The organism is Dorea amylophila, assembly GCF_025567265.1.
Classification (GTDB): Bacteria; Bacillota; Clostridia; order Lachnospirales; family Lachnospiraceae; genus Dorea_A; species Dorea_A amylophila.
This window is the reverse complement of sequence record NZ_JAOQJW010000019.1, coordinates 1-56742: the sequence shown is the minus strand read 5'-3', so window position 1 is coordinate 56742 and position 56742 is coordinate 1. Positions and strand designations below refer to the sequence as shown.

Sequence of the window (56742 nt, the reverse complement as noted above, 5' to 3'; positions counted from 1 at the left end):
AGATGAAAATTGACATCCTTGTATTATAATAAATGCAATTTAGAGCGCAATCTGTTTCATAAAAATGAATAAAACATGAGAAAAAGCACAAAACCCTTGCAAAATCTGCAAGGGTTTTGTAAAAAGTTGCAAAAAATAATAAAAACTGTAAAAAATATCTTGCCAGATACACTTGTTTGCTTTACAATAGTAAAGGACAAAGGCGTCAGGGAAAAACAGATGGCGTAAGTCATCTGCTTTTTTTATTCCAAAGCGTGTAGAAAAAACAGCCGGCGGCTGGATCGCAGTATTTGGACAAATTGTTGGACAGGGACGCTTTTGAAAAGGATACGTATATTATTTTAGGAGGTAGAAAGCTATGTCATATGTTGATGAAGTACTAGAGAAAGTAGTAGCTAAGAATCCTGCAGAGCCAGAATTCCACCAGGCAGTAAAAGAGGTATTAGAGTCATTAAGAGTTGTTGTAGAGGCTAACGAGGAGAAATTCAGAAAAGACGCTCTTCTTGAAAGACTTGTTGAACCTGAAAGACAGATCAAATTCCGTGTTCCATGGGTAGACGATAAAGGACAGGTTCAGGTTAATACAGGATACCGTGTACAGTTTAACAGCGCAATCGGACCATACAAAGGAGGATTACGTCTGCACCCATCTGTAAACCTTGGTATCATCAAATTCCTTGGATTTGAGCAGATCTTCAAGAACTCACTGACAGGACTTCCGATCGGCGGAGGTAAAGGTGGTTCTGACTTCGATCCTAAGGGAAAATCAGACAGAGAAGTAATGGCATTCTGCCAGAGCTTTATGACAGAACTTTGCAAATATATCGGAGCTGACACAGATGTTCCTGCAGGAGACATCGGAACAGGTGCAAGAGAGATTGGTTACATGTTCGGTCAGTACAAGAGAATCAGAGGCCTGTATGAAGGTGTTCTGACAGGAAAAGGATTAAGCTACGGCGGATCTTTAGCAAGAACAGAAGCTACAGGATATGGACTTCTCTACTTAACAGAAGAATTATTAAAGATCAACGGAAAAGACATCAAGGGAATGACAGTTGCAGTTTCCGGAGCTGGTAACGTTGCAATCTATGCAATCCAGAAAGCTCAGCAGCTTGGAGCGAAAGTTGTAACAGCAAGTGATTCTACAGGATGGGTATATGATCCGGACGGAATCGACGTTGCAGCATTAAAAGAAATCAAAGAAGTAAAACGTGCAAGACTGACAGAGTACAAGAACTACCGTCCTAATTCAGAATATCATGAAGGACGCGGTGTATGGTCTGTTAAGGTTGACCTTGCTCTTCCATGTGCTACACAGAACGAACTTCACCTTGAAGATGCAAAACAGTTAGTTGCTAACGGATGCGTAGCTGTATGCGAAGGTGCGAACATGCCTACTACATTAGAAGCAACACAGTATCTGCAGGAGAATGGTGTAATCTTTGCACCTGGTAAGGCTGCAAATGCCGGTGGTGTTGCTACATCTGCACTTGAGATGTCACAGAACAGCGAGAGACTGAGCTGGACATTCGAAGAAGTAGATGCAAAACTGAAGAACATCATGGTAAACATCTGCCACAACATGGACGATGCTGCAAAACGTTACGGAATGGAAGGTAACTATGTTGCCGGAGCTAACATTGCAGGATTTGAAAAAGTCGTAGATGCTATGACAGCTCAGGGAATCGTATAATATTTTCAAAAATGCCCCGCAGGCCTTGTGTTTGCGGGGCTTTTTTTGAATCAGATTAACGCACAGCGATTTTGAATTATTCCGGTTATAGAAGAAATTGTAGAAAAAATTTGAAAAAATCAAAAAAACAGTTGACTTTCCAAAAAACCAATGCTATACTAACGAAGTCGGTTCGAGAGAGACGACAAAATATATGGGATCATAGCTCAGCTGGGAGAGCATCTGCCTTACAAGCAGAGGGTCATAGGTTCGAGCCCTATTGGTCCCATACATTTTCTAAAATTGGTTGTGGCGGGATAGCTCAGTTGGCTAGAGCACACGGTTCATACCCGTGGTGTCGCTGGTTCAAATCCAGTTCCCGCTACTGATTATGGCGGGATAGCTCAGTTGGCTAGAGCACACGGTTCATACCCGTGGTGTCGCTGGTTCAAATCCAGTTCCCGCTATTTTTGTGCCAACGTATGCGGAACAAGCTGCCTGTGGCAGGTTTGCTGCATTTCTATATATCGTAACACAGCAAGAGAGTCGGAAGTATCCGGTTCTTTTTTTGTTGTTTAATTTTATATATCGAAGTATACAAGAAAAGCAAAATCGTCTATAATACATTACATGTGATGTATAGAAACAGGAGGGATAGGAATATGGTACCAAGAAGCAGTTTGATCATTCGTTCGCTTGCCGGGGCGTATATAACTTATCTGGGAGGAAAACTTTTAGTGGATTCGCTGAAGAATCATCCGGACAATTATGTGTTTTATGCGGGAGCCGGGGTTGTTTTTGTGATCATAGGAATCTTCTGGCTTGGAAAATATGGTTCAAAGCTTATAAAAAAGGAATATCAAGATGACAGTGTGATGGGACAATTAAAAGATAAGGAAGAACAGTCAGAAGAAGCAGAAACAGAAGAAGCAGAAACAGAAGAAGCAGAAACAGAAACAAAGGAAGGAGAATAATATATGCGTGTAGGTATGGGCTATGATGTACATAAATTAGTAGACGGAAGAGATCTGATACTTGGCGGAGTAAAGATCCCTTATGAAAAGGGACTTCTTGGTCATTCGGATGCAGATGTATTATTGCATGCGGTCATGGATGCACTTCTTGGGGCGGCGGCGCTTGGAGATATCGGAAAGCACTTTCCGGATACCGATCCGGCGTACAAGGGAGCGTCCAGCATAAAACTTCTGGAAGAAGTAGGGAAATTAATTGATGAAAAATTATATGTGATCGGCAATATCGATGCAACGATCATCGCACAGCGCCCGAAGATGGCACCGCACATTGAACAGATGAGAAAAAATGTGGCAGAAGCACTGCACATTGAAGTTGAACAGGTGAACATCAAGGCAACAACGGAGGAAGGACTTGGATTTACCGGAACGGGAGAAGGTATTTCTTCTCAGGCAATTGCAAGTCTGGATACGATTGCTAATTACAGTTACAGAGTCGGACCAGCAGAAGGCGGATGTGCCGGATGCGGCGGATGTATGAAAGCGCAGGACAGATAAGAAACTTGTTGGGAAGGAAAATCAAAATGAAAATAAGAAAACTGGAAACAGGAGAAAAGCTGAATACAAGAAAACTGTACGAAGAAGTGTTTTCAGAAGACAGCAAAGACTTTGTTGACTATTATTACGAAGAAAAAGTAAAAGACAATCAGATTTATGTGGTAGAAGAAGACGGGGAGATACAGGCGATGCTGCATCTGAATCCGTACGAACTTGCAGTAAACGGCAGCAGAAAAGACGTGAATTATATTGTTGCTGTTGCAACGAGAAAAGCATATCGGAAACGTGGCTTTATGGCAGGAATGTTGAAACAGGCGTTAAATGATATGTATGCAGATGGAGAGACATTTACATTTCTGATGCCGGCATCGGAGAGCATCTATCTGCCATTTGATTTCCGGACGGTGTATGAACAGAATCGGGCATATTATGATCCGAAAGCGGAAGTGGAAGAAGGTACAGATGTGACGGATGCCTCAGTGGAAGATGCAGAAAAAATGGCTGTTTATATGGAAGGCAGGCTGTCGCAGTCGTATCAGGTCTACGCAAAAAGAAATACAGCTTATTATGAACGTCTGATCAAAGAATATGCAAGTGACGGAGGGGCATTAAAGATATATAAAAAAGAAGGAGCGGTCACAGATATTAAGATCGCGGCAGAGGCTGAAGAAGTAGATGGGGAAAAACCTAAGATTATGATCCGTATCATAGATGTCAGACGGATGCTGATGTCTTTGAGACTCAAAACATTTATGGGAACATGCTTTACGGTGACAGATCCGGTTATCAAAGAAAATAACCGATGTGTCATGATTACGGGGACAGAATTTTCGGGAGTGATGCTGATGGATGGAAAGCCGGAAAACAGTGAAGGAACACTCACCGTAGCGGCGCTTACGAGCCTTGTATTCGGTGTGAAGACCGCAGAAGAAATCTGTGCGGATGGTGATGCAGTCATGTCGGATCGAATGAAAGAAGAATTAGATAAGATCATTCCATTGTCACGGATTTATCTGAATGAAACGGTATAAAGAAGAATCTTTTGTTTTTCTTTAGAATTTTCTGAAGTCACCCTTAAGAAATACCGGATAGGATGATAATAACAGAGGAAAAAGCTGGAATCAGGAAAAGGATGAAAAATGTGATGGAGATGAATCATGTACTGGTCGTAGAAGACGACAAGGAAATTAGGGAAGGCGTGGAGATATATCTGAAGAGTCAGGGCTATGAAGTATTTCAGGCGGCTGATGGTGCAGAAGGACTGGATGTTATAGAAAGGGAAGATATTCATCTGGCAATCGTGGATATCATGATGCCGGTAATGGATGGAATCTCTATGGTCGTAAAACTCAGGGAGAAGTATGATTTCCCGGTGATTTTTCTTTCTGCAAAATCAGAAGAAGTGGATAAGATCATGGGATTGAATATGGGGGCTGACGATTATGTGACAAAGCCATTTACTCCGATGGAACTGCTTGCCAGAGTCAATTCGCAGCTTCGCAGATACCGCAGGTTTATGGAACGGCTGGAGGATAAGAACGAAAATTCCAGGATCCATACGATAGGCGGACTGGAGATCAATGAGGATAATGTAGAAGTGACCGTTGACGGCGAACCGGTAAAGATGACTCCGATCGAGTACAAGATCCTGCTGCTTCTGATGAAGAATCCGGGACGGGTGTTCTCTGCGGAGGAGATCTATGAGCGGGTATGGAATGAACGTGCGATTAACACCGATACGATCATGGTGCACGTCAGAAATATCCGTGAAAAGATAGAAGTAAATCCAAGAGAACCAAAATACTTAAAGGTGGTGTGGGGCGTTGGATACAAAATTGAAAAACAGGCGTAAACTGGGACTTTTTCTTGCTGCTGTGACGATACTTGGAGCAGCGTTTTTCATGATATATAATTATCATACGATATATAGAAAAGCAGTCAGTGAAGCGCAGAAGACTTATACAACTTCACTTTCAGACAGGGAATATCTGGAAAGCTTTCTGGAATTCAGTTATGTCCTTTATAATCAGGAGATATCATCCAAGACAGGAGAAGCAAAAATGTCTCAGGAGGAGATCAGTGATGCTGCAGAAGTATGGATGGAGGATTATGAAGCGTTATATCCATATCTGGATTACAGGATTGAGGATGGATCAGGGGCAGTCCTGGGACGAAGTACAGCGAATACTGGAAAGGGTCTGGCAGATGACAGTTTCAAAGAATATGCATTTGGTATGGTACTGACTTATGATGAACACGGAGATCTGGATGTAAAAGTTGTAAAGAGCAGTGAAAAGACAACGCAGAGTATTGCTCTCAGAAAGATTATAGATAACTGGAGTGAGACGGTTGAGGATGCCACCGGCGGCAAATTGAAGACGCCGAAGAACCGTACATATATCTATGGAATGAAGAAAAACGGAATTGAACAATATCTGAACCAATGGTACTGGTTCGGGGATGAAGCGCCGAATGATGCATGGTATATGATGCTTGCCTGCATGGCAGCGGTAGGTGTGGCAGCATGGATTCTTGCACAAAGTGATACGCTGGGGATTGGCGGCAGAAAGCTTTTTCAACAGCCGTTTGAGATTGTTTTTATCGTTGCGGTAACAGGACTGGGACTTTTGGACAATAAGCTGAACTGGATTGTAACAAGGACGAAGGGAAGGCCCGGGGCGATGGATGCCGCAATCTGGATTGCAGCATTTGCTGTCACATACTGGGCAGCAAGCTGTGTCAGTGAAATACAGAAGACTGGTGTCAGAAAGTATGTTACAGAGCGGACGCTGTTGTGGCGTATGTGGAAAACGCTGAGGAAAGAAGCTCCGGCAGCAGCGGAAAGAGTCGGACGAGACAGCGGAAGATTGTACCGGAAAGTGAAAGAAATGGCACACAGGCTGTATCAGACCATTACAGATATCGACTTTACAGACAAAAGCAGTAAGGCAATTCTGAGGATTGTGCTTGTGAACTTTATCATTCTGGCAGTGACGAGTATTTTCTGGTTTTATGGAATTATGGCACTGATCATATATTCGGTAATTCTATACTTTATTTTGAAGAAATATTTTAATGAAATAAAGAAAAACTATCACAGACTGTTAGAAGCGACAAATGAGATTGCCGATGGAAATCTGGATGTGGAGATTGATGAAAATCTGGGGGTGTTCGAGCCGTTTAAAGAAGAGATTGAGAAGATACAGACCGGATTCAAGAAAGCGGTAGATGAAGAAGTGAAAAGCCAGCGGATGAAGACCGAACTGGTGACGAATGTCTCGCATGACCTGAAGACTCCATTGACTGCGATTATCACCTATGTGAATCTGCTGAAGATGGAACATGATCCGGAAAGACAGAAAGAATACATTGATGTACTGGATAGAAAATCACTCCGGTTAAAAGCATTGATTGAAGATTTGTTTGAAATCAGTAAAGCGAGCAGCCGTTCGGTGAACCTGAATATTATCGAGATGGATATTGTGAATCTTTTTAAACAGGTGAAATTAGAAATGGAAGAAAAGATTACAGAAGCGAATCTGGATTTCCGTCTGGATATTCCGGAGGAGAAAGTGATCGTGGCGCTGGATGGACAGAAGACATACCGGATATTCGAGAATCTGATCGGAAATGCAGTGAAATATGCAATGCCTCATACAAGAGTATACGTGAAGATTGCTGCGGAAGAGGGTGAGGCGGTATTCCGGATGAAGAATGTATCGGCCACCGAGCTTACATTTAATCCGGAAGAGATTACGGAGCGTTTTGTCAGAGGCGATTCGGCAAGAAATACCGAAGGATCCGGACTCGGACTTGCAATTGTTAAGAGCTTTGTGGAAATTCAGAAAGGAAAGTTCTGGATCGAGACGGAAGCAGATCTTTTTAAAGCAGAGATCCGATGGAAACTGGTTGACAAAAAAGATGATATCGCATAATATATATTCTATATGAGAAAGACTTTGAACGGAAAGAGTAGCAGATGTGTTGTGTCGAAAGAGAGAAACTGTCACCGGCTGAAAGCAGTTTCCGATTACAGTTTTTGTGAAGTGCGTCCGGGAGTCGGTCCGGTGAGAAAGAAGGATAACATCATAGCCGGATCCGGGATTACACACGTTACGTGTACTGAGAGAAGAATGCGGGTAATAGAACTGTATTCTTTAAAAAGAGTGGAACCGCGGATATACTTCGTCTCTTGTGTAAAGCAGGAGACGGAGTTTTTTTGTACCAAAGCATACAGAACAGGCGGTAAACTTATAAAAAGGAGAGATCATAGATGGGCATCATATCATATGTCAATGAAGAAATTCAGGTGATACGGGAACGGGATCCTGCGATCAAGTCGAATATGGAAGTATTCCTGTATTCTAGTTTCAAAGCAATTCTTCATTACAGAATCGCACATAAGCTCTATCTGAAGAAACATTATTTTCTTGCCAGATGGGTATCGCAACGGGCAGTAAGAAAGACCGGAATCGAGATCCATCCGGGGGCAACAATAGGAAAAGGATTATTTATCGACCACGGAAGCGGAGTGATCATCGGAGAGACTGCGGAACTGGGAGATAATATTACCTTGTATCAAGGAGTCACACTTGGAGGAACCGGAAAAGAACAAGGCAAGAGACATCCGACCCTGAGAGATAACGTTATGGTGAGTGCAGGAGCAAAGGTTCTTGGTTCATTTACCATCGGAGAAAATTCCAAGATTGGAGCGGGATCGGTAGTATTGGAAGAAGTACCGCCGAATTGTACAGTTGTAGGTGTGCCGGGCAGAGTGGTTAAGATGAATGATGAGAAGATACCGAGACTCGATATGGATCAGGTGCATCTGCCGGATCCGATTTCAAATGATATCAGAGAACTGCAGGCAGATAACATAAGAATGCACAGACAGATTCAGGAGATGGAGAAACGCATGCAATGTTTAAAAGAGAATCCGATACCGGAAGAAAAAGAGGAGGAGAACGCGAAAAATGAAGATTTTTAATACAATGACAAAGAAAAAAGAAGAATTTGTACCTTTGGAAGAAGGAAAGGTAAAGATGTATGTATGCGGGCCTACCGTATATAACTTTATCCATATTGGAAATGCCAGACCAATGATCGTATTCGACACGGTCAGAAGATATTTTGAATACAAAGGATATGATGTAAATTATGTATCTAACTTTACAGACGTAGACGATAAGATCATCAAAAAAGCCATCGAAGAAGGGGTGACAGCCGATGAGATTTCCAAACGTTACATTGCAGAGTGTAAAAAAGATATGGACGGTATGAATATCAAACCGGCAACCAAGAACCCGCTTGCGACAGAAGAAATCTGCGGTATGGTAGATATGATCCAGACGTTGATTGATAAAGGATTTGCATATGAGAAGAATGGTACCGTATATTACAGTACAAGAAAGTTCAAAGATTACGGTAAGCTTTCGCACAAGAATCTGGATGATCTTCGTTCGGGTGAACGTTCCCTTCTGGTATCCGGAGAAGATGAGAAAGAAGATCCGCTGGATTTTGTACTTTGGAAACCGAAGAAAGAAGGAGAGCCTGCATGGGAGTCTCCGTGGAGCGAAGGACGTCCGGGATGGCACATCGAGTGCTCAGAGATGTCTAAGAAATATCTCGGAGAGCAGATCGACATTCATGCCGGCGGAGAAGATCTTGTATTCCCACATCATGAAAATGAGATTGCGCAGAGTGAGGCCGCAAATGGCAAGGAATTTGCAAAATACTGGATGCACAATGCATTCCTTAATATTGACAACAGGAAGATGAGTAAGTCGCTTGGTAATTTCCGTACGGTACGTGAGATCAGCGAACAGTATGATCTGCAGGTACTGCGTTTCTTCATGCTGAGTGCACACTACAGAAGCCCGCTGAACTTCAGCGCAGACCTGATGGAAGCATCTAAGAATGGTCTGGAGCGTATCGTGAACGCAGCAGACAACCTGAAATTCCTTATGGAAAATGCAAAAACAGAAGCAATCACAGATGCAGAAGCAGAAAACTTTGCAAAGACAGAAGAATTCGTTGCAGGATTTGAAAAAGCAATGGACGATGACTTTAATACAGCAGATGCCGTTGCAGCAATCTTTGATCTTGTAAAATATATCAATACAACGGCCGGTGCAGAAAGTTCCAAAGAATATCTTCAGAAATTATTCGATTTGCTTGTGAAGTTAACAGGAGTTCTGGGACTGATCGTAGATAAGAAAGAAGAGATCCTGGACGAAGACATCGAGAAACTGATCGAGGAGCGTCAGGCAGCACGTAAGGCTAAAGACTTTGCAAGAGCCGATGCAATCCGTGATGAACTGTTAGAGAAGGGTATCATCTTAAAGGATACCAGAGAAGGAGTACAATGGAAAAGAGCGTAGAGTGGGGATTTGACACTTATATGCAGGAGATTTTCCAGATGAAAGAGGTGGATATTAAAGAATATTCACCTCTTACTTTGGCATATATCGGAGATTGCATTTATGATCTGATCATTAAATCCCTGGTGATCAATGAAGGAAACCGTCAGGTACAGAAGCTGCACCAGAAGACCAGCTCTTATGTCCAGGCGTCCGCACAGTCGAAAATGATGCGTACGATGCAGGAACACCTGACAGAAGAAGAACATGCTGTCTATAAAAGAGGCCGCAATGCCAAGAGCGTGTCGCCGGCGAAGAACCAGTCGATTACAGATTACAGACGTGCGACGGGATTTGAAGCTCTGCTTGGATATCTATATCTGAAAAAAGAGTGGAAAAGAATGCTGGAACTGGTTAAAATAGGTCTGGACAGTATCAAAGAATAATAAGGAGTGTCAAATATGAGTCACGATAAGAATGTAAATGAAAGTATCATAGAAGGAAGAAATGCCGTTATGGAAGCATTTCGTTCCGGAAAACCGGTAGACAAGCTGTATGTACTGGATGGATGTCAGGATGGTGCAGTGAGATCCATCATCCGCGAGGCAAGAAAGCATGACACGATATTGAATTTCGTGGAAAAAGACCGTCTGAACCAGTTGTCGGAGACCGGTAAACACCAGGGAGTGATCGCAAGTGTTGCTGCATATGAATATGCAGAGGTAGAGGATATGTTAAAGCTTGCAGAAGAAAAGGGAGAAGATCCGTTTCTGATCATTCTGGATAATATTGAAGATCCGCACAATCTCGGTGCGATCATCCGTACTGCGAATCAGGCAGGGGCACATGGTGTGATCATACCAAAGAGACGGGCAGTCGGACTGACGGCAACCGTAGCAAGAACTTCCGCAGGGGCCCTGAATTATACGCCGGTTGCAAAAGTAACAAATCTGGTAAAGACGATGGAAGATTTGAAGAAAAAAGGTCTGTGGTTCGTATGTGCCGATATGGACGGGGATGTCATGTATGATGTCAATATGAAAGGACCGATCGGACTCGTAATTGGTAATGAAGGCGAAGGTGTGGGACGTCTGGTAAAAGACACCTGTGACTTTACTGCAAGAATTCCGATGAAGGGGGATATCGATTCCCTGAATGCATCGGTGGCAGCGGGCGTCCTTGCATATGAGATTGTGAGACAGAGGAGTGTATGACAGAGTATAAAAAATTAACAGATGAAGAACTGATCCGCAGACTCCGGATGGGAGAAACGGGAATTATCGATTATCTGATGGAAAAATATAAGAATCTAGTCAGAAAAGAAGCCAATGCAATGTATCTGCTCGGCGGTGAGACGGATGATCTGATCCAGGAGGGGATGATCGGACTTTTTAAAGCAGTTCAGGACTACGATGTGGATCAGGAAGCATCCTTCTTCAGCTTTGCAAGGCTATGTGTGACAAGACAGTTGTATTCGGCAATTGAAGCTTCAAACAGAAAGAAACACAGTCCGCTCAACAGTTATATTTCCCTGTATGAAAGAGAAGACGGGGAAAACTCGTTGATCGATACAATGGAATCCGGACATGAGACGAATCCGGAAGAACTGCTTGTCAGTCAGGAACGTGCGAAGACGTTGGAAGAACGTCTGGAAAAAGAATTAAGTGAACTGGAGCGCAGAGTTCTGTATCTTCATCTGATGGGAACGGATTATAAGACGATCGCAAAGCTTCTGGACCGGAGTCCAAAGACGATTGATAATGCACTTCAGAGAATCAAGGGAAAGATGCAGAAGATTCTGGAAAAGGAAAAATAAATCTAAAGAGGATATAAATATCGGCTGAATTTGTAATTGTAAAAAAATCCCGTAAAACAATCATTTGAAAGTTTTACGGGACTTCTCTTGTAAGCTGCCTAGCGGAATCGAACCGCCGACCTCCGCCTTACCAAGGCGACGCTCTACCGACTGAGCCAAGGCAGCATGCATAAGTGATATGCAACGTTGATACTATACACTGAAAGGAGTGCATTTGTCAATATATTTTCGTGATATTAATTGAAAATCGTGAAAAATCCTGCGAAAATCTGGAATATGAAAAGAAATGGTAATAGAGAGGAAGAAGAAAATGAAAAAGATGAAAACAATGACCGAAGGAGTGATTTGGAAAGAAATATTATTCTTTGCAATTCCACTGATTCTGGGGAATCTGTTTCAGCAGCTGTATAATACGGTGGATTCGATTATTGTCGGCAACTATGTGGGAAGTAACGCACTGGCAGCAGTCGGATCCAGCGGTGCGATCATTAACTTGCTGATCGGTTTCTGCATAGGAGCATCGACTGGTGCAGGTGTTGTAATCTCGCAGTTTTATGGGGCCAAAAATACAGAAGGCGTGAGGAAGGCCGTACATACTACGATGGCGATCGCGCTGGTAGCAGGAGTGCTTCTGACTGTAATCGGAATTACAGTGACACCATCGATGCTGCGCCTGATGGGAACACCGGACAAGGTATTTGAACAGTCGGTAATCTATCTGCAGGTATATTTTGGCGGAAGTTTATTTTCGGTAGTTTACAATATGTCGGCAGGTATTCTGAATGCGGTGGGGAATTCGAGGCGATCCCTGGTTTATCTGATGATCGCGGCAATTTCGAACATATTTCTGGATCTGATCATGGTTGTCGGATTGAAACTCGGAATAGTGGGTGCTGCATTGGCTACGGATATCAGTCAGCTGATTTCGTGCATTTTTATATGGGGATTTCTGATCAGAAGTGAAGATGTATATAAGTTGAAGATTAAGGAGATCCGATGCTATGATCATCTGCTTTCGAAGATCATCCGTATCGGAATCCCGACAGGAATCCAGAATATTGTAATTTCGCTTTCAAACCTGATCGTGCAGGCAAGTGTGAATAGTTTTGGAGCGACAGTTATGGCCGGTTTTGCAGCTTATATAAAAATCGATGGATTTAATATCCTGCCGGTACTGAGTATCAGTATGGCGGCAACTACATTTGCCGGACAGAATATTGGTGCAGGGAAAGCAGACAGGGTCAGAAAAGGAATGTACATATCCACAGCAATGGGTGCCGGGTATTCTGTGATAACCGGAATTGTGCTGCTGATATTCGCTCCGCAGGTAATCGGAGTCTTTACGACGAACCATAAGGTGGTGGAATATGGTGTATATATTATGAAATATTTCTGCCCGTTTTACTGGATGCTTGGAATCCTGCATGTGCTTGGCGGAACGATCAGAGGAACCGGCAAGACGATGCAGGCCATGATTGTATTTCTGGTATCATTATGCGGATTCCGTGTGATGTGGATTGCAGGAACCATGGCATGGGCAAAGAGTCTCGGCCATGTGATGATGTGCTATCCGACCTCATGGCTTTTGGGCATGCTTTTGATGATTCTGTATGTCTGGAAAGGAAACTGGATGGTTTTAAGGACGGAAAAGATATAGACAAATGCAAAAAAAGTTTGAAGATAAAAAGATGTCTTCAAACTTTTTTTGACCTATAGCTGATCTTTTTCGAAGAAATCAGACACATAAAGGTCTAAAAAATAAAAAAAGAAGGTTTTTGGTATCGAAATCATTGATAAACGACATGTTGTGATTTATTTTTTAGATAGAGCCAAAAAAGGGAGATTATTTATGAATAGGAATATTATGATACAGACACTCAGAAGATTTAAAGTCACATCAGGATATAAAGGATACTATTATCTGTTGGATGCTGCAGATATCATCAGTGGATTCCATACAAAAGAAAAGCCGTTTGCGACACAGAATGATATATATATCCCGATAGGAGAAAAACACGAAACCAGTTTTTATAATGTGGAACGCGGGATACGTGTAGTCGTTGATAAGTGTTGGAAAGAAGATAAAGAACTTATGATGGAGATCCTTGGTTACCATGCGATCAAGTGTCCAAGTAATTCTGAATTTCTGGATGCATTTACATTTTTCTGCGAAAACCGGTAAAAGAGGTATCTTCCCTTGTTTCATCATATTTTTTATGATAAGATAATGAGCATAATGTATAGTTAAAACCTAAGGAGGACACCATGGGAGAAGAAACAACAGTTTCCAAAAATTTTATTGAACAGGAAATAGATAAAGATCTTGCAGAAGGAGTATACAGCGAAGTATGTACGAGATTTCCGCCGGAACCGAACGGATATCTGCATATCGGACATGCGAAGTCGATTCTTCTGAATTCAGGACTTGCAAAGAAATATAACGGAACCTTTCATTTAAGATTTGACGATACGAACCCGATGAAAGAAGATATGGAATTCGTAGAGTCCATCAAAGAAGATGTAAAATGGCTGGGTGCCGACTGGGGAGATCATCTTTATTTTGCATCAGACTATTTTGACCAGATGTATGAGTGTGCAGTAAAGCTGATCAAAAAAGGAAAGGCATTCGTCTGTGACCTGACAGCGGAAGAAATGCGTGAATACCGCGGAACCCTGACAGAGCCTGGAAAGAACAGTCCGTATCGTGACCGTCCGATAGAAGAGAATTTAAGACTTTTCGAAGAGATGAAAGACGGAAAGTATCAGGATGGAGAGAAAGTTCTGCGTGCAAAGATTGATATGGCATCGCCGAATATCAACATGCGTGATCCGATCATCTACCGTGTGGCGCATATGACACATCACAATACAGGAGATAAATGGTGTATTTATCCAATGTATGATTTTGCACATCCGATCGAAGATGCGATCGAGCACATTACACATTCTATCTGTACACTGGAATTTGAAGACCACAGACCATTATATGACTGGGTTGTAAAAGAGTGTGAATTTGATCCGGCACCGAGACAGATTGAATTCTCCAAGCTGTATCTGACGAATGTTGTTACAGGTAAGAGATACATCAAGAAGCTTGTTATGGATGGTATTGTAGACGGATGGGATGATCCGAGACTTGTATCGATCGCAGCTCTCAGAAGAAGAGGATTTACACCAGAATCCATTAAGATGTTCGTTGAAATGTGCGGAGTATCCAAGAGCCAGAGCTCTGTGGATTATGCAATGCTGGAGTATTGTATCCGTGAAGATCTGAAGATGAAGAAGCCTCGTATGATGGCAGTCCTGGATCCGATCAAACTGGTGATCGACAACTATCCGGAAGGAGAAGTGGAATATCTGGATGTAGAGAACAATCTGGAGAATCCGGAACTTGGTGTGAGAAAAGTGCCGTTTGGACGTGAACTTTACATTGAGCGTAATGATTTTATGATTGATCCTCCGAAGAAGTATTTCCGCCTTTTCCCTGGAAACGAAGTACGTCTGATGCATGCATATTTTGTAAAATGTGTCAGCTATGAGACGGATGCAGAAGGAAATGTAACGGTGGTACATTGTACGTATGATCCGGAGACAAAATGCGGAACCGGGTTTACCGGACGTAAGGTAAAAGGAACGATCCACTGGGTAAGTGCACCACAGGCTAAGAAAGCAGAAGTCAGATTATATGAGAACCTGATCGATGAAGAGAAGGGAGTATATAATAAAGAAGATGGATCGCTGAACCTGAACCCGGATTCCTTACAGATTTTAAAAGAGTGCTATGTGGAAGACAGCTTTAACGAAGCAGGTCCGTGTGACAGCTTCCAGTTTGTAAGAAATGGATATTTCTGTATTGATTCGAAAGACTCCACACCGGAAAATCTGGTGTTTAACCGTATTGTATCTCTGAAGAGTTCTTTTAAACTGCCAAAGAAATAAACGGGTGCAAAATAAAAAAATGAATGAATTAACGATAAATCTTAACAGTCGTTCGAAGAAGCCGCTGTATGAGCAGATTTATGATCATATCAAGTCTGATATCCAGAACGGGAGACTCCGCTATGGGGAGAAACTCCCGTCTACCAGGGCTTTGTCCAAGCATCTGGAAGTCAGCCGCAGTACGGTTGAACTGGCATATGAACAGTTATTATCAGAAGGATATATCGAGTCTGCGCCATACCGCGGTTTTTTTGTGGCTCAGATTGATGAATTATACCAACTGAAAAAAGAAGAAAAAAAGCCGGAACCTAAGAGAGAAAAGAAAAGAATATACCGCTATGATTTCACACCGAACGGAGTAGATCTTAACAGTTTTCCATATAATGTCTGGAGAAAACTTTCGAAAGACATTTTGCTGGATGACAGGACGGAGTTGTTCCGCTCAGGAGATCCGCAAGGTGAATATGGATTCCGGGGAGCCATTTGCAATTATCTGTATCAGGCACGAGGCGTGGACTGTTCTCCGGAGCAGATCGTGATCGGAGCGGGAAGTGATTATATTCTGATACTGCTTAGTATGATTCTTGGAAAAGAACATACTATTGCATTTGAAGATCCTACATATAAGCAGGCATATAGAGTGATTCAGACACTTGGATATGAGACTGTGCCGGTTACAATGGATCACAATGGAATGAGAATATCAGAGCTGGAAGATTCAGAGGCAGATATTGCATATGTCACACCGTCGCATCAGTATCCGACAGGAATCGTTATGCCAATCAAAAGAAGAATGGAGCTTCTGAAGTGGGCATACGGGAAGGAAGGCAGATATATCATAGAAGACGACTATGACAGTGAATTCCGCTACAAAGGGAAACCGATCCCGGCTCTGCAAGGATATGATGCAGAAGATAAAGTTATCTATCTGGGAACTTTTTCAAAATCCATTGCACCGGCTATTCGTCTGAGTTATATGGTACTGCCGAAATCGCTCCTGGATGTGTATCGGACAAATGTGAACTTTATCAACTCGACCGTTTCAAAGGTGGATCAGATGATCGTACAACATTTTATCGAAGATGGTTATTACGAACGTCATTTGAATAAGACAAGAGCTCTGTATAAAAACAGGCATGATGTTCTGATCGATGCACTGAAGCCTCTGGCAGATATCTGTGCGATATCGGGAGAGCATGCGGGAGTACATATCCTGCTGACATTCGAAAAGAGATGGAACGAAAATGAGCTGATCGAACGGGCAAAAAAAGAGGATATCCGTGTATATGGACTTTCGGATTACAGGATCAGGAAAGATACAGATGAGCGGGCAACGATTCTTCTGGGATATGCAAATATGAATGAAGAGGATATCAAAGAAGCAGTGGGAATTTTGAATAGGTGTTGGAGAAGATAAAAGAGCAGTAAGCAATGTAAAATAAGAAAATAATTTACATTGTTTACCGCTCTTTTGTATAGCTGCAGTCTGAATTCAGTCTGTGTCAGCAGAACTAATCTTCTTTCCCTTCGTGAGCATCCGCATCCAGAGTATCTTCGCCGGTCTCTGTTTCTTCTGCATCGTCTGCTTCTTCCGGAGAAGCTTTTCCTGCGTTCAGATCAACGTATCCCCGGTCGACCGGTTGAAGATCATTGTCAAGATCGAAGTCTTCATCTTCAAAATCATCGTTGAAATCTTCATCCACATCTTTTTTAGATTTTTTAAAATAATAAACAAGACCTGCAGCGGCACTGCCGATTGCAGCAAGACCCAATAATTTTTTCATCCATTTTGCCATGATTGTATGACTCCTTTCCATTCTTTTCCTTATCATAGCACATATTATATGTATTTTTCTATTAAATTAAAATAAATTATCTGCAAGTTGAGAAGAAAATGAAAATATGATACACTGTATAACATATCCTGGCGGTACGGAGCCTGAGAAAACGGAGTAAGATATTAGGAACAAAGTGGATGTACAGCCCTGGATAAAGGAGAGAAAAAGTATGAAAGAACAAAGCACAAAGGCTGTTGCAAAGAAGAAATTCTTTAAAATGGTATTCAGCCGTGCCGGAATTTTTGTGATACTGATATTGGTACAGATGCTGATTTTTCTGGGCATTCCATACTATCTGAAAGAATATGCAACATTTATATACAGTGTGATGTCTCTGATGGAGATTATAGTTCTTGTGTATATTATTAATACAGAGGGAAATCCGGCGTTCAAGCTGTCATGGATTCTGTGTGTGATGGCAGTACCGGTTGTCGGGACGATATTTTACATCTATGTGCATCTGCAGCTGGAAACACGGTTTGTACAGAACCGCCTGGCGGCATTGCGTATGGAGACGGAACCTTACATGGATCAGGATCAGAAGATCACGGATGCACTCTGGGAGGGAAAATCTGCAAATGCACAGCTGTCGTATTATCTGTCGCATCAACTGGGATTCCCGACTTACAGGAATACAGAAGCCGAATATTTTCCGGTTGGAGAAGCCAAATTTGCATCCATGATAAAAGAACTGGAAAAGGCGGAAAAGTTTATTTTCATGGAGTATTTTATTGTAGAAGAAGGAATCATGTGGAATACAATCCTTGAGATCCTGAAGCGGAAAGCAGCGGAAGGTGTGGAAGTCCGGTTCATGTATGACGGAATGTGTGCATTTGACCTGCTGCCCTACAGCTATCCGAAGAAACTTCAAAAATACGGTATCAACTGCAAGATGTCGAATAAGATCCGGCCATTTGTCTCGACGATACAGAACAACCGTGACCACAGAAAGATCTGCGTGATCGATGGACAGGTGGGATATGTAGGGGGTGTGAATCTTGCTGATGAGTATATCAATGAGAAGGAACGGTTCGGACACTGGAAGGATACGGCGGTACTGTTAAGAGGTGATGCTGTTCAGAGCCTGACGATGATATTTCTGCAGATGTGGGATGTGGATATGCGGGGCGTGGAGCCTTATGGAAAATATCTGACCAAAAAAGCGGATACATTGAATGAAAAACTGGGATATGTGATTCCATATGCAGACAGCCCGTTTGATCATGAAAATGTAGGAGAAGAAGTATATTTCCATATTTTGAACCATGCAAAAAAATATGTGCATATCATGACCCCGTATCTGATCTTGGACAATGAGATGCTTACTACACTGATCCGTGCAGCGAAGAGTGGTATTGAGGTGATCATCATCATGCCGCATATTCCGGATAAGTGGTATGCATTTGCTGTGGCAAAGACCTACTATAAGGAACTGATCGAGGGCGGGGTACAGATCTATGAGTATACACCTGGATTTGTACATGCAAAAATATTTGTATCCGATGATGATACGGCAACGGTAGGAAGTATCAATCTGGATTTCAGAAGCCTGTATCTGCATTTTGAGAATGGTGTGTTTATCTACGATAATCCTGAAGTGCAGAAAGTAGAAGAAGATTTTCAGAATACGTTGGCAAAATGTCATAAGGTTACAGTGACGGAAGTGAGAAACAGAGGAATTCTGATGAAGACGGCGGGACAGGTATTAAGACTGGTTGCGCCGCTAATGTAGAAAATACAGGAAATCCTGTGGATTTTATGTAAAAATATTGTTGAACCAAGGTGAAATGTATAGTATAATGCTTAGGGTGGTTTGATTAGATCCGCTAAAGAAGACTGATAAGTCATGTTAATATCGCAGGAGGAATGGATATGGTTAAAGCAGTAGTCGGTGCCAACTGGGGCGACGAAGGAAAAGGTAAGATTACAGATATGCTGGCTGAACAGGCTGATATCATCGTAAGATTCCAGGGAGGCGCGAATGCAGGTCATACAATTATCAATGATTATGGAAAGTTTGCATTACACACACTTCCATCAGGAGTATTTTACGATCATACGACAAGTATTATCGGAAACGGTGTAGCACTGGATGTGCCGGTATTATTTAAAGAAGTACAGTCTATCATCGATCAGGGAGTTCCGATGCCGAAGATTCTGGTATCTGACAGAGCTCAGATGGTAATGTCTTATCATAAGAATTTTGATGCATACGAAGAGGAAAGACTGGGAGGAAAATCTTTCGGTTCTACAAAATCAGGTATCGCACCATTCTACTCAGACAAATATGCAAAGATCGGATTCCAGGTCAGTGAGCTGTTTGATGATGAACTGTTAAAAGAAAAAGTTGTTCGCGTAGCAGAGCAGAAGAATGTATTACTGGAGCACCTTTATCATAAACCATTGATCAATCCTGATGATTTATATAATGAACTTCAAGAATATAAGAAGATGGTTGAACCATTCGTATGTGATACTTCTCTTTTCCTGAACAATGCGCTCAAAGAAGGAAAAGAAGTATTGTTAGAGGGACAGCTTGGATCACTGAAGGATCCGGATCATGGAATCTATCCAATGGTTACTTCATCTTCTACACTGGCAGGATATGGAGCGATTGGAGCAGGAATCCCTCCGTATGAGATCAAGAAGATCGTAACAGTATGTAAAGCATATTCAAGTGCAGTAGGAGCCGGAGCATTCGTAAGTGAGATCTTTGGTGACGAAGCAGACGAATTAAGACGCCGCGGTGGTGATGGCGGAGAATTCGGAGCAACAACCGGACGCCCGAGAAGAATGGGATGGTTCGACTGTGTCGCTTCCAAGTATGGATGCAGAATGCAGGGAGCAACAGATGTTGCATTTACAGTATTAGATGTACTTGGATATCTTGATGAGATCCCGGTATGTGTAGGATACGATATCGACGGAGAAGTAACAACAGAATTCCCAACGACACATCTGTTAGAGAAGGCAAAACCAGTTCTTAAGAAACTTCCGGGATGGAAATGTGACATTCGTGGAATTAAGAAATACGAAGACCTTCCGGAAAACTGCAGAAAATACATTGAGTTTGTAGAAGAGCAGATTGGATACCCGATTACAATGGTATCTAACGGACCAGAAAGACACGACATTATTTACAGAGAGTCAAAACTTTCAAAATAAGAGAGAGATGAAGACAGCAGCTATAAGATAAAAGTAGACTTATAGCTGCTGTTTTTTGAGTATTCATACATTCCGAAGAAACAGTCAGGGAGGGATTCTTCAGATCAGAGTTATGTTTTCCTTAAGAAATTTCTCATGCTTTATTTAGATTTCTGCCATAATGTTGCCACAAAATATGCATATAATAAGATCATCGTAAATATAATAATAACGTCGGTGTAATCAGACACCAGAGACGTAAGAGGGGATACAAATAATCAAGATGGAGGTATGCACAATGAATACAAGAGACCTGACAAAAGAAGAAGCAGAAGTAATTTCAATGGAAGAATACCTTGCAAAGAGAAAGAAAATAAGAGAAAACGAAAGAAAACACAAGAAAAAAGGATCAGACGATCGAGAAGAAAGTCTGATGCCTCTGGAATTCTATATGGTATCATCGCTTGCATGGTCGTGATCCTGGTCAGGGTCATCGTGGCGGGTAAGCTTAAATACCAGCGTATAAGCGTATAAAAGTACAGGAAGTATGATCGTACATGCAACAGATGCCCAGAGAAGGTCGATAGAATGTGGACTTCCCATCAGGGCAAATATTAATGTACTGAGATACATACCGAATAATAAAATAGCGGCAATGAGTGCCAGAATACGTTTTGCATTTTTCATAATAATCATCCTTTACAATGAATCAAGACTTTAGTATATTATATAGAGAGCAGTGAAAAATTGCAAATGAATATTGTACAAAGGAGTATAGAAATATGAGCACATTATATCAGCAGTGGCAGAACATCGCTTATGATGAGACTGCAGACAGAAGTCAGTTGGAAAAATTCTGGGGAACATATTTCCAGATTGAGAAAGAGATTTACGAAAAGCTTCTTTCTAATCCGGATGAAGCAGTGAAAGGAACAGTCAAAGAACTGGCTGAGAAGTTCGGACAGGAAGTTCTGACCATGATCGGTTTCCTGGATGGAATCAATGAAAGCCTTCTGATCGAACTGGATCTGGATACAGTAGAAGAAGATACAGTAATAAGCCTTGCATTTGATAAAGAGAGACTGTACAAGAATATGGTAGCAGCGAAAGCTGACTGGCTGTATGAACTTCCACAGTGGAAAGAGATTTTTTCTGAAGAAGAATTAAAAAAATTCTATAAAGAACAGAAAGAATCTACAACAATTCGTAAACCAAAGAAAATTGGAAGAAATGATCCATGTCCGTGCGGATCAGGTAAAAAATATAAAAAATGCTGTGGCAGATAATTTTTCTGGCTGCAGGTATCCTGAGTCTCATTTATTACAGTGCGATCTGTATCGCACTGAAAAAATGGGACTCTACTTTTTCCAGATTCTGGCTGGCGGCCGGAATTGTGGGGATCGCAGGAAGCGTTTTGATCCGTTTGTATGGAATGCCGTGTGTGGTAGAAGCGCTGATCGGTATTGCTGTATGCCTCCTTCTGATTGCTGAGATAAAGATCATAACAGGAATGTGCAGAAGGCCTTTGGAAAAAAGACCGGAAGAAGATACACGATCCGGCACAAGATGGATCATTGTGCTGGGAGCGCAGGTGAGAGGCCGGAAGATTACCGATTCACTGAAACGAAGACTGGATTCTGCATTAGAGTATCTGAAAGAGCACCCAGATGTACATGTAATCGTCTCCGGCGGACAGGGGAACGATGAAGAAGTAACAGAAGCGTATGCAATGGCGCAGTATCTGGAGCGTGCAGGGATCGACTGCAGACGCATTATACAGGAAGACGCATCGGTAAATACACTGGAGAATCTGAAGTTTTCCAGAAAACTGATTGCAGATGTGGATACACCGGTCGGTATTGTCTCGAATAATTTTCATGTATACCGGGGATGTGTGTATGCAAAACGCGCAGGATTTAAGAATCCATTTCCGATAGCGGCAGGCTGTCATCCATTACTATTTCCCAATTATTTTGTACGGGAATGTTTTGCGGTCTGGAAACTGTGGTTGAAAAAATGTTGACAAAGTAAAACCTCGTGCTATAATGAGAGCGTATAAAAAACACGTTGAAGAGAAGAGTAGGCTGGGAAAGAAATGCCAGAGAGAGAAGCCGCAGGCTGAAAGCTTCTTATTTTGGAACCTTCTGAAAACTACCTCTGAGTGGCTGCAAAACAGTCCGGTGATTCCGTTATCGTCATAATTAAGAGGTTCTGACATGAGAGGTCTTTGAAAAATGAAGAGACTTTGATGCGTCAGTTCAAACAGGGTGGAACCGCGAGAAAACTCGTCCCTTACAGCATTTGTCTGTAAGGGAATTTTTTATTGCCATGCGTTTGAAAGAAGCTGACAAAGCATACAATAGAAACCGCAGATTACAGGTGATTGCTGAACGGGCAGAAAAGAAGATGCATGCCCGAGGATAGAATAGAAAATAAAAAGAGAGGACATGATAATTATGAAAATCACATTAAAAGATGGATCTTTCAAAGAGTATGAAGGAAGTATGTCAGTACTGGATATTACAAAAGATATCAGCGAAGGTCTGGCAAGGGTGGCAACTTCCGCAAGAGTAAATGGTGAAGTAGTAGATCTCAGACATGTTGTGGATGAAGATTGTGAACTGGAGATACTTACATTTGATAACGAAGAAGGAAAGGGTGCTTTCTGGCATACCACATCTCATATTATGGCACAGGCAATCAAACGTCTGTATCCGGATACAAAGCTTGCGATCGGACCGTCGATCGAGAATGGATTCTACTATGATGTAGACCGTGAGACACCATTCGTAGCAGAAGATCTCGAAAAGATTGAAAAAGAGATGAAGAAGATTGTCAAAGAAGCTCTTCCGATCGAACGATTTACAAAGACAAGAGAAGATGCAATCGCATATTTCAAAGAAAAAGATGAACCATATAAAGTTGAATTGATCGAAGACCTTCCGGAAGGAGAAGAGATCAGCTTTTATCAGCAGGGAGAATTCGTTGATTTATGTGCCGGACCACACCTGATGACAACAAAGCCGGTAAAAGCATTCAAGCTTACAAGCCTTGCAGGTGCTTACTGGAGAGGCAGCGAGAAGAACAAGATGCTCACAAGAATCTACGGTATCTCTTATCCTAAGAAAGCACAGTTAGATGAATATCTGACAATGCTTGAAGAAGCAAAGAAACGTGACCACAGAAAACTTGGCAAAGAACTTGGACTTTTCATGATGTGCGAAGAAGGTCCGGGATTCCCGTTCTTCCTTCCAAAGGGAATGGTGCTTAAGAATACATTGCTTGATTACTGGAGAGAACTTCACAAAAAAGCAGGTTATGTAGAAGTATCTACGCCGGTAATCTTAAGCAGACACCTCTGGGAGACATCCGGTCACTGGGATCATTATAAAGAAAATATGTATACAACACAGATTGACGGAGAGGACTTTGCAATCAAGCCAATGAACTGTCCGGGTGGAATGCTCGTATATAAAGCTGAGCCACGTTCATATAAAGATCTCCCGTTTCGTGTCGGAGAGCTCGGACTGGTTCACCGTCATGAAAAATCAGGACAGTTACATGGTCTGATGCGTGTGCGCTGTTTCACACAGGATGATGCACATATCTTTATGATGCCGGAACAGATCCGTGATGAGATCAAAGGTGTTGTAGCGCTGATTGATGAAGTATATCAGCTGTTCGGATTCAAGTATCATGTAGAACTTTCTACACGTCCGGAAGACAGTATGGGAAGTGACGAAGATTGGGAACTTGCAACAGAAGGTCTTCGCGGCGCACTGAATGATCTTGGTCTTGATTATGTAGTAAATGAAGGAGACGGAGCATTCTACGGACCAAAGATTGATTTCCATCTGACAGACTCTATCGGAAGAACATGGCAGTGCGGAACAATTCAGCTTGATATGCAGCTTCCACAGAGATTTGAACTGGAATATACAGGTGCAGACGGAGAGAAACACCGTCCGATCATGATCCACCGTGTAGCATTTGGATCCATCGAGAGATTCATCGGAATCCTGATCGAACATTTTGCGGGAGCATTCCCTACATGGCTCGCACCGGTACAGGTTAAGGTGCTTCCAATCTCGGATAAACATCTGGAATACGGACAGAAAGTACTGGAGACATTAAATGCAGCAGGTATCCGTGCAGAGATTGATACACGTGCGGAAAAGATCGGTTATAAGATCCGTGAGGCTCAGATGCAGAAGATTCCATACATGCTTGTAGTAGGAGCAAAAGAAGAAGAAGAAAATCTGGTATCCGTAAGAAGCAGATTTGCAGGAGATGAAGGCCAGAAGAGTCTGGATGCGTTCGTAGCATCTGTTGCAGAAGAAATCGCAACAAGAGAAAGACGAGAAGTTGTAAAAGAAGAAAACTAATTTGTTTTTACAAATGTATAAGAAATAAAAAGAACTGGCATAATATATCTTGTATTTGAAAGGAGGATATATTATGCCAGATTTACGATGTACCGTACAGACTTGTACGCACAATCAGAATTATTACTGTAATCTTGACAGTATCGTGGTAGGAGGAAATTCTGCAAAGAAAGCTGCTGAGACAAGCTGTGACAGCTTTGAAGAGAGAAAAGGCGGAAGCACCTATGTGGATGCATACTCGGATATGGAAGGGAAAGAGGCATCGGCAAAGAGCAGTGTAGACTGTAAGGCAACAGACTGCATGTATAATAAAGAATGTCAGTGTCATGCCGGAAAGATCAGTGTAGAAGGCGGAAATGCCTGTCATTGCGACGAGACAGAGTGTGCAACATTCAAGTGTGGATGTGCATAAGATAAGACAGATGCCGGATACCGGCTTTAACGGATAGAGCGGCCGGGGCAGAAATAAAAAAGATCAGAACATAAGTTTTTATAAAAGTTTTATAGAAACAATTGTTCTGATCCTTTTTTGTCGGTTGACGTAAATTTACGGCAAGGGTATAATGATTTTATATGCGAAACAGGCAGGAAAGAAGAGGAGTTTATGAGCAAAGAAGAAAATACATATTATAAAGACCGTCCCAGTTTTGGGAGAAAGGGTCCATCCAAATTAAGGCAGCAGTTCAACCGCGGAATGACATATTTCCTGGTGATCGTTGCATGTATTCTAGTCTATTTTGCAATGCTGCGTGTGACAGCAATTTCAGATACGGTATTAAAGATACTGTCTATCCTGAAGCCGGTGCTGTATGGATGCGGAATCGCATATCTGTTGAATCCGATCGTGAGAACGGTAGATGCATATCTGGTGCCGGTTCTGGAAAAACATATGAAGAAAGAAAAAGCGAAGACGGTATCAAGATGTGCAGGAGTGATTCTGGCATTGGTCGTACTGATCACCATTGTAACAACGCTTATCAATATGCTGATCCCGGAACTGATCACAAGTATCCGGAATCTGATCTTTACGCTTCCGGCTCAGATCAACCAGCTGGTGAAGCAGATGAATCATATACAACTGGATGATTCGACGATGACGACAATGTTGAAGAATGCGATGAACGAGGCATCTACAAGCCTTCAGAACTGGATGCGTACGGATCTTCTGAACAAAGTAAATGAAGTGATGACCCATCTGACGGTTGGATTATATACACTGGTTATGGAATTGTTCCATGCAGTAATCGGAGTGATCGTATCTGTGTATATTTTGTTCGGCAAAGAGACATTTATTAATCAGAGTAAGAAAGCGACATATGCGATCTTTCCGACAGAACGTGCCAACCTGTTGATTCATATTGCAGTAAAGACAAATGAGATATTCGGGGGATTTATCATTGGTAAGATCATTGATTCTATCATTATCGGAATCCTGTGCTTTATTGGTACATCACTTTTGAATATGCCGTATGCAATGCTTGTCAGCGTGATCGTGGGTATGACGAATGTAATTCCGTTCTTCGGACCATATATCGGAGCAATTCCGAGTGCGGTTCTGATCGCACTTGCAGATCCGATGAAAGGAGTCTATTTCCTGATCTTCATCTTGTTGCTGCAGCAGTTTGACGGAAATATACTGGGACCGAAGATTCTTGGAAATTCTACCGGGCTGTCCGCATTCTGGGTAATTGTATCGATCCTTCTCGGAGGAGGCTTATTTGGAATTCTCGGAATGTTATTCGGAGTGCCGGCGTTTGCAGTCATTTATTATATTGTAAAACTTTTTCTGGATAATCAGTTGGAGAAAAAGAAATTGCCGACAGAGTCAGAATGCTATAACGGAGATAGTTATGTAGATAATGATGGGACATATTTTCAGAAAAAAGATAATATGACCGAGAATGAAGAACAGAAGACAGAAGAAAATAAAAAGGAAAAAGAGGAATAAATTATGCCGATCAGAGTGCAGAATGATCTCCCGGTCAAGGAGATATTAGAGAGTGAAAATATATTTGTGATGGATGAACACCGTGCAATGCATCAGGATATCCGTCCGATCAAGATCGGACTTCTAAACCTGATGCCATTAAAAGAGGAGACAGAACTGCAGATATTACGTTCGTTGTCTAATACACCGCTTCAGGTAGATGTGACATTTGTTGCGGTTGCTTCACATCAGTCGAAGAACACTTCAGTGAGTCACCTGAACAAATTCTATCAGAAATTTGATGAGATCAAGGATAAAAAATTTGACGGATTTATCATTACCGGAGCACCGGTAGAGCAGATGCCGTTCGAAGAAGTGGATTACTGGGATGAACTGACCCGTATTATGGACTGGACCAAGACGAATGTAGTATCTACACTGCATCTTTGCTGGGGAGCGCAGGCAGGCATGTATTATCATTACGGAATTGACAAGGTCCAATTAGATAAGAAGGCGTTCGGTCTCTTCTGGCATAAAGTGCTGAACCGGAAAATTCCGCTGGTACGTGGCTTTGATGATGTATTTCTGGCACCACATTCCCGTCATACAGAGACACCACTGGATAAAGTGCATGCGGATGAGAGGATTACGGTTCTGGCGGAATCTGACGAAGTAGGTCTGTTCCTTGCCATGGCACAGAATGGGCGCCAGATTTTTGTGATGGGACATCCGGAATATGACCGTATAACATTGGACGGTGAGTATAAACGGGACAAAAGTAAGGGACTTCCGATTGAACTCCCGAAGAATTATTATCAGGATGATGATCCGGAGAAAGGACCGCTGCTTACATGGAGAGCGACAGCGAATAACCTGTATACGAATTGGTTGAATTATTATGTGTATCAGGCTACGCCGTATGACCTGGAAGGGACACCGGATTTTACCTGGAAATAGGGCGTTTTCAGGGGATTGTAAGGAAAATTAAAATTGATGCTAATGTATCATAAGTTCGTCTTTTTTGATGTATTTTCACATTCAAATGGAGACAATGTGGAGACAATCGGAAATTTCGTGGAGACAAAATTTAATAGTTATTTTTCAATTTTTAACAAGGGAGCATTGCTATATAACTGAAAGTCAGTTGTTATGTAATGTTTCTTTGTTATATAGACGATGAAACACTTGCGAGTAAGTAGAAAATTGAATTTCATAAATGGGATAGTCTTGCTATCCAGATGCTATGCAATGTATCGGATGAACGTAGAGAGGTGTTGATATGTTGTGAAAATGCACAAAGAGATAAAAGAAGAAAAATAAGAAAATAATATTTTGTTTTTGAATTTTTCAAAGTGACGAAGATAGAAATATAAAGTAAAAAAGGTTGTCAAACAATAGGAAAAGTGATATCCTCATAGTATCGGGGATGAAAAAAACCGAATCAAAAAATTAACTATTCAAAGAAAATAAATGTCAATTGTTTTTTGCATCCTCCAAATTTAAACTAGGAGGAAAAGAAAATGACAAAAGAAGAAACAATGAAAAGAGAAGATTTGTCAAGAATCGTGAATCTCGTTGGTGCAGAGGAAGTTAAGTGCTACGATAGGGAAACCGGAAAATGTAGTTCACTTGAGAATCTTGAGGCTTTAAGCCAACAAGAGGAAGGTAAAGTATGGATTTTCCCGTATGATATGGAGTTGTGCTCCAAGGAGAAAGGATTACGATGGTTTATAGAGGAATACAATATTGATATTCCAGATTATCGCAAGCGTTGGCAATACTTACGTGAATCAGGCAGTAATCAAGCGTTTTACGAGTATCTTCTTGATTTGCGTTTGGATGCAATGAAAGATTGGTTGCATGAGCACAATATATTGCAACTGGATTTTGATGAATAATCGGAAGAAGATTTTGACAAATTAAAGGAAAAGGGCATCACCTTTTGAGAGGGGATGCTCTTTTGAGTTGTTTTATTGTTGATTCATAATATAATTGATCAGAGCCTGTTTGGATATTTTCCATGCACGCCCTTCTTTAAATGCCTGGATTTTTCCAGAGCGAACTAATTTGTAGGCTTGTGAAGTCCCAATCTTAAGAGCTTTTGTTACATCATCTACATTCAAAATATCATCAAAATTTTCAAACATTGAGAAATCCCCCTTCATCGTTAATATCAAATGTAAAACCACTGGAATTCATTTTTATTGTAATATAATTGGCAAGATTCATACCTGTCAGCGGTTCAGGTGCAGGTAGAAAAGGTGTTGCTGAGATTACCATATGGCAGTGTATGTGGTTACTGTCAAAATGATAAGCATAGCAAGTCGGATAAACAAGTCCGATCGATCCGGCAATGACATCAATACAATTGCGGAATTTTTTACTTATCTTACTACGATTATATGAAAAGATCACATGCCAAATATGTCGGGACGAGTTTTCTGGATTGGCGGATATGTAAACAGCTTGAAAGTCGTTAATCAGGCTTGCGTAGGTTGGCGGAACAGTAAGTATTCCATAAGCATGAATAGGAAGAGCTTCGGTTTGTTTACTTTTACAGTTTTTTGTTCGATAAATGTAATTGATCATATTTGCTATAGAACTGTCGTTGGTATAGTCATCATTGACGATTTTTATTAATATATTAGACATAGCGTGTAATCTCCCTTCTGATTTCTTGTTTCACATCTTCTGGAATCTCCCAGAATTGAATGTAATTCCATATTTGACAGAGTGTGTGATTTTGAATTATTTTAATGGTTCCAGGATTGAGCAGTGGATCTGATTCGGCACCGGCAATAGTACAAAGAACTCGTAATAATTCTGGTACAGAATAACCTTTTTTGTACGCTGTAATTTTAACGGCTTGATACTCTGGATTGGTAAAACGTATTTTAACTGTTTTTGAATGCTTTGTTCTTTTTGACATTGTAGTTACTTCCTTTCATTAGAATTTCATTATTAGTATGTATAGACGTTTTTTGTTCTTAAATAAAAGTAAAAGTCGGTAACATATATATAATAGAGTATATAGATATGTATATTTTGGAAAGTATAGGTATAGATGCTACGCACACTACACTAGGAATAGAAGATAAGGGATATACAGACAGATAGAAGAGAGATGAATGTAAAGGGAATAATAAGAAGAGCAGTAGAGATTGATAATAGAAGGCTTTTATAGAGTGGATGAAGACAGTTATATAAGGAAAATGGCAATATTTGTGGCAGGTAACCATAACAGAGATTTACAGGATTATAGACACCAACCGAGATGACCGTATGGTTATCTCGGGAAAGTGTTTTTGTCCCGTAAAAATCTGTATTGGTTAGCCTGCAGGTAACATATGGATGTTAGTTAATGGTAAGAAATAACAGTTGATGTTACATGAGAATAAAATCGAATTATGAAAGGAGATTATATTTATGAAGAAGAATGTGAAAAAGCATACGGACGGAGTCTGGTATTATGCAGTAGTAAGGTGGGATGGATATGGAGTATTTACTTCATGGGATAGAGCAAGGGAAGAATGTGACGGTTATAGTGACAATAAAAAGAAGAAGTTTAAAACTTTTGAAGAGGCGAAAGCATATGCGGAAGATGAATATAGAAAGTTACACGGTGTTGAGAGTTCGTGTTATGTAGAAGAAATCGAAAGGTTGGATTATTTTTATCGGAGAATGATGAAAAGAGAAGTTGCGGAACAGATGGGAATAAGGATAAGACCGTTTACACTCTGGAATCATTGAATCAGCTTATGATGACAATAGCATAACGTTAATTAAGAATAAAAAATAACAGATAACAATACATACGAATAAAGAATGAATATAAGGAGGATCACAATCATGAGAAAATATTATGGCGTTGCAGGTACAAGAGGTTACGGAGTATACACTAATTGGAATCAGGCTAAGAGTGCCAGAAGGCATACACCACAGTATAAGGTAAAGGGAGAGAAAGATTTTGATAAAGCAAAAGCATATGCAAAAGATAAATTTGATGAATTGCAGAATGGACGGAAAGACAGATTTTATATAGAAGATATTACAAGTGTAAATGTCTTTTATACAAAGCGTGATGTGTCATATGAAGAATATAGGGAGAAGATGTTTGTAAAGCCATTTACGATAAATCTTAATCATAATTGAAAAAATGAGGATATATTAGAAGAGTTGCCTATTGCTGGCAACTCTTCTGTCTTTTAAAGAAGCTTAAAAAATTCTATTAAAGCTTGTTGCTGTGGTTCTGTAAGATGTCCGGATGCTTCTAATAGATCTTTTTGAAGTGGTGTAAGGGAAAATGAAGTTTCTTCTGTAGAAAAAAATTGGGATAAGGTAATGCCAAAAGCTGTACATATTTTCTCTAATGAAGGAATAGAAGGGACCATGTTCTTACGGTACCATGAGGAAATCGTTGATTGGGTTAAACCGGACTCTTCCGCAAGTTGATATTCCGTCCATCCTTTTTGGGTTCTGTAGTATGTGATACGCTCTAAAACCTTAAACAATATTTCACCGCCAATCTATAAATATATCGTTAATAATATTCGATAAAACGTTGTAAAATAATATTTATTGTCGTATAATTTTAACGAGAAAATAAAAATGTAAAAAAGAAATTGAGTTTATAGATGTATAGAAGGAATGAGGTAGAAAAATGGATAAAGGAACAATATTGAAACAGTTAAAGAGTGTAGATAATCCTTCTTTTTTTACTTTAGGTGGGAAGGAAATTGCAAAAGATTTACAGGAACTACTAACAGAAGATGAGACAGTGCAAGGATTTGTGGAAATATTTGAAAAAAATATAGGAAGAGTATTTTCTAATGGTGCACGAAAAAATGGGTTAAGAAGTTATTTGGTAATAACTGATCGAAATGTATTTTTTATAAGACGAGGAAGATTAAGTTTAAATTTAATTACGGCACTGGATAAAACAATTGCCATACCTATAACTGATATTAGTAATATTACACTTGAAAAAAGTCAAAATATTTCAAAATTATTATATCCGGTAGATGTATATATTCATACCAATATTGACAATTATGAATTTATGGCATACGAAAGTTTTATAACAAAATTACCGGCTAATATATTGCCAAAGGTGATTAATAATTTTAAAGAAGAAAAGTCGAAGGACATGTCAATGAACCAAAGCGAAGAGGTGGCGATATGTCCAAGCTGCGGAGCAACCTTAGAAAAAGGGGGCATATTTTGCATGATATGTGGGAAAAAGATACCAGAGAAAAAAGAACAAAGGTGTGATGAGAACGGATGTGAATTGATAAAATTAATATGTAAAGAGTGTGGGTATGAATTAGAAGAAGGAACGCAGTTTTGTCCGAATTGTGGAAAGAAAGTAGAAGAAGAGAAAGAAGAAGTCTTGAGATGTAAAGAATGTGGGTATGAACTAGAAGAAGGAATGCAGTTTTGCCCGAATTGTGGAAAGAAAGTAGAAGAAGAGAAAGAAGAAGTCTTGAGATGTAAAGAATGTGGGTATGAACTAGAAGAAGGAACGCAGTTTTGTCCGAATTGTGGAAAGAAAGTAGAAGAAGAGAAAGAAGAAGTCTTGAAATGTAAAGAATGTGGGTATGAACTAGAAGAAGGAACACGATTTTGTCCGGTATGTGGAACACCTGTTGTGGAGAAGAAGGAAGAGACAATACAGGAAAAAATAGTATGTAGTCAATGTGGTTATGAATTGAATGAAGAAATTAAATTTTGCCCTAATTGTGGTAGTGTAGTGCTTGAAAAACAAGATATGCCAGAAAAAGTAAATTGTTCAAAATGTGGAGCTAAAATAGACAAAACCATGGTGTTCTGTCCGGAATGCGGACAAGAGATTAAGTGATTTTTGAATAAGTATGTAATTTTGATATTGTGATTAAGAAAGAATCCTTTACGGATTCTGTCTTAATTTTCACGTAAAAAGATATGTGTACTACGAGAAATGAGATAAAGTTAAAATAGACTAATGGAATATATCGTTAATAATATTCGATAACACGTTATAAAATACCATTCATTGTCGTATAATTTTTACTATAGTATGTATGAATATGATGAAAAGATGAAAACTGAAAAATGAAACTGAAAATATGGATAAAACTTATGAATATAGGAGCCAGATTGGGTTGCCATCAAATGCCGGAGAGAAGCTTTTTTTACAAAGGTTATCAGTTTCCGTTATGTGCAAGATGCACGGGGCTTGTAATTGGATATTTGATGGGGATATTGATTTACTTTTTAAAAATCATAAACTGGGAAATTGCAATTTTATTATGTATACCTTTAGTGATTGATGGTGGAAGTCAGTATTTGAAATGGAGAATGTCGAATCAAAGGCTTAGATTAATAACAGGAATTTTGTGTGGCATAGGTATTATGGTTTTGGAAATACCGGCAATGAAATTATTAATAGGGGGAACGATTGATGAAATGTCCAAATTGTGGAAGTGAGAATTGTCAATTTATTGCGACAACTGAAACTCATGGGAAATCATTTAGCTTTAGCAATGCTTGCTGCGGATCTATATTATTAGGACCGATAGGAATTCTTTGTGGAGCTTGTGGAACGGGAGTACATAGTAAGACACATGAATATTGGATATGTAATACATGTGGAAAGCGTTTTAATCAATATGAAGCAAGAAAGAGCATGGAAGCTGACGCGCATAGAATAGAAAAATTTACATTTTATAAAGAAATACAAGCGAGAACTGGTGCAGTTGTAAATCACACGGGAATAGATATATATGAATTGTATGCTTCTGAGACGGATACAGATGATTGGGAAGAAGATGTTTTGGGAGATAATATCTTATATAATGGCAATTCAATGAATGTGACTTTTACAATTACAGCAAATGATCTGGATTGGGATTTTGCTATTCGAGATATGGATGGCGCACAATATGAGTACTATGGTTTAAGTTTTAAAGATTGTGATGTAAATGGAGCAACATTAGTTTTGGATTCGGATGGAAATGCTACTTTGAATTGATGGTGAAAATAAAATATGAGTAGTAAAAATAGGAAGAGGTGGGAAAGTGTTTTGTAAATATTGTGGAAAAGAGATTAAAGGATCTGAAAAATTTTGCCCGAATTGTGGGAAGAATGTCAAGAGTGAAGAAAATGAAATGACAAATAATCAGAACGCATCAGGAAGTAGCTACGACTATGCAAATAATATAACAACTAAGGGGCAGAAAACAAAATCGAAAAAGAAAAGAATATTTATAATTGTGATTGCAGTAGTGGTAGTTTTGGGCGTTTTTGTGGCGGTTAGATTAATGAAAGCGAATAAAGAAGCACAAAATACAATAAATACGCTGTGTCAATTCACAGATGAAATAAAATCAGATGACAGTTATTCATTTAATTACAAACATATGTGGGAGATAAAATATGTTGAAGAAAATGAATTTGTTAGTTTTTATGATGCAGATGCAGGGTATTATGTTGCATCTGCATTAGGTGGAAGTGATATAGAGAATGATGGAACTTTTACATATGATTTTAGTGATAATGATTTTAGGATATATTTGGATTATGAAACCCCAAGCGGAGAATTGACAATAATAAATTATTCAGTAGATGATGATGAATTTACGTTAATGATTGATGGGGAAAGGCGAAATCCAACAAAAGAATTTGACCAGAAACTTCGAGAAACTGGATTAATTGAAGACATTTTTAATGATGATCTGGATAAATTTGAACAGAATTTACAGGAAAATGGTTTATCGTTAGGGGATGTAAGTTCTGTTTCTTATAATGACGTGAAAAGTAAAAGTCAATAAACTCTATTGATGTGAAGTAAAACGAAATCAGAATCAAAAGATTTCAATTCTAGTGTATAAAGGCTTTCTGTACTAGAAATTAGATTTATTTGAGAAAATTGATCGAAAAATAAGTTCTATCGGAATAGTATAGAAAGTCTTCTTTATTTATGAAATATTGAAATTAAAAATAGAAAGGCTGGGTGAAAAATGTTTTGTAGAAATTGTGGCGCAGAAGTAAAGGACGAGTGGAAAATATGTCCTAATTGTGGAAAAGAAATAGTAAGAAATAATGTAAAGCATGAACAGGTAAATCAGCAAGAAAAAAAGAATAATAAGAAAAATAAAAAGAAAATTATTGTTGGAGCAATAATAGGTGTTATAGTTGTTGTAAGTGTTGGTGTTACGTATGGTGTTAATACCAATAAACAAAAAAATACGCAACAGAAGACAACATCAGTAAGTAAAAAGAAAAAAAAGACAAAAGAAATTAAAGATTTTTCTAATCAAGATTTTGAAGATTTAATCGGGAAATCTGAAGATGAAATAAAAAAAATTGGTATACCTAAGGTGGAAAAAGATGAATATGTAACATCGGATCTTGCTATAAACATATCAATGAAAAAGGGAAAAGTTAAACTTATTCATATAGGGGGAGATGAGAAAACATCTCCATCATTTCATGGTGTAAAACTAGGAATGTCGAAAGAAGAAGCCGAGAAAAAATTAAAAGATGCATATCCAGAAACGACACCTTCTGCTGAAGGATTATATGCTATAAATTATGAAAAGAAGGAACAGGTTGTATGTTTCTGCAATGTGGATACAGATAAAGTTGTGCAACTTTCTTATCTAGCACTTACGGAAAAAGATGTAAAAAAACTTAAAGAAGACATAGCGAAAGAATTTGTTTTCCCAGATAGTGCCAATAAGTATTTATCAGAAGATGAAATACGAAAAGTTGATGTTGATGAAATGAATATTGGAAGAAATGAAATTTATGCAAGGCATGGATATATCTTTACCGATGAAAATCTGAAACAATACTTTGAAAATAAATATTGGTATAGAGAAAGAGTATCGGCAGATCAGTTCAAAGAAGATGAACTTAATTCATTTGAAAAGAAAAATGTTGAATTAATTAAAAAAGTTGAAGATGAAGTGAATGGAACATCAGATTCAACAGATGGTCAGGAGACGAATAATTCAGACAGTGTAAATTCATTTATCGGAATGGAAGGAGCATATCAATGTGGAAGTGATGCTGAATCCGGTCTTATAGATGTGTGGAAAGAAGGAGATAGCATATATTTTGCAATGGGTACTCAGGAAAATCCGGGAATACTTGGAGGCGTAGGCGGTGGAATGAAAGGAACAATAAAAGACAGCCGAACAGTAACCATTGATTATGGTGAGGGATTGATATTTACGTTAATTTGGGATGATGCAGAATCTTTTACAATTACAAGATCAATACCGTCAGGCTGGAATGTTATAGATGAAATAACAGATAATGCAACATATGTAAATGAAAAATATTGGGTATCTTAATACGGCATTTGAGATATGCATGATTGATATTATAAAGTAAAAGTCAATAATTTCAATTGTATATTATAATAATGATAAACAATTAAACCAAGGCAGAATCCATAACGGGTTCTGTCTTATTTTATACAAAAATCCAGAAGGGAGTGAGTAAAATATGGACAAGATTTTATTAGCAGCATTAGGTTTAGCGGCAACCATTATCAAAGAAGTATGTGATTCAGACAACTAAGAAAAATTAAAAATGAAATTTAGGAGGAATTATTATGGCAGCAAATTTAGAAAGTATGTTTTATGTAAGAGAGACACCGTGGCACGGATTAGGGACAAAGGTACAGGAAGCACCGACATCGAACCGGAGATTTATGACAGATTTAAAAGAACGTCTATAAGCAGACGTTTTGTTGTGAGGGCGGCGTAAATGTTGTGCAATAAACAGGGGGATTTGTATCGTAAAATCAGATTGAAATTGTTATACTAAGAAGATTGAAAGGAAGTGTTTGTAATGAAAAATGCGGAAACAATTTCAGATTCGAAAGATTGTGAAAAAATAAAAGTGACATTGGCATTAATGACGGAGTTAGAAAAGGGCGAAGATTCTGCGAGAGAAGAGGGATGGATATCCGCAGATGAAGTAGAAAAAACACTGGGAATAAAATAAAAATTGTATTGTAGCGAAAGAGATGAGTCGATAGTGGCTCATCTCTTTTTTGTTATATGGATAAAGGAGAAGCAAAATGACAGTAGGAAAAACAGACGAGATTAAACAGGAATTAGCGAGAAAAGTAGAAAATACCAAGGCAGGAACCAAACTTAAAAAGTCTATGAGCATTGCCGACATGATAAAAGTAATGGAACCACAGATCAAGAAAGCACTGCCGGAAGTGATCACGCCGGAACGATTTACGAGGATGGCATTATCTGCATTGAACACAACACCGAAGCTGAATGAATGCACTCCGATGTCATTCTTAGCGGCATTGATGAATGCAGCGCAATTAGGATTAGAGCCGAATACACCACTGGGACAGGCATTTTTAATTCCATACAATAATAAAGGCAAGATGGAGTGTCAGTTCCAGTTGGGATATAAGGGATTGATTGACCTTAGTTATCGGAATCCGAATATGCAGATTATAACGGCTCATACCGTCTATGAGAATGATGAATTTGAATATGAATTGGGACTAAACCCGTGTCTGGATCACAGACCGACATTAGGAGAACGGGGAGAAATAAGACTATTCTATGGATTATTTAAGCTGACCAATGGAGGATTTGGATTCGAAGTTATGAGTAAAACGGCTATGGACGATTTTGCAAAAGAATATTCTAAAGCTTTTGATTCTTCGTTTAGTCCGTGGAGAACCAATTACGAATCAATGGCGTTGAAGACGATCATTAAGAAAGCATTAAAGTATGCGCCACTGAAATCTGAATTCAGAAATGCATTATCTACAGATGAAACCATTAAGAATGAAATAGGAGCAGACATGAGTGAAATCAATAGCGAGAACATTTTCGATACCGTATATCAGGAGGAATGTGCGTAAATGAGAAGACGGAAGAAATATAAGCTGGAATTTTTGACCGGAATTTTCGAAGAGTGGAGATTTTATACAATTTCAGAGAAGATGCTCATACGCAGTAAAGAGTACGAAAAAGCAATGAAAGCGACATATGAGCTTGTAAATAAGGTTAAGAGTAAGGTATCAGAGGATGCATTTAAAGATATTGAAGAAATTGTTAATTCGGTATGTGCAGAGAACAATATATGTTCAAGACTTGCATATGGTGTGGGTATTCATGATGGGATGGAATTGTATAAAGAGTTACAGATAATAGATGAAGTAGGAGGCAAAATAAAATGATAGAAAATAACATGAGCTATCATGTTTATGTTTTTAGGAGGAAGACGGGTGAACTGGAAATTTTAAGCGACGAGGAATGAAAGTATGAGTAAGACATATGGTTATGCAAGGGTAAGTAGTAAGGAACAACATTTGGATCGTCAGATATTAAGGCTACAGGAGTATGTCGAAAAAGATCAGATTATTGTAGATAAGCAATCCGGGGCAACATTGGAAAGACCGGGATATCAGGCATTGAAAGGTCAATTGGGATTGCGTGCAGGTGATGTATTGTACATATGCTCACTCGACAGACTAAGTAGAAATAAGAATGATTTAAAAAATGAAATACGATGGTTTCAGGAGCACGATGTACGACTGATGATCTTGGATTTGCCAACGTCAATGATACAGGTACCGAAAGGTCAGGAATGGATAATTCAAATGGTGGAAAATATATTAATCGAAGTCCTGGCAAGTATAGCAGAGAATGAACGAAATACGACACGCCAGAGACAGAGAGGGAATAGAAGCCGCCCAGATGAAAGGTAAGCATTTGGGAAGACCGAAGTTAAAAATACCGGATAATTTTTCGATGGTGTACCAGCAGTGGAAAGAAAATAAGTTTACGGCGAAAGAAGCAATGCGAAGATTGGAGATGTCGCCAAGTAGCTTCTACCGGGTTGTGAAGAAGTACGAACGGGAAGGATAAGTGAATCAAAAGGTCCGACGGGTAATGGCAGATATGCCAAAAGTAAAATGACACCTTTCGACACATGAAGGGGAATTATTTTAGAGTGTGTCGAAAGGTGTACCTTTTGAGCGACAAAGTAATTGCGCAAGAATTTGTAAGGGAGTATGATGTGCTATATAAAGAGATATGTGAAATAAGAGGAAAGGCATTCGAATGAGAATTAATAATAGGGAAGAATTGGAAAAAGAAGGTTTGTTTATCATTACAGATATAGAAGACGGTTTATTGGATAAACGAATAAAAGATTTTATAAAAGAAAAGGCAAAAATATTCAATGATGAAAGAGTTGAAGAAGCTATAAAGAAGAACATATTGAATGATGTAAAAGATATAAGTCGGAATGAGAATAATAATTCACAAGGAGTATGGCATCAGATATTTCATAAATTAATACCAGACAATGAAAGCTTACAACAACATTTACAACAGCGTATTACTGGAAATACATGTAGATTGACTGAATTATTAGATTTATATTTGGGTGAGGTGGAGTTCCTCTATTTTGAAATAGCACAGATGATTATTTATAACTTAAAACGTTTAGAAAGAATGGAAGAATATAAAGTAGATTTGGAAATAACAGATGATGTGGAGGCATTGGAAGAGTTAATAGAATACATTGATATAGGAAAAGGTGACTATAGAAAAATAGATGAAATGCATACAAATGATAAAGAAGCGGATGCTAAAGCAAAAAATATAATGGATAATTTGATACCAGATATGAAACGATTGAGGGATAAATATCTGGGAAAGAAACAAAAAGTATATTTTTTACCTATCCAAGAGGACAACATCATAAGATTAGAATCATATTTTAGAGAAGTTAATTTTTTTGTGTTGGCAAATGAACGGTTTATGAATTTTATTACCCATGCAGATGATGGGATTAAAATTGATGACTTGAAAAAGATAGTTCAAAATTTGAATGACACAGGAAACGATTTTCAATATATATGGGAGAAAATTACAAATCTCAATGTTGATATACTATTGGCTGAATTGTTTGGAAATTTATCTGCACAAGAAACAGATAAAGAATTCAGAAGAATCATAGGAGAAAATAAAGTGATTCGAAATATGATTACCAATATACGGGATATGCCTAATTTGTTCATTAGATTATTATTTGTAAAAAGTATAATAAGATGTGCAGTAGAAAATCCGCAATGTTTGTGCAAAGCAAATATTCAGTGTTTAAATAATTATCTGCGTATAAGAAATATTCAGTATACAGAGCTTATGCAGAATATAATGAAATATGCGGTTGTATATAGAAAAGAAGCAGAATCTGACGGAAAAAGAATCCGACAGAAATGGATTGCTGAATTAGAAAAGGAATTTCCGATGCAGAGATTCTTTTGGTGGCGCATTTCTCAGAATATACAGGTGGTATATGGGATAGAAGAAGAGAAAAGGGAAATATATGTAGCATGTAATAATAATAGGATAAACGCTGCTGATATAAATAGAGAAATAATTCAGCCAACAGGAGATAATAAATGGTTGGAGTTTGAGCGCGTAAATAAAGTGTGTTTTGAAAAAGACTTGGATTATTTAAAAAAGACATTTATACTGCAAGCCATAAAAGAACAAATGGAAAATGAACAAGAAAAATTTATAGAAAATATACTACCTAGGATAATGAATGACTGGGAAATATCTGTTATTGATAGAATGGATGAAGATGATCCAAATATAATTTGTACAGAGATATATGAGGCAGAAGAAAAAGAAAGTTTACAAGAAGAGGAGAAGCGTACATATTTAAAGCAGATGGTTGAGAGCTGGCTAGTATCGGAACAGCATTCAGTTATGATAGAAAAGTTTCCAGTGGAGAAGGATAAAAGACGTTTTCAATGTTTGGAATTATTGATGAAAAGTTGGGAGTGATGCCCAACTTTTTTTATTGCGTAGAAATACAAAAGTAAAAAATAAAATATTAATATTTAATTATATCATTGGTATAGCTGTATGTCAAAAATAAAAATTATCGTTAAGGAAATAACGAAAATGTATAAAAGTGGGATAAAAAAGTAAGATAGATGCAACGGATCCGAAAATGATAGAAAGGGGAATTGAAAATGAAAGATTACTGTAATGATAGTTAAGGGGTGCCCGGATATTTGATGTTTTTCAAAATAAACTTCTGAAAAATACAAAAATATCAAGAAAATTTGCACATTGAAAATAAAAAAAAGAAAAAAACCGGGCAACAGTAAGAAGGGAAGAAGTGTATGGAAAACATGCATTACAATTACGGGTACAATCAACCAGTATCTCCAGGTGATCCAGAACTTGAGAAAATTTCCCAAAAGAATTGGTTGGATGTACAAAAACAGGCAGCAATTGAAAACATCAAAAGTCAGGGACAGGCAGAACGAGAATGGCAGAAAATGTGTTCTCGAGAAGCTCGGAAAGAGAATGAGCTTGCACAGCATGAAGAGGTGATTGTAGATGGAAATGGGAACATTTATTGTATAACACGTAACCTCAATATACGTGCAGAAAAACGCGAAACATTCAATTTCAAAGTTTTGAATCCGATCAAAGTGGTATCCAGCGATGGTGATACAGGAGTATGGATTTTCAAATTTATTGTTGATGGTGTCGAGAGAAGCTGTGTTATGGCAGAAAAATACATATTTGATGTGAAGTACGTGACACGTAAGTTGGGATGCTGTGGATGCAGGATATATGCGACCAGTCCACGAAAGAAAAAAGAATATATCGAACAGTTAATGAGCCGTCTTATGGAGTCTAGCACTCGTACCTTGGAAGTGAAGACCCATTTAGGATGGACAAAAGAAAAGACAGGTAAATTTACTTTTGTTGAAGAGGAGGAAAGATTATGGAAATTTTTTTTGAAAAAGGCGAAATGATGAGTGCTTCAGTGCAGATATTTGTCCTTGCATTCATTAGAGTAATTTTGGAGGATATTGGAGGACAGATGGATGAGGGAATAATTCTAATTGCGGATGATATACCGATGGGGAGGCATTTTATAAAAACCTATGTGGCGAAAGTAGGAAACGGAAAAGTGATTGACCGAAAAATGCCTAAGATGGAAAATTTCGAATTAGGCTTCAAAATAGTTAACACAGGAATGAAAGAAGAACAAGCAGAAGAATTTCTTGGAAAAGAGGATTTTTTACCAGTGCTTGTAACGGGCGGAGTGCTTCCCAGTTATCTTAGGACTCAACATTTTTTCTTACGGATACGGGAAACTGATATGAAGGTATTAGATGATGTGAATTTTCAAGTAAAAATGCAGGGATTGAAAGCTTTCATTATAGAAAATATCAATGTTTTCATAGAAGATACACAAAAAGCGGTTAATGAAAACAAGCCATATGTTAGGTCGTTATTATATATAGAAAATTTGTTATCTCAGTACTATCAAAGATATTATGAATTAAAAAAAGAGGAGGCTGATGAAATGGTGGATGAACTTGGAAAATTTACAGAGAAATTATTAAAAACTTCTGAAGATATTATACATGCAAATGGAGATGTCAGAGAAGAAATATCAGATAGGTTCTTTCAATTTGTTGCAACAAATCAAGAACTGGTCATGCTAGATGTAAATGATGAAATCAACCCAATGATATCTAAAGATAAGGTGATCTGGTTCGATGACGAGTACTACTACCTGACTGATGCAATGCTCCGAAAGGTATGTGGAAAAGTCTTAGAATTGGTGTCAGTAAATGAGCTGAAAGCGATACTAAGAGAGGAGGGAATCCTCTACTGTGATGCCAGCGGTGATTATTCGATAAAAATTGTCGTGAAGACACAGAATGGGGAAAAAAGACCTCGAGTATTAAAACTACGCAAACTTTATTTGACAGTAGATGGAGAATGTTTGGAGGATATATATCAGGAAAGGGAAAGTAACAATGATTAAATATGTAGGACATGTAAAAGGGGCAAAAGTACAGGTAGCGCAGGAATCTATGAATTCACATGTTTTGATAACCGGAATGTCAGGAAGCGGAAAGTCAGTACGCATGACAGATATTGAGGTGGAATCCATAAAAGACGGAAAGACCGTTCTCGTCCTTGACAAAGACGGAACGCATTACAAGCTTTCTAAAAGCTACCAAAATGTAATTTCTGTGCTTGAAGATGGTTTAGACTTCAGATTATTAGAGCCGATTCAAGCTGCTGAGAGTATGGAAGAGAAGAAGGTACAGGTCATGTATGTAGCCGACATTTTGGCATCAGGTCAAAATCTTGGTGATCGGCAAATATGCTGTCTGCGTACAGCTGTGGAATACGCAGCTGAGCATAAGGATAAGGATGCAACAGAAATGTATACAATAAGTCGGTGTTTGGAAGAGCAAAAAGGAAACTCTGCAGAAGGTGTTCGCAGTCGTTTGTGGGGGATCCTTAATGGCAATCTGCTGAGACCAAGCACTAAGCAGATTGAATCTGGAAAAATAAACATTATTTCTTTGGCAGGTATAAATCCTAAAACGCAGATACAGTTGACGGAGATTATATTATCCGTAGTATGGCGTCAACTCCGATATCGTCAGTTTTCAGAGATTGATGTTGTCTGCATTGATGAAATTCAGAGCTTAACATTGAAGAAAAATTCTGCACTATTTGAGTTACTTACAGAGTCACGTAAGTACGGAATAAGCTTGGTGCTGGCAACGCAGTCGTTAAGTGTTTTCAATAAGAAAGAAATTGCGGCGTTGGGACAAACGGCTGTTAAGCTGTACTTTCATCCAAGTGAACAAGACATTCGAAGCATAGCACAACAGATAGATCCTGCCGCATATGAACGAGTTGCGATGGTATTGAAGAATCTGCGGAAAGGACAGGCATTAACAGTGGGCGATATTGAAAAAGCTGGACATAAGATTGGTGGACCAATTGTAACGATGTCACAGCTTTGGAAAGAAGAGAGTGATTGTTTAGAAGAGATTGACTTGGGAGAAAGCAGGTGAGAATAAGTATATTTATATTCATCAAAAAAGCAAGAGGTTGGAGGAGGAGAAAAGATATGGAAATTAATGTGCCAGTATATAATAAAATTAATTTATCAATAAAGGAAGCGGCGGCATATTCGAATGTCGGTGAGAATACAATACGCAGGTTGTTAGCGGAAAGGGGATGCCCTTTCCTTCTGAAAATCGGTAACCGGCAACTTGTAAAGCGAAAAGAATTTGAAAATTTTCTTGAAGCAAGACATTTTTTGTAATAACTAAAGGCAGGCAGGCTTTTATAGAAAGATATATAGACTGATATAAAAGCTTGCCAAAGTTAAGGAGGCAATAAACATGGGAAAAGATTTAAACGGAAAAGAACTTGGACATGGGATTATTCAGAAGAGGAACGGCAGATACGAAGCACGATATGTGGACAGATTTGGGAAACGAAGATCTATATCGGGAAACGATCTGAGAAAGGTGAAGCGAGACTACAACGAGGCACTGTATGAGAACGACAAAGAAATTAATATTAGGGAAAAAATAACACTGGATCAATGGTACGACAAGTGGATGCTATTGTACAAAATCGGAACCATCAAAGAAAGTAGTCGAGTGAGATACCGAGATACATATCAGAAGCATATTTCTCCGGTGTTGGGAAGATACTATTTATCAGAGATACAGCAATATCAGATCAAAGAATTAATAAAAAATATGAAAGATAATGATCTGGGATACGAAATGCAGAATCAAACTAAGATTCTGTTGGTTGATATGTTTGATAAAGCTATGGTAAACGAATTCGTAAGGAAGAATCCGGCGAAAGGGATCAGTGTGAAACGTGATGAGAAAAAAGAACCCAGAGTACTATCGGTAGAAGAACAGTACGATTTCTTTGAATGTAGTAAAGGTACTTTTTACGATAATTTCTTCAATGTTGCGGTAACAACAGGAATGAGACTGGGGGAGATTGCAGCGTTGACATGGGACGATATTGACCTTGAAAGAAGAATCATCAGTGTTACCAAGACTCTAGTATACATAAAGTACGAGGGCGATCTGGGAAAAACATTTCATATGGAAACACCCAAAACCAGAACGAGTGTCAGGGAGATTCCTATCAATAAGCAATGTGAACTGGCGTTAAAGAAACAATATGCACAGAAGAAAGTAATAGAATCAAAGGCTCCGGTATCAAAGAAACCGAAAGAAGAATTTCAAAATCTATTATTTACAACGAAATTTAATACACCGTTGAATTCTCAGATTATAATAGATGCGATTCATAAAATTGTGCTTACGATAAACGAAACACGATATTACATAGAAGAGATGGAGGACTTCTCTTGTCATTGCTTCAGACATACATTTGCAACCAGATGCTTTGAAGCAGGAATTCAGCCTAAGACAGTTCAGAAATATCTGGGACATGCGACATTACAAATGACAATGGATTTATATACGGCTGTAATGCCAAAGCATCTTTCAAGTGAAATGGAAAAGTTGGATGACGAATTAGAAAAAATATCACAGTCAGGAGAGAAACTTATTGATTCCAGATATAAAAAGGAAAAGCAAAATGATGTCATTACATTTCCGGGCAATACATTGGTAGTATAATCCAATGATTGGCGAAGCTACAGTCTTTACAATCTATCATAATTATAGTAAAATTATATCATAATAAATGGAGGTGATATGATGATTATAAAAGCATCAACAGCACTAAGAAACGATTATGCCGGAATATCGAATCTTGCAAAAGAAACAAAAGAGCCAATTTATATAACCAAGAATGGTGATGGTGATTTGGTAGTTATGAATATAGAAGCTTTCGAGAAGAGAGAGCAGACACTAAAATTAAGAGAAAGAGTTCTTAAAGCAGAGCAAGAACGGATTGAAGGTCAGGAAACTGTTAGTGTTTCAGAGGCAAGAAGAAGATTGAGAGAAAGAGTAAATGAAGTATAAGGTAGAGATTCTTCCATCGGCGTGGGAAGATTTAAAGACCATTGAAGACTGGTATGTGATTAATTTTGATGTCCAAACAGCTATTAAGGTGAGTGATCATATTCTGGACGGAATAGAAAGATTGGAAGAGTTCCCGGATTCCGGTTCAAGAACACCTGATGAATGGCTGAATGAACAAGGATACAGGATGGTCATAATTGGAAAGCATGTATCAATCTATAGAGTGATAAAAAATACGGTATACATTTATCATATCGCAGATACGCAAACAGAATATACAAAATTGTTTAAGTAAAGAGGATCTTTTGAGTTTTTACCAGAAGGTTCTTTTTCTGATTTTAAGAAAGAATAAAAGCATTTTCAATTGGAAATATGGTATACTATTGATACATTAAAAAGATAGGCTTTAAATGGAAAGAAGGTGTTAAATATTGTTTGAAATCATCTATTCTAAGAAAGCAGTTAAATTTTTAAAGAAACAAGATAAGCCAACGCAAAAGAGAATTGTAACGGCTATAAGTAAATTGCCGTTAGAGGGAGATATAAAAAAATTGCAAGGTGTTGAAGGGTACCGTCTTCGTGTTGGAAATTTTAGGGTATTGTTTGATGTAAATGGTGTAATTATTGATATTATCGATATTGGAAATCGTGGACAAATATATAAAGGAGTGTGATTAATATGTCTACTGTTAAAGAAAGAATTTTAGGTGCAGTTACAATTATGAGTGAAGAAGATGCAGAGAAAGTTTGGGATTTAATACGTGGAACATTTGCGTTATCGAATGCAGAAAAAGTTGCTCCTGATCAGGAAGAAATCTGGGCATTAAATGCATATAAATCGGGAGATGAGGATTATCAGCCATCTTGCTCACAGGAAGAGCTTATAAAAGAACTGGGATTATAATAGAAAAGACAGAAGCAACGTTGTTTGAATTGGTGGTTTAGCTGTAAAATTCATAGTTACTGGAGACAAATTGGTGGTATGATAAAATCCGTGGAGACAAAAAGACCGATAAAGCGTGATAAATGGGGATTCTTGAATTATAGAAATACCACACCAGAATAAATTATTACGTCTATCAGGCTACGCCGTATGACCTTGAGGGGACACCGGATTTTACCTGGAAATAGGGCGTGATTGAAAAAAAGTAAAAAACTTCTTGACAAAACAACTTTGATACAGTAAAGTATAACCATAACAAAGCAAACCGTTGAAAAAGAGGAGTAGCTTATACGATGACATCCAAGAGAGCAGCAGGTGGTGAGATTGCTGTATGAAATTGATAAGTGAATGGACTTTTGAGGGCAGTCTGAAATCAAGAACTTGTATTTATCAATTGTTTGAGAGAGTATGGCTTGTCGGGAACCGAACCCGTTATCAATCAGGAGTGTATGTTAGTACATGAGAAAGTGGACGATTCGTCAATTTGAGTGGTACCGCGATAATAATAGATATTATTACCGTCTCAAACCTTAAGGTTTGGGGCGGTTTTCTTTTTGTCTAAGATGGTATGGCAGACGGTAATCGGTGAAAGATTTTCTCTCCTAACAACTACAGAGAACTGGCAATTGGGATCTGTGGACAACAATAATATTTTATACAGAAAAAGAGGAGAAAAAAATTATGAAAAAGAAAATGGTAACAGTATTATTAACAGCGGCAATGGTAACAGCAATGGCAGCAGGATGTGGCAGTTCATCCGATTCCGGAAGTGATAAGAAAGAATCTTATACCATCGGAATTGAACAGTTTGCAGAGCATGGTTCTCTTGATAACTGCAGGGAAGGTTTCTTAAAAGGACTGGAAGCAGAAGGAATCAAAGAAGGTGATAACCTGACCGTAAAATACAAAAATGCGGCAGCGGATATGGGAACTGCAAAACAGATTTCCGACAGTCTGGTATCTGATAAAGTAGACCTGGTATGTGCGATCGCAACACCAAGTGCACAGAGTGCATATAACGCAGCAATGAAAGCTGACATTCCGGTCATTTACACTGCAGTTACAGATCCTGTAGCAGCAGAACTCGCAGACAAAGATGGAAAACCGGTAGGAGAAGTGACCGGAACATCAGATAAACTTCCGGTTGAAGAACAGCTTAAAATGATTCGTGAGATGCTTCCGGATGCTAAGAAGATTGGCATCATGTATACTACAAGCGAAGCAAATTCTGTATCGGCGATCAAAGAATACAAGAGTCTGGTTAAGAAATATGATTTCGAACTGGTAGAAAAGGGAATCACAACAACAGCGGATGTATCTCTTGCAGCGGATGATCTGTTAAGCAAAGTAGACTGTATTACCAATCTGACTGATAACACAGTTGTAGCATCACTTCCAACTATCCTGGATAAAGCAAATGAAAAGAAGATCCCGGTATTCGGAAGTGAGATCGAGCAGGTGAAGATCGGATGCCTTGCAGCAGAAGGAATTGATTATATTGCACTTGGAAAGCAGACTGGTAAGATGGCGGCGAAAGTATTAAAAGGCGAAGCAAAAGCTTCTGAGCAGAATTTTGAAACTATCACAGAACCTGGATTCTATGTAAATAACAAAGTAGCAGAGGATCTTGGAATCACAGTACCGGAAGATCTTGCAAATAGCGCAGTAGAAAGCTTTGGGGACGGGAATTAGTGGATTGGGAGGCATTTTTCATGAGTTTCATTACATCGATATTAGAACAGGGGCTGATCTATGGAATCCTGGCATTGGGAATTTATATCACATATAAAATATTAGACTTTCCCGATCTTACGGTGGATGGAAGTTTTCCTCTGGGGGCAGCGATCACAGCTGCCCTCCTTACAAGAGGAATGAATCCATACATCACGCTGGTTCTTTCATTTCTGGCCGGAGCAGTTGCGGGAATCTGTACCGGACTGATCCACGTGAAGTGTAAAGTCAGAGATCTTCTTTCGGGAATCATAATGATGACGGCATTGTGGACGATCAATCTGTATATAGCAGGAACGGCGAATGTGCCATTATTCTCACAGAAGACTATTTTTAACAATGATCTGATGGAGAAGATCATTCCGGATGTACTTGCACCATATGCGACATTGATCATCGTTCTGGTGCTTGCATTGATCTGTAAAGTATTGCTTGATCTTTATCTGAATACGAAGTCCGGATTCCTGTTAAGAGCCGTTGGGGATAATGATGTACTGGTTGTATCTCTCGCAAAAGACAAGGGCAATATCAAGATCCTCGGACTTGCAATTTCAAATGGTCTGGTAGCATTGGCCGGATGTATATTTGCACAGGAAGAGAGAGTATTTGAAATTTCTATGGGAACCGGAGCTATGGTCATAGGACTGGCAAGTGTAATTATCGGAACCAGTATTTTCCGTAAGATGACACTGCTGCACACAACGACAGCAGTCCTGATCGGATCGGTTATTTATAAAGCATGCGTTGCCGTTGCACTACGCAATTTCGATCCGCAGGCCATGAAACTGGTAACGGCAGTCCTGTTCCTGGTTGTGCTTATCATCAGTATGGACAGAAAGAAGAAGGTGAACACCAATGCTTGAGTTAAAAGGAATTCATAAATATTACAATCCGGGTACCGTGAATGAGATGTGCTTATTTCAGGACTTCAACCTGACGATTGACAAAGGAGAATTCGTCTCTGTCGTGGGAAGTAATGGTTCCGGAAAGACTTCCATGTTGAATATTATCTGCGGAAGTATCCCGGTGGAGGGTGGACAGATCCTGATCAATGGATCCGATATCACAAAACAGAAAGAATATAAGAGAAACCAAAGAATCGGCCGTGTCTATCAGAACCCGGCAATGGGAACATGTCCAACAATGACGATTTTGGAAAATATGTCTCTGGCAGACAATAAAGGAAAGGTATTCGGTCTTTCCAGAGGAACGAACAAAGCAAGGATAGATTATTACCGGGAGCAGTTAAGCCAGCTTGGACTGGGACTGGAAGATAAGATGGATGTAAAAGTCGGCGCATTGTCCGGCGGGCAGCGTCAGGCAATGGCACTTCTGATGTCTACCATGACACCGATCGAGTTTCTGATCCTGGATGAACATACAGCAGCACTGGATCCGAAGACGGCAGAACTGATCATGAAACTGACAGATAAGATCGTAAAAGAGAAGAATCTTACAACGATCATGGTCACACACAATTTGAGATATGCAATCGAATATGGTAACCGCCTGGTGATGATGCATCAGGGAAATACGATCCTGGATAAAAAGGGAGAAGAAAAAGATAGGATGTCGGTAGACGATATCCTGACATTATTTAATGAAATCAGTATTGAGTGCGGCAACTAAAAGATGTTATACTGGATATGCCGGAACAAAAGCACAGCTTTATAGGCTGTGTTTTTGTAGTTTAAGAAGTATAGAATAAATAACAGAAAAGAGGATATATACATGGCAAAGAGAATCGCAAAATTTGAAAAAGTAAGTTTTGAACAGTTTAAAGAAGGGTATCTGGATGCCATCGGACAGGACTCCGATGAAGTCATCCGCAGTATCTATGATGCATTGAAACTTCCAAAACGTGCGACAAAAGGATCGGCTGGATACGATTTTTATGCGCCGCGGGCAATCACATTAAAGCCGGGAGAGACAGCGAAGATTCCAACAGGAATTCGTGCGAAGATGGAAGAAAACTGGGTACTTCAGTGTTATCCGAGAAGCGGACTTGGATTCAAATTCCGCCTGCAGTTGAATAATACAGTAGGGATCATCGACAGTGATTATTATAATTCAGACAATGAAGGACACATTTTTGCCAAGATCACGAATGACACAAAAGAAGGAAAAATAGTGGAAATCCAGGCAGGAACAGGATTTATGCAGGGGATTTTCATGGAATATGGGATTACGGTTGATGATGATGTGGAAGAAGTCCGTAACGGCGGATTTGGCAGCACGACGAAATAACCGGAAAGAGAAGCATTCCATTTTTGTATAAGAATGAAAAAAACGGGACATACTGGAACATACAGTCTATGTATGTAAGAGGTGGTAAGAAGATGACGCGTCAGGAAATCCCGGTTTTTAAGACAAGAGAAGAAAATGTAGCATATATGAACGCAACACTCCCGATCCGGGAAAGCTTTGACCTCATCCAGAGGGATCTGCTGATCGGCGGGAGGGTTTCTTCTTTTTATTATGTAAATGGTTTTACAAGTGAAGAGACAATGCTGAAGATCATGGATGCACTTCTGAAAGTGAAAGAAGAAGACATGCCGGAGGATATATGGAAGTTCGCGAATGCATGTATTCCGTACGTTGGAGTAGATGTCATGTTTGATTTTGATCAGATATTGAAAAGTCTGCTGTCGGGGGAAACATGCGTATTTATTGACGGATACCGGGCATGTATTGTGATCGACTGCAGGACGTATCCGGCAAGAAATGTAGAAGAGCCGGATAAAGACAAGTCACTTCGGGGATCCAGAGATGGTTTTGTGGAGACAATCGTATATAACACGGCAATGATGAGAAGAAGAATCCGGCATCCGGCACTGATCATGGAGATGATGGAGGTAGGGGACAGTTCCAGGACAGATGTGGCACTCTGCTATATGGGTGACCGGGCAGATAAGACATTGCTGAAAAATGTGCGTGACAAGATCCAGAGCATAGATACAGATGATCTGCGGATGAATCAGCAGAGCCTGGCGGAATGCCTGTTTAAGCGGAAGTGGTATAATCCGTTTCCGAAGTTTAAATTCACCGAACGGCCGGATACGGCATCGGCATGTCTGCTGGAAGGGAAAGTGGTGATCCTGGTAGATAATTCACCGTCTGCGATGATACTTCCGACATCGGTCTTTGATATGATCGAAGAGGCAAATGACTATTACTTCCCGACATTGACCAGTGTCTATCTGAAGATATCCAGAACACTGATCAATCTGATGACGATATTCCTGACGCCGGTCTTTCTGCTTTTTATGCAGAATCCGAACTGGCTGCCGAAAGTATTTGCATTTGTAGCGGTGAAGGATACGGTGAATATTCCGTTGATCTATCAGCTTCTGATGCTGGAAGTGGCAATTGACGGCCTGCGCCTGGCGGCCTTGAATACTCCGAGTATGCTAAGTACACCGCTCAGTGTGATCGCTGGTCTTGTCATGGGAGAATTTTCAGTGGAATCGGGATGGTTTAACAGCGAAGTCATGCTCTATATGGCGTTTGTTGCAGTTGCAAATTATACACAGCCGAATTTTGAACTTGGCTATGCGCTGAAGTTCATGCGTCTGGCTCTGCTGATACTGACGGCATTATTCAACGGGTGGGGATTTGTAATGGGATGTGTTCTGGTGGTGTGCAGTATCTGCTTTAATAAAACACTTTCCGGAAGAAGCTATCTTCATGTAAGCCTGAAATAACCGTGTGTGAAAAACGACCATTACAGGAAAATGGAATAATAAGTATACAAAAGAAAGGCAGAGATAGAAATGAATCACAGAGATGAAAGACTCGGAAGTGCACCGCTGGGAAAACTGATGTTTTCTCTGGCACTTCCTTCTGTGGCGGCACAGCTTATCAATGTGCTTTATAATATAGTAGACAGAATGTATATAGGTCATATTCCGGGATACGGAAATGCAGCACTGACCGGTGTCGGGGTTACATTTCCAATCCTGACGATGATCTCGGCATTCAGTGCGTTTGCGGGAATGGGCGGAGCACCGCTTGCTTCCATTCAACTGGGAAAACAGAACAGACAGAGGGCGGAACAGATCCTTGGAAATTCTGCGGGGCTTCTGGTACTATTTTCTGTAATCCTGACAGCATTCTTTTCGATATTCAAGACACCGGTCCTGTATGCGTTTGGAGCCAGTGATGCAACGATTGTCTATGCGAGAGATTACATATCAATCTATCTGATCGGAACCATCTTCGTACAGCTGGCACTTGGACTGAATGCTTACATCAGCGGACAGGGTGAGGCAAAGATTGCAATGTTATCCGTTCTGATCGGGGCAGTATTAAATATCTGCCTGGATCCGCTGTTCATCTTTGTACTGCATATGGGTGTGCGCGGAGCGGCTGTTGCAACGGTCCTGTCACAGGCGGTCAGTGCAATATGGGTGGTACATTTCCTGGTTTCGGAAAAAAGCGTGATGCGTCTTACATTGAAAAATATGCATTTGAAAAAAGATGTGATCAAGATGATCGCAGGACTTGGAATCTCACCATTTATTATGCAGAGTACGGAAAGCCTGGTAACGATCACACTGAATACGGGGCTGCAGAGATATGGCGGTGATCTGTATGTAGGATCCATGTCGATCCTTATGAGTGTCATGCAGATGATCACGATTCCGGTGCAGGGGATCACACAGGGGATACAGCCGATCATCAGCTATAATTATGGTGCTGGAAATAAGGAACGTGTGAAAGCAACGATGAAAAGAATGATCCTGGTCTGTCTGACAGGAACACTGCTGCTTGCAGGTGTGGCAATTTTTGCACCGCAGATATACACAGGGCTGTTTACGGATAATAAAGGACTTCTGGAACTGACGTGTAAGGTTATGCCGGTATATTTCCTTGGAATATCCATCTTCGGAATCCAGTGCGCATGCCAGACATCATTCATTTCGCTCGGACAGGCAAAGGTATCGTTATTCATTGCGCTTTTAAGGAAGATTATTCTGCTGATTCCACTTGCGGTTATTCTGCCAAAATTTATGGGCGTGATGGGAATCTACCGCGCAGAACCGATAGCAGATGTGATATCGGTCCTGACAACCAGCGCAGTATTTATCATTACTGTGAAAAAAGTTTTGCGTAATATGTAAGACAATGGTAAGATGAAAAGGACTTGAGGATGAGGATGAGGATGAGGAGGTTTCCGATATGAGTGAATATGTAATAACGATCAACAGTACATCTGATCTGCCAAAAGAATGGGTGTGGGAAAGAGAGATACCGGTAGTCCCGCTGAACTGTACGATCGGTGGAAAGACTTACCGTGATATGTATGATCTGACAGCAGAAGAATTCTATGGTATGTTAGAGAACGGAGAGATGGCAGTGACTTCACAGCCAAGTCCGCAGACTGCAATAGATATCCTGGAACCGATCCTGAAAAAAGGAAAAGATATTTTGCATCTGAGCTTTACATCAGGACTTAGTGGTACATATAACAGTATGTGTATAGCTGCAGAGGAACTGCGTGAAAAATATCCGGAGAGAAAGATTGTTGTGATCGATACACTTTGCGCAAGCATGGGAGAAGGCCTGCTTGATTATAAGGCACTGGAACTTCAGAAAGAAGGCAGGAGTCTGGAAGAAGTTGCGCAGTGGGTGGAAGAAAATAAATTGAAAATCTGCCATTTCTTTATGGTAGAGGATCTGAATCATCTGCAGAAAGGCGGACGTATCTCGAAGACAGCAGCAGTGATCGGAACGATGGTACAGATCAAGCCGATCATTTGTCTGGATAATGAAGGAAAGCTTCAGATCATCAGGAAAGAGCGGGGCAGAAAGAAAGGCATGAATAAGATCGTGGATATGGCGGTTGAAGCATGCGAGGGAAAGATGCCGGATATGGTGATGATCCCGCATGGCAATTGTCCGGAAGATGCAGCTTATGTCGCAGAACTCGTCCGTAAGAAAATGGGTGTGACCAATGTCATGATGAACAATCTCGGTCCTGTGATCGGAGGTCATACAGGCGCTGGAATGATCGCCATTGTATGCATGGCAGACCACAGATAGATACATAGAAACATTAAGAATACTAATAGTAACATACAAAAGCTTCATTTAACAAATGTATAATTATGCTCTATACTGAAATCAGAAAGAGAGAAATAAATCATCCTGAGGAGGTGTAGAGTATGTTAAGTATCATCGGATGGGGAATCGTTGCAGTAGTAGCAATATATGGAGCAACAAGTCTTTTCGCCTAGAAAAGCATGCTTAATATACTGTGAAATAGATCAAAAGCAGCATAAAGAAGAGTCAAAGATGACAAGAAGCTTACGGGCAGATTGTCATCTTTTTTTGTATTTATGCGGGAAATTCTCAAAGCACATTTCTTACGGTTCGCCTGAACGATGATCCGACACTTTATAATACAGGAGAGCGATATATATGAAACATCTGATAATTGATAAAACGATGAAAGAAATCTGGCCGGATACCAGAGTGGGATGCCTGCAGTACCGGGTGAAAGTGGAAAAGAAGAACGAAGAACTGTGGAAATATCTGAAGAAAGACATTTTCAAAAAGACGAGAGATGCTATTTTTGATAACGGGATCAATGAAATCCCAAACGTGAAAGAATCCAGGGCAGCATACAAAGCATTCGGAAAGGATCCGAGCAGATACCGTGTGTCTTCCGAGGCACTGATCCGCCGGATCGGACAGGGAAAGGGACTATATGAAGTTAATACCGTTGTGGATGTCAATAACCTGATTTCCATCGAATCGGGATTTTCGGTAGGATCTTATGACGTATCTCAGATCTCAGAAGAACTGGTATTCCGGATCGGACAGAAAGGAGAGACTTATAAGGGAATCGGAAAAGATGAGATCAAGATCGAGGCGCTTCCGGTGCTCGCAGACAAAGACGGAGCCATCGGAAGTTCAACCAGTGATTCAGAGCGTGCAATGATTACGGAGGATGTGACAGAAGTATTGACATTGATCTATTCATTTTCAGGAAATGATGGTCTTGAAAAAGCATTGGAATATGGCAGAAAATATCTGGAAGAGTATGCCGGGGCACAGAATCTGGAAAGCTGGATCGTGGAATAAAGGCTGAATTATCAGGAATCAAAAAAGGATGAAAAAAAGAGAAAAAACAGTTGACATAAGAAAAATAATGTGATAAATTATATGTTGCGTAAGGCAAAAAAGAAAGTAGAGTATCCACTCTCACCTTAGCACAATCGGGTGACTAATGGTTTGATATTGAGTATATACAGATTTGATTATAGATCTTATGATACAGATATGCAAGTGGATAGTCTCGAACTATTCACTTATTTTTATTTTATGATGGAGGTGCACGACAATTAGCGATTTAATGATTAACGGGCAGATTAGAGACAAAGAAATTCGAGTGATTGGAGAAAACGGAGATCAGTTAGGTATCATGAGTCCGAAGGAAGCTATGAAGCTTGCTCAGGAAACAGATCTGGATCTTGTGAAGATTGCTCCAAAGGCTCAGCCACCTGTTTGCAAGATTATTGATTACGGTAAGTACAGATATGAACTTGCAAGAAAGGAAAAAGAGGCTAAAAAGAAACAGAAGACCGTTGAAGTAAAAGAAGTGCGTCTTTCACCAAATATTGAGACGAATGATCTTAATACCAAAGTGAATAATGCTAAGAAGTTCATCAGTAAAGGTAACAAAGTAAAGGTTACACTGCGTTTTAGAGGCCGTGAGATGGCACATGTTCAGCAGAGCAAACACATTCTGGATGATTTTGCCCAGATGCTTGGTGACATCGCAGTCATTGAAAAGCCGGCTAAGATGGAAGGCAGAAGCATGAGCATGGTTTTAACTGAAAAACGTTAAAAATACAATACAAGTTGAAGGAGGAGCATATCATGCCAAAAATTAAAACTAATAGAGCAGCTGCAAAGCGCTTCAAAAAGACAGGTACAGGAAAATTAAAAAGAAATAAAGCTTACAAGAGCCATATCTTAACTAAGAAATCTACAAAGAGAAAAAGAAATCTTAGAAAAGCAACAATTGCTGATGCTACTAATGTAAAGAACATGAAGAAGGTATTACCATATCTCTAAGATAAGGTTCAATTTGTGAAGGAGGAAGAATAAGACATGGCAAGAATTAAAGGCGGATTAAACGCTAAAAAAAGACATAACAGAACTTTAAAATTAGCAAAAGGATACAGAGGAGCACGTTCTAAACAGTACAGAGTTGCAAAACAGTCTGTAATGAGAGCTCTTACATCTTCATACGCAGGAAGAAAACAGCGCAAACGTCAGATGCGTCAGCTTTGGATTGCTCGTATCAATGCTGCAGCAAGAATGAACGGACTGTCATACAGCAAGTTCATGCATGGCTTAAAAGTAGCTAACATCGAGATGAACAGAAAGATGCTTGCAGAGATGGCTGTAAATGATGCAGAAGGATTTGCAACACTTGCAGAAGCTGTAAAAGCTGCTTTGGCTTAATTTTAAAATAAAATTTCAGCACGCAGGATTTCCTGCGTGCTTTTTTGATGTGCGCCTAGCGGCGCACGTTTCTAAAGGGTTAAAGTCCCGAATCCGCCCGGTAGTGGGAAGGATATAGCCGAAGGCAAGGG

General features: G+C 39.6%; 65 protein-coding genes, 4 tRNA genes and 2 other annotated features. Of the genes, 62 read left to right on the top strand and 7 right to left on the bottom strand.

All coding sequences use genetic code 11. The features are described 5' to 3' along the window. Positions 1–358: 358 nt before the first annotated feature. From gdhA to sigH, 14 genes are all read left to right on the top strand, one after another. A complete protein-coding gene (gene gdhA / locus OCV72_RS12290) occupies positions 359–1693 on the top strand; it encodes an NADP-specific glutamate dehydrogenase (RefSeq protein WP_006427973.1) in 1335 nt (444 codons plus the stop codon). Between the two features lie 195 nt (positions 1694–1888). Continuing rightward, a tRNA-Val gene (locus tag OCV72_RS12285) sits at positions 1889–1961 on the top strand. Positions 1962–1983: 22 nt separating this feature from the next. Beyond that, positions 1984–2057: transfer RNA gene (locus OCV72_RS12280), tRNA-Met, on the top strand. A gap of 8 nt (positions 2058–2065) precedes the next feature. Beyond that, positions 2066–2139, top strand: a tRNA-Met gene (locus tag OCV72_RS12275). Positions 2140–2334: 195 nt separating this feature from the next. Next, the gene (locus tag OCV72_RS12270; RefSeq protein WP_055284138.1) at positions 2335–2646 is read left to right on the top strand and encodes a hypothetical protein; all 312 of its coding nucleotides are present in this window, start codon (positions 2335–2337) and stop codon (positions 2644–2646) included. A gap of 3 nt (positions 2647–2649) precedes the next feature. Continuing rightward, positions 2650–3201: a 2-C-methyl-D-erythritol 2,4-cyclodiphosphate synthase gene (gene ispF, locus OCV72_RS12265; protein WP_055284137.1), complete on the top strand. Its 552-nt coding sequence runs from the start codon at positions 2650–2652 to the stop codon at positions 3199–3201. A 26-nt stretch (positions 3202–3227) separates the two neighbouring features. After that, a complete protein-coding gene (locus OCV72_RS12260) occupies positions 3228–4232 on the top strand; it encodes a GNAT family N-acetyltransferase (protein ID WP_055284155.1) in 1005 nt (334 codons plus the stop codon). 113 nt (positions 4233–4345) lie between these two features. Further along, a complete protein-coding gene (locus tag OCV72_RS12255; protein ID WP_055284154.1) occupies positions 4346–5053 on the top strand; it encodes a response regulator transcription factor in 708 nt (235 codons plus the stop codon). Then, positions 5025–7136 (top strand): sensor histidine kinase, encoded by a 2112-nt coding sequence (locus OCV72_RS12250; protein WP_055284136.1) that lies wholly within the window; start codon positions 5025–5027, stop codon positions 7134–7136. The genes OCV72_RS12255 and OCV72_RS12250 overlap by 29 nt, the downstream gene beginning before the upstream one ends. 15 nt (positions 7137–7151) lie before the next feature. Further along, positions 7152–7397 (top strand) — a binding site (T-box leader). A gap of 77 nt (positions 7398–7474) precedes the next feature. Beyond that, positions 7475–8188: a serine O-acetyltransferase EpsC gene (gene epsC, locus OCV72_RS12245; RefSeq protein WP_028086017.1), complete on the top strand. Its 714-nt coding sequence runs from the start codon at positions 7475–7477 to the stop codon at positions 8186–8188. Next, the gene (gene cysS / locus OCV72_RS12240) at positions 8175–9581 is read left to right on the top strand and encodes a cysteine--tRNA ligase (protein WP_055284134.1); all 1407 of its coding nucleotides are present in this window, start codon (positions 8175–8177) and stop codon (positions 9579–9581) included. The genes epsC and cysS overlap by 14 nt, the downstream gene beginning before the upstream one ends. Continuing rightward, on the top strand, positions 9566–10006 hold the full coding sequence (locus tag OCV72_RS12235) for a Mini-ribonuclease 3 (RefSeq protein WP_028086015.1): 441 nt from the start codon (positions 9566–9568) through the stop codon (positions 10004–10006). The genes cysS and OCV72_RS12235 overlap by 16 nt, the downstream gene beginning before the upstream one ends. Positions 10007–10021: 15 nt before the next feature. Then, a complete protein-coding gene (gene rlmB / locus OCV72_RS12230) occupies positions 10022–10774 on the top strand; it encodes a 23S rRNA (guanosine(2251)-2'-O)-methyltransferase RlmB (RefSeq protein ID WP_055284133.1) in 753 nt (250 codons plus the stop codon). Then, entirely contained in the window at positions 10771–11376 is a 606-nt protein-coding gene (gene sigH / locus OCV72_RS12225) for an RNA polymerase sporulation sigma factor SigH (RefSeq protein ID WP_055284132.1), read from the top strand. The genes rlmB and sigH overlap by 4 nt, the downstream gene beginning before the upstream one ends. A 92-nt stretch (positions 11377–11468) precedes the next feature. Here the strand turns inward: sigH and OCV72_RS12220 are convergent. Further along, positions 11469–11541 (bottom strand) — tRNA-Thr (locus tag OCV72_RS12220). Positions 11542–11686: 145 nt separating this feature from the next. Between OCV72_RS12220 and OCV72_RS12215 the strand changes: the two genes are divergently transcribed. The 4 genes from OCV72_RS12215 (at position 11687) to pdxR (ending at position 16732) form a co-directional block, all read left to right on the top strand. Continuing rightward, positions 11687–13033, top strand: a complete 1347-nt coding sequence (locus tag OCV72_RS12215) for an MATE family efflux transporter (protein ID WP_081021063.1) — start codon at positions 11687–11689, stop codon at positions 13031–13033. Positions 13034–13225: 192 nt separating this feature from the next. Then, on the top strand, positions 13226–13558 hold the full coding sequence (locus OCV72_RS12210) for a sporulation initiation factor Spo0A C-terminal domain-containing protein (RefSeq protein WP_055284130.1): 333 nt from the start codon (positions 13226–13228) through the stop codon (positions 13556–13558). Between the two features lie 83 nt (positions 13559–13641). Continuing rightward, positions 13642–15315 (top strand): glutamine--tRNA ligase/YqeY domain fusion protein, encoded by a 1674-nt coding sequence (locus OCV72_RS12205; protein WP_028086010.1) that lies wholly within the window; start codon positions 13642–13644, stop codon positions 15313–15315. A 19-nt stretch (positions 15316–15334) separates the two neighbouring features. Beyond that, on the top strand, positions 15335–16732 hold the full coding sequence (pdxR, locus tag OCV72_RS12200; RefSeq protein WP_055284153.1) for a MocR-like pyridoxine biosynthesis transcription factor PdxR: 1398 nt from the start codon (positions 15335–15337) through the stop codon (positions 16730–16732). Between the two features lie 94 nt (positions 16733–16826). Here pdxR and OCV72_RS12195 read toward each other — a convergent pair whose 3' ends face one another. Further along, positions 16827–17111 (bottom strand): hypothetical protein, encoded by a 285-nt coding sequence (locus OCV72_RS12195; RefSeq protein ID WP_055284129.1) that lies wholly within the window; start codon positions 17109–17111, stop codon positions 16827–16829. Between the two features lie 211 nt (positions 17112–17322). On the opposite strand from OCV72_RS12195, the gene cls reads away from it, so the two are divergent. The 3 genes from cls (at position 17323) to OCV72_RS12180 (ending at position 20775) form a co-directional block, all read left to right on the top strand. Continuing rightward, positions 17323–18885 (top strand): cardiolipin synthase, encoded by a 1563-nt coding sequence (gene cls, locus OCV72_RS12190; RefSeq protein WP_055284128.1) that lies wholly within the window; start codon positions 17323–17325, stop codon positions 18883–18885. 140 nt (positions 18886–19025) lie between these two features. After that, a complete protein-coding gene (locus tag OCV72_RS12185) occupies positions 19026–20318 on the top strand; it encodes an adenylosuccinate synthase (protein WP_055284127.1) in 1293 nt (430 codons plus the stop codon). Between the two features lie 277 nt (positions 20319–20595). Continuing rightward, positions 20596–20775, top strand: a complete 180-nt coding sequence (locus tag OCV72_RS12180; protein WP_055284126.1) for a hypothetical protein — start codon at positions 20596–20598, stop codon at positions 20773–20775. Here the strand turns inward: OCV72_RS12180 and OCV72_RS12175 are convergent. Next, the gene (locus tag OCV72_RS12175; RefSeq protein WP_055284125.1) at positions 20745–20984 is read right to left on the bottom strand and encodes a hypothetical protein; all 240 of its coding nucleotides are present in this window, start codon (positions 20982–20984) and stop codon (positions 20745–20747) included. The two genes, OCV72_RS12180 and OCV72_RS12175, sit on opposite strands and share 31 nt — an antisense overlap. A 95-nt stretch (positions 20985–21079) precedes the next feature. Here OCV72_RS12175 and OCV72_RS12170 point away from each other — a divergent pair, with 95 nt between their 5' ends. The 7 genes from OCV72_RS12170 to OCV72_RS12140 all read left to right on the top strand — a co-directional run bounded on the left by OCV72_RS12170 (position 21080) and on the right by OCV72_RS12140 (position 28507). Next, on the top strand, positions 21080–21583 hold the full coding sequence (locus OCV72_RS12170; RefSeq protein WP_055284124.1) for an SEC-C metal-binding domain-containing protein: 504 nt from the start codon (positions 21080–21082) through the stop codon (positions 21581–21583). Continuing rightward, positions 21568–22320 carry a YdcF family protein gene (locus OCV72_RS12165; protein WP_055284123.1) on the top strand — a complete coding sequence of 251 codons (753 nt, stop codon included), beginning with the start codon at positions 21568–21570 and terminating at the stop codon, positions 22318–22320. The genes OCV72_RS12170 and OCV72_RS12165 overlap by 16 nt, the downstream gene beginning before the upstream one ends. Positions 22321–22753: 433 nt before the next feature. Continuing rightward, complete coding sequence (gene thrS / locus OCV72_RS12160; RefSeq protein WP_055284122.1) at positions 22754–24682, top strand: threonine--tRNA ligase; 1929 nt, start codon at positions 22754–22756, stop codon at positions 24680–24682. Between the two features lie 73 nt (positions 24683–24755). Then, positions 24756–25094 carry a DUF1540 domain-containing protein gene (locus OCV72_RS12155; protein ID WP_055284121.1) on the top strand — a complete coding sequence of 113 codons (339 nt, stop codon included), beginning with the start codon at positions 24756–24758 and terminating at the stop codon, positions 25092–25094. A 192-nt stretch (positions 25095–25286) separates the two neighbouring features. After that, positions 25287–26630, top strand: coding sequence for an AI-2E family transporter (locus OCV72_RS12150; RefSeq protein WP_055284120.1), 1344 nt, complete (start codon positions 25287–25289; stop codon positions 26628–26630). 3 nt (positions 26631–26633) lie between these two features. Beyond that, a complete protein-coding gene (gene metA / locus OCV72_RS12145; protein WP_055284119.1) occupies positions 26634–27566 on the top strand; it encodes a homoserine O-acetyltransferase MetA in 933 nt (310 codons plus the stop codon). 563 nt (positions 27567–28129) lie between these two features. After that, positions 28130–28507 carry a hypothetical protein gene (locus OCV72_RS12140; protein WP_055284118.1) on the top strand — a complete coding sequence of 126 codons (378 nt, stop codon included), beginning with the start codon at positions 28130–28132 and terminating at the stop codon, positions 28505–28507. Positions 28508–28579: 72 nt separating this feature from the next. Here OCV72_RS12140 and OCV72_RS12135 read toward each other — a convergent pair whose 3' ends face one another. The 3 genes from OCV72_RS12135 to OCV72_RS12125 are packed head-to-tail and all read right to left on the bottom strand — an operon-like array spanning position 28580 to position 29538. Next, a complete protein-coding gene (locus OCV72_RS12135; protein WP_055284117.1) occupies positions 28580–28756 on the bottom strand; it encodes a helix-turn-helix domain-containing protein in 177 nt (58 codons plus the stop codon). Further along, complete coding sequence (locus OCV72_RS12130) at positions 28749–29261, bottom strand: relaxase/mobilization nuclease domain-containing protein (protein WP_055284116.1); 513 nt, start codon at positions 29259–29261, stop codon at positions 28749–28751. The genes OCV72_RS12135 and OCV72_RS12130 overlap by 8 nt, the downstream gene beginning before the upstream one ends. Continuing rightward, on the bottom strand, positions 29254–29538 hold the full coding sequence (locus OCV72_RS12125) for a hypothetical protein (protein WP_055284115.1): 285 nt from the start codon (positions 29536–29538) through the stop codon (positions 29254–29256). The genes OCV72_RS12130 and OCV72_RS12125 overlap by 8 nt, the downstream gene beginning before the upstream one ends. A gap of 497 nt (positions 29539–30035) precedes the next feature. On the opposite strand from OCV72_RS12125, the gene OCV72_RS12120 reads away from it, so the two are divergent. Continuing rightward, on the top strand, positions 30036–30359 hold the full coding sequence (locus OCV72_RS12120) for a ribonuclease H1 domain-containing protein (protein ID WP_055284114.1): 324 nt from the start codon (positions 30036–30038) through the stop codon (positions 30357–30359). Positions 30360–30458: 99 nt separating this feature from the next. Continuing rightward, complete coding sequence (locus tag OCV72_RS12115) at positions 30459–30761, top strand: ribonuclease H1 domain-containing protein (RefSeq protein WP_055284113.1); 303 nt, start codon at positions 30459–30461, stop codon at positions 30759–30761. Between the two features lie 53 nt (positions 30762–30814). On the opposite strand, the gene OCV72_RS12110 is transcribed toward OCV72_RS12115, so the two are convergent. Then, positions 30815–31120: a helix-turn-helix domain-containing protein gene (locus OCV72_RS12110; protein WP_081021062.1), complete on the bottom strand. Its 306-nt coding sequence runs from the start codon at positions 31118–31120 to the stop codon at positions 30815–30817. A 149-nt stretch (positions 31121–31269) separates the two neighbouring features. Between OCV72_RS12110 and OCV72_RS12105 the strand changes: the two genes are divergently transcribed. From OCV72_RS12105 to rplT, 32 genes are all read left to right on the top strand, one after another. Continuing rightward, complete coding sequence (locus OCV72_RS12105; protein ID WP_055284112.1) at positions 31270–32466, top strand: zinc ribbon domain-containing protein; 1197 nt, start codon at positions 31270–31272, stop codon at positions 32464–32466. Between the two features lie 233 nt (positions 32467–32699). Beyond that, complete coding sequence (locus tag OCV72_RS12100) at positions 32700–33074, top strand: DUF2085 domain-containing protein (RefSeq protein WP_242859257.1); 375 nt, start codon at positions 32700–32702, stop codon at positions 33072–33074. Continuing rightward, on the top strand, positions 33049–33618 hold the full coding sequence (locus OCV72_RS12095; RefSeq protein ID WP_070099641.1) for a hypothetical protein: 570 nt from the start codon (positions 33049–33051) through the stop codon (positions 33616–33618). The genes OCV72_RS12100 and OCV72_RS12095 overlap by 26 nt, the downstream gene beginning before the upstream one ends. 46 nt (positions 33619–33664) lie before the next feature. Beyond that, positions 33665–34417: a zinc ribbon domain-containing protein gene (locus OCV72_RS12090; RefSeq protein ID WP_055284111.1), complete on the top strand. Its 753-nt coding sequence runs from the start codon at positions 33665–33667 to the stop codon at positions 34415–34417. Between the two features lie 189 nt (positions 34418–34606). Continuing rightward, positions 34607–35947, top strand: a complete 1341-nt coding sequence (locus OCV72_RS12085) for a YARHG domain-containing protein (protein ID WP_055284110.1) — start codon at positions 34607–34609, stop codon at positions 35945–35947. A gap of 263 nt (positions 35948–36210) precedes the next feature. After that, positions 36211–36336, top strand: a complete 126-nt coding sequence (locus OCV72_RS12080) for a hypothetical protein (RefSeq protein ID WP_262568959.1) — start codon at positions 36211–36213, stop codon at positions 36334–36336. A 113-nt stretch (positions 36337–36449) separates the two neighbouring features. After that, on the top strand, positions 36450–36605 hold the full coding sequence (locus tag OCV72_RS12075) for a hypothetical protein (RefSeq protein WP_155515233.1): 156 nt from the start codon (positions 36450–36452) through the stop codon (positions 36603–36605). 76 nt (positions 36606–36681) lie between these two features. Beyond that, positions 36682–37497 carry a recombinase RecT gene (locus tag OCV72_RS12070; protein ID WP_055284109.1) on the top strand — a complete coding sequence of 272 codons (816 nt, stop codon included), beginning with the start codon at positions 36682–36684 and terminating at the stop codon, positions 37495–37497. Continuing rightward, positions 37498–37815 carry a hypothetical protein gene (locus tag OCV72_RS12065; RefSeq protein ID WP_055284108.1) on the top strand — a complete coding sequence of 106 codons (318 nt, stop codon included), beginning with the start codon at positions 37498–37500 and terminating at the stop codon, positions 37813–37815. An 84-nt stretch (positions 37816–37899) separates the two neighbouring features. After that, on the top strand, positions 37900–38346 hold the full coding sequence (locus tag OCV72_RS12060) for a recombinase family protein (protein WP_055284107.1): 447 nt from the start codon (positions 37900–37902) through the stop codon (positions 38344–38346). Further along, positions 38336–38506, top strand: coding sequence for a helix-turn-helix domain-containing protein (locus tag OCV72_RS12055; protein WP_242859256.1), 171 nt, complete (start codon positions 38336–38338; stop codon positions 38504–38506). Before OCV72_RS12060 ends, OCV72_RS12055 begins: the two co-directional genes overlap by 11 nt. Before the next feature lie 195 nt (positions 38507–38701). After that, positions 38702–40441 carry a hypothetical protein gene (locus OCV72_RS12050; RefSeq protein ID WP_055284106.1) on the top strand — a complete coding sequence of 580 codons (1740 nt, stop codon included), beginning with the start codon at positions 38702–38704 and terminating at the stop codon, positions 40439–40441. A 344-nt stretch (positions 40442–40785) separates the two neighbouring features. After that, on the top strand, positions 40786–41430 hold the full coding sequence (locus OCV72_RS12045) for a hypothetical protein (protein WP_055284105.1): 645 nt from the start codon (positions 40786–40788) through the stop codon (positions 41428–41430). Continuing rightward, positions 41400–42455, top strand: a complete 1056-nt coding sequence (locus tag OCV72_RS12040; protein WP_055284104.1) for a hypothetical protein — start codon at positions 41400–41402, stop codon at positions 42453–42455. The genes OCV72_RS12045 and OCV72_RS12040 overlap by 31 nt, the downstream gene beginning before the upstream one ends. Next, positions 42448–43506, top strand: a complete 1059-nt coding sequence (locus tag OCV72_RS12035; RefSeq protein ID WP_055284103.1) for an ATP-binding protein — start codon at positions 42448–42450, stop codon at positions 43504–43506. Before OCV72_RS12040 ends, OCV72_RS12035 begins: the two co-directional genes overlap by 8 nt. Next, complete coding sequence (locus OCV72_RS12030) at positions 43503–43760, top strand: excisionase (protein ID WP_242859255.1); 258 nt, start codon at positions 43503–43505, stop codon at positions 43758–43760. The genes OCV72_RS12035 and OCV72_RS12030 overlap by 4 nt, the downstream gene beginning before the upstream one ends. 79 nt (positions 43761–43839) lie before the next feature. Then, on the top strand, positions 43840–45111 hold the full coding sequence (locus tag OCV72_RS12025; protein ID WP_055284101.1) for a tyrosine-type recombinase/integrase: 1272 nt from the start codon (positions 43840–43842) through the stop codon (positions 45109–45111). An 81-nt stretch (positions 45112–45192) separates the two neighbouring features. Next, positions 45193–45459, top strand: coding sequence for a type II toxin-antitoxin system prevent-host-death family antitoxin (locus tag OCV72_RS12020; RefSeq protein ID WP_055284100.1), 267 nt, complete (start codon positions 45193–45195; stop codon positions 45457–45459). Beyond that, entirely contained in the window at positions 45449–45754 is a 306-nt protein-coding gene (locus tag OCV72_RS12015; RefSeq protein WP_055284099.1) for a type II toxin-antitoxin system RelE/ParE family toxin, read from the top strand. Before OCV72_RS12020 ends, OCV72_RS12015 begins: the two co-directional genes overlap by 11 nt. Before the next feature lie 136 nt (positions 45755–45890). Continuing rightward, complete coding sequence (locus OCV72_RS12010; RefSeq protein WP_028085982.1) at positions 45891–46133, top strand: type II toxin-antitoxin system RelE family toxin; 243 nt, start codon at positions 45891–45893, stop codon at positions 46131–46133. A gap of 5 nt (positions 46134–46138) precedes the next feature. Beyond that, positions 46139–46363 (top strand): hypothetical protein, encoded by a 225-nt coding sequence (locus tag OCV72_RS12005; protein ID WP_028085981.1) that lies wholly within the window; start codon positions 46139–46141, stop codon positions 46361–46363. 298 nt (positions 46364–46661) lie between these two features. Beyond that, positions 46662–46931, top strand: a binding site (T-box leader). A 152-nt stretch (positions 46932–47083) separates the two neighbouring features. Next, on the top strand, positions 47084–48094 hold the full coding sequence (locus OCV72_RS12000; protein WP_055284098.1) for an ABC transporter substrate-binding protein: 1011 nt from the start codon (positions 47084–47086) through the stop codon (positions 48092–48094). A 20-nt stretch (positions 48095–48114) separates the two neighbouring features. Beyond that, positions 48115–48996: an ABC transporter permease gene (locus OCV72_RS11995; RefSeq protein ID WP_055284097.1), complete on the top strand. Its 882-nt coding sequence runs from the start codon at positions 48115–48117 to the stop codon at positions 48994–48996. Then, positions 48989–49762, top strand: a complete 774-nt coding sequence (locus OCV72_RS11990; protein ID WP_055284096.1) for an ABC transporter ATP-binding protein — start codon at positions 48989–48991, stop codon at positions 49760–49762. The genes OCV72_RS11995 and OCV72_RS11990 overlap by 8 nt, the downstream gene beginning before the upstream one ends. Before the next feature lie 102 nt (positions 49763–49864). Continuing rightward, entirely contained in the window at positions 49865–50380 is a 516-nt protein-coding gene (locus tag OCV72_RS11985; RefSeq protein ID WP_055284095.1) for a dCTP deaminase/dUTPase family protein, read from the top strand. Positions 50381–50472: 92 nt separating this feature from the next. After that, positions 50473–51837: a spore germination protein gene (locus tag OCV72_RS11980; protein ID WP_055284151.1), complete on the top strand. Its 1365-nt coding sequence runs from the start codon at positions 50473–50475 to the stop codon at positions 51835–51837. A gap of 69 nt (positions 51838–51906) precedes the next feature. Then, a complete protein-coding gene (locus OCV72_RS11975) occupies positions 51907–53256 on the top strand; it encodes an MATE family efflux transporter (protein ID WP_172677224.1) in 1350 nt (449 codons plus the stop codon). A 58-nt stretch (positions 53257–53314) separates the two neighbouring features. Next, entirely contained in the window at positions 53315–54178 is an 864-nt protein-coding gene (locus OCV72_RS11970; protein ID WP_028085974.1) for a DegV family protein, read from the top strand. Between the two features lie 378 nt (positions 54179–54556). Beyond that, positions 54557–55222, top strand: a complete 666-nt coding sequence (locus OCV72_RS11965) for a B3/B4 domain-containing protein (protein ID WP_055284093.1) — start codon at positions 54557–54559, stop codon at positions 55220–55222. 271 nt (positions 55223–55493) lie between these two features. Then, positions 55494–55988 (top strand): translation initiation factor IF-3, encoded by a 495-nt coding sequence (infC, locus tag OCV72_RS11960; protein WP_055284092.1) that lies wholly within the window; start codon positions 55494–55496, stop codon positions 55986–55988. Between the two features lie 32 nt (positions 55989–56020). Beyond that, positions 56021–56218 carry a 50S ribosomal protein L35 gene (gene rpmI, locus OCV72_RS11955; RefSeq protein WP_006427930.1) on the top strand — a complete coding sequence of 66 codons (198 nt, stop codon included), beginning with the start codon at positions 56021–56023 and terminating at the stop codon, positions 56216–56218. Positions 56219–56254: 36 nt separating this feature from the next. Further along, the gene (gene rplT, locus OCV72_RS11950) at positions 56255–56611 is read left to right on the top strand and encodes a 50S ribosomal protein L20 (protein ID WP_055284091.1); all 357 of its coding nucleotides are present in this window, start codon (positions 56255–56257) and stop codon (positions 56609–56611) included. Positions 56612–56742: the final 131 nt, after the last annotated feature.

Excerpts from the sequence above, each read along its gene's own strand:
- OCV72_RS12025 (WP_055284101.1), top strand. The coding sequence starts at position 43,840 with ATGGGAAAAGATTTAAACGGAAAAGAACTTGGACATGGGATTATTCAG.
- OCV72_RS12085 (WP_055284110.1), top strand. The coding sequence starts at position 34,607 with ATGTTTTGTAGAAATTGTGGCGCAGAAGTAAAGGACGAGTGGAAAATA.
- OCV72_RS12060 (WP_055284107.1), top strand. The coding sequence starts at position 37,900 with ATGAGTAAGACATATGGTTATGCAAGGGTAAGTAGTAAGGAACAACAT.
- OCV72_RS12205 (WP_028086010.1), top strand. The coding sequence starts at position 13,642 with ATGGGAGAAGAAACAACAGTTTCCAAAAATTTTATTGAACAGGAAATA.
- OCV72_RS12040 (WP_055284104.1), top strand. The coding sequence starts at position 41,400 with ATGGAAATTTTTTTTGAAAAAGGCGAAATGATGAGTGCTTCAGTGCAG.
- OCV72_RS12175 (WP_055284125.1), bottom strand. The coding sequence starts at position 20,984 with ATGAAAAATGCAAAACGTATTCTGGCACTCATTGCCGCTATTTTATTA.
- OCV72_RS12210 (WP_055284130.1), top strand. The coding sequence starts at position 13,226 with ATGAATAGGAATATTATGATACAGACACTCAGAAGATTTAAAGTCACA.
- infC (WP_055284092.1), top strand. The coding sequence starts at position 55,494 with ATGATTAACGGGCAGATTAGAGACAAAGAAATTCGAGTGATTGGAGAA.
- OCV72_RS11965 (WP_055284093.1), top strand. The coding sequence starts at position 54,557 with ATGAAACATCTGATAATTGATAAAACGATGAAAGAAATCTGGCCGGAT.
- ispF (WP_055284137.1), top strand. The coding sequence starts at position 2,650 with ATGCGTGTAGGTATGGGCTATGATGTACATAAATTAGTAGACGGAAGA.
- OCV72_RS12095 (WP_070099641.1), top strand. The coding sequence starts at position 33,049 with ATGAAATGTCCAAATTGTGGAAGTGAGAATTGTCAATTTATTGCGACA.
- OCV72_RS12180 (WP_055284126.1), top strand. The coding sequence starts at position 20,596 with ATGAATACAAGAGACCTGACAAAAGAAGAAGCAGAAGTAATTTCAATG.
- gdhA (WP_006427973.1), top strand. The coding sequence starts at position 359 with ATGTCATATGTTGATGAAGTACTAGAGAAAGTAGTAGCTAAGAATCCT.
- OCV72_RS12075 (WP_155515233.1), top strand. The coding sequence starts at position 36,450 with ATGAAAAATGCGGAAACAATTTCAGATTCGAAAGATTGTGAAAAAATA.
- sigH (WP_055284132.1), top strand. The coding sequence starts at position 10,771 with ATGACAGAGTATAAAAAATTAACAGATGAAGAACTGATCCGCAGACTC.
- OCV72_RS12170 (WP_055284124.1), top strand. The coding sequence starts at position 21,080 with ATGAGCACATTATATCAGCAGTGGCAGAACATCGCTTATGATGAGACT.
- epsC (WP_028086017.1), top strand. The coding sequence starts at position 7,475 with ATGGGCATCATATCATATGTCAATGAAGAAATTCAGGTGATACGGGAA.
- OCV72_RS12015 (WP_055284099.1), top strand. The coding sequence starts at position 45,449 with ATGAAGTATAAGGTAGAGATTCTTCCATCGGCGTGGGAAGATTTAAAG.
- OCV72_RS12255 (WP_055284154.1), top strand. The coding sequence starts at position 4,346 with ATGGAGATGAATCATGTACTGGTCGTAGAAGACGACAAGGAAATTAGG.
- OCV72_RS12115 (WP_055284113.1), top strand. The coding sequence starts at position 30,459 with ATGAGAAAATATTATGGCGTTGCAGGTACAAGAGGTTACGGAGTATAC.
- OCV72_RS12065 (WP_055284108.1), top strand. The coding sequence starts at position 37,498 with ATGAGAAGACGGAAGAAATATAAGCTGGAATTTTTGACCGGAATTTTC.
- OCV72_RS12150 (WP_055284120.1), top strand. The coding sequence starts at position 25,287 with ATGAGCAAAGAAGAAAATACATATTATAAAGACCGTCCCAGTTTTGGG.
- OCV72_RS11985 (WP_055284095.1), top strand. The coding sequence starts at position 49,865 with ATGGCAAAGAGAATCGCAAAATTTGAAAAAGTAAGTTTTGAACAGTTT.
- OCV72_RS12080 (WP_262568959.1), top strand. The coding sequence starts at position 36,211 with ATGGCAGCAAATTTAGAAAGTATGTTTTATGTAAGAGAGACACCGTGG.
- cls (WP_055284128.1), top strand. The coding sequence starts at position 17,323 with ATGAAAGAACAAAGCACAAAGGCTGTTGCAAAGAAGAAATTCTTTAAA.
- cysS (WP_055284134.1), top strand. The coding sequence starts at position 8,175 with ATGAAGATTTTTAATACAATGACAAAGAAAAAAGAAGAATTTGTACCT.
- OCV72_RS12045 (WP_055284105.1), top strand. The coding sequence starts at position 40,786 with ATGGAAAACATGCATTACAATTACGGGTACAATCAACCAGTATCTCCA.
- OCV72_RS12235 (WP_028086015.1), top strand. The coding sequence starts at position 9,566 with ATGGAAAAGAGCGTAGAGTGGGGATTTGACACTTATATGCAGGAGATT.
- OCV72_RS12100 (WP_242859257.1), top strand. The coding sequence starts at position 32,700 with ATGAAACTGAAAATATGGATAAAACTTATGAATATAGGAGCCAGATTG.
- metA (WP_055284119.1), top strand. The coding sequence starts at position 26,634 with ATGCCGATCAGAGTGCAGAATGATCTCCCGGTCAAGGAGATATTAGAG.
- OCV72_RS12155 (WP_055284121.1), top strand. The coding sequence starts at position 24,756 with ATGCCAGATTTACGATGTACCGTACAGACTTGTACGCACAATCAGAAT.
- OCV72_RS11995 (WP_055284097.1), top strand. The coding sequence starts at position 48,115 with ATGAGTTTCATTACATCGATATTAGAACAGGGGCTGATCTATGGAATC.
- OCV72_RS12165 (WP_055284123.1), top strand. The coding sequence starts at position 21,568 with ATGCTGTGGCAGATAATTTTTCTGGCTGCAGGTATCCTGAGTCTCATT.
- OCV72_RS12020 (WP_055284100.1), top strand. The coding sequence starts at position 45,193 with ATGATTATAAAAGCATCAACAGCACTAAGAAACGATTATGCCGGAATA.
- OCV72_RS12125 (WP_055284115.1), bottom strand. The coding sequence starts at position 29,538 with ATGTCAAAAAGAACAAAGCATTCAAAAACAGTTAAAATACGTTTTACC.
- OCV72_RS12105 (WP_055284112.1), top strand. The coding sequence starts at position 31,270 with ATGGATAAAGGAACAATATTGAAACAGTTAAAGAGTGTAGATAATCCT.
- OCV72_RS12260 (WP_055284155.1), top strand. The coding sequence starts at position 3,228 with ATGAAAATAAGAAAACTGGAAACAGGAGAAAAGCTGAATACAAGAAAA.
- rlmB (WP_055284133.1), top strand. The coding sequence starts at position 10,022 with ATGAGTCACGATAAGAATGTAAATGAAAGTATCATAGAAGGAAGAAAT.
- OCV72_RS12195 (WP_055284129.1), bottom strand. The coding sequence starts at position 17,111 with ATGGCAAAATGGATGAAAAAATTATTGGGTCTTGCTGCAATCGGCAGT.
- OCV72_RS12140 (WP_055284118.1), top strand. The coding sequence starts at position 28,130 with ATGACAAAAGAAGAAACAATGAAAAGAGAAGATTTGTCAAGAATCGTG.
- OCV72_RS11970 (WP_028085974.1), top strand. The coding sequence starts at position 53,315 with ATGAGTGAATATGTAATAACGATCAACAGTACATCTGATCTGCCAAAA.
- OCV72_RS11975 (WP_172677224.1), top strand. The coding sequence starts at position 51,907 with ATGAATCACAGAGATGAAAGACTCGGAAGTGCACCGCTGGGAAAACTG.
- OCV72_RS12130 (WP_055284116.1), bottom strand. The coding sequence starts at position 29,261 with ATGTCTAATATATTAATAAAAATCGTCAATGATGACTATACCAACGAC.
- OCV72_RS12215 (WP_081021063.1), top strand. The coding sequence starts at position 11,687 with ATGAAAAAGATGAAAACAATGACCGAAGGAGTGATTTGGAAAGAAATA.
- pdxR (WP_055284153.1), top strand. The coding sequence starts at position 15,335 with ATGAATGAATTAACGATAAATCTTAACAGTCGTTCGAAGAAGCCGCTG.
- OCV72_RS12000 (WP_055284098.1), top strand. The coding sequence starts at position 47,084 with ATGAAAAAGAAAATGGTAACAGTATTATTAACAGCGGCAATGGTAACA.
- OCV72_RS12070 (WP_055284109.1), top strand. The coding sequence starts at position 36,682 with ATGACAGTAGGAAAAACAGACGAGATTAAACAGGAATTAGCGAGAAAA.
- OCV72_RS12120 (WP_055284114.1), top strand. The coding sequence starts at position 30,036 with ATGAAGAAGAATGTGAAAAAGCATACGGACGGAGTCTGGTATTATGCA.
- OCV72_RS12050 (WP_055284106.1), top strand. The coding sequence starts at position 38,702 with ATGAGAATTAATAATAGGGAAGAATTGGAAAAAGAAGGTTTGTTTATC.
- rplT (WP_055284091.1), top strand. The coding sequence starts at position 56,255 with ATGGCAAGAATTAAAGGCGGATTAAACGCTAAAAAAAGACATAACAGA.
- OCV72_RS12270 (WP_055284138.1), top strand. The coding sequence starts at position 2,335 with ATGGTACCAAGAAGCAGTTTGATCATTCGTTCGCTTGCCGGGGCGTAT.
- OCV72_RS11990 (WP_055284096.1), top strand. The coding sequence starts at position 48,989 with ATGCTTGAGTTAAAAGGAATTCATAAATATTACAATCCGGGTACCGTG.
- thrS (WP_055284122.1), top strand. The coding sequence starts at position 22,754 with ATGAAAATCACATTAAAAGATGGATCTTTCAAAGAGTATGAAGGAAGT.
- OCV72_RS12185 (WP_055284127.1), top strand. The coding sequence starts at position 19,026 with ATGGTTAAAGCAGTAGTCGGTGCCAACTGGGGCGACGAAGGAAAAGGT.
- OCV72_RS12135 (WP_055284117.1), bottom strand. The coding sequence starts at position 28,756 with ATGTTTGAAAATTTTGATGATATTTTGAATGTAGATGATGTAACAAAA.
- OCV72_RS11980 (WP_055284151.1), top strand. The coding sequence starts at position 50,473 with ATGACGCGTCAGGAAATCCCGGTTTTTAAGACAAGAGAAGAAAATGTA.
- rpmI (WP_006427930.1), top strand. The coding sequence starts at position 56,021 with ATGCCAAAAATTAAAACTAATAGAGCAGCTGCAAAGCGCTTCAAAAAG.
- OCV72_RS12055 (WP_242859256.1), top strand. The coding sequence starts at position 38,336 with ATGAAAGGTAAGCATTTGGGAAGACCGAAGTTAAAAATACCGGATAAT.
- OCV72_RS12035 (WP_055284103.1), top strand. The coding sequence starts at position 42,448 with ATGATTAAATATGTAGGACATGTAAAAGGGGCAAAAGTACAGGTAGCG.
- OCV72_RS12005 (WP_028085981.1), top strand. The coding sequence starts at position 46,139 with ATGTCTACTGTTAAAGAAAGAATTTTAGGTGCAGTTACAATTATGAGT.